Raw genomic sequence first — 56,928 nt, 5'->3', positions numbered from 1 at the left:
GCGCCGGCCGACTCCCAAGCCGGTCGAGTCGCTGCCGACGCAGGCGGTGAAGCGCCCGTGAACACACCGATCCGGCGGGTGTCGGTCGCGCTGATCGCGCTGATCGTGATCCTGCTCCTCAACGCCACCTATGTTCAGGTGATCAAGGCCGACAAACTTCGCACCGATCCCCGCAACGACCGCGTCCTACTCGACGAGTACTCGCGCCAGCGCGGCTCGATCATCGCCGGCGGCGAGGTCATCGCCATGTCACAGGGCACCGACAGCCGGTACAAATACCTGCGCCACTATCCGCTGAATCCGCGGGCGTTCGCGCCCATCACCGGCTACTACTCGATCCAGTACGGGTCGGCGGGGCTCGAGCAGTACGAGAACTCGATCCTCAACGGCAACGACGACCGGCTGTTCGGTCAACGGTTCACCGACATGTTCTCCGGCCGCGATCCACGTGGCGGCAATGTCGTGACGACGATCGATCCGCGGCTGCAGCAGATCGCCTACGACCAGTTGAACTCCGGCGCGACCTGTGACGGTCCGTGCGTCGGTGCGGTCGTGGCGATGGACCCGAGCACCGGCAAGATCCTGGCGATGGCCTCGACCCCGAGCTACGATCCGAACCTGCTCTCCAGTCATGAACAGAGCGTCCGCGAGGCGGCGTGGGGCGCCGACACCGGGCCCGACAAGCGGCTGCAGAATCGCGCGATCGACGAGATCTACCCGCCCGGCTCGACTTTCAAGATCATCACGACCTCCGCCGCGCTGCGCGACGGGCAAACCGCGTCGACGCAGCTGACCGCGGCATCGACCTTTCAGTTGCCCGACAGCACCGCGACCCTGCCGAACTACGGCGACGAGACCTGCCCGGGCGGATCGGGCACGGTGAGTCTGGCCGACGCAGTGAAGTATTCGTGCAACACGGCCTTCGCCGACCTGGCGCTCAACAAGATGCCCGACGGCGCCACCAAGCTCAAGGAGACCGCGCGCCTCTACGGCCTCGACCAGCCGGCGCCGAACATCCCGATGCCGGTGGCCCGCTCGACGGTCGGTGCCATTCCCGACCGCGCATCTCTCGCACTCACCGCGATCGGCCAGAAGGACGTGGCGATGTCGGCGCTACAGAACGCCATGGTCTCGGCCACGGTGGCCAATGCCGGGGTGCGGATGCAGCCCTACCTCGTCGACAAACTACAGTCGGCGGATCTGCGCACCCTGTACACGACTCCCCCGACGACCATCAACTCGCCGGTCACCTCGGAGCAGGCGGCTAGCCTGACATCGATGATGGTCGGGGTGGAGAATTCGTCGAACCCGTCGGGGGGGCCGGTCCAGATCGCGTCGAAGACCGGTACCGCCGAACACGGCGACGAGAACACCGCCACCCCATACTCCTGGTACATCGCGTTCGGTCCGTCGACGGACGCGAAGATCGCCGTGGCGGTCGTGGTGGAGAATGGGAAGTTCGGTGTGAGATCGGTCGGCAATACCGTGGCCGGACCCATTGGCCGGGCAGTGATCAATGCTTATGTAGGAGGTGGACGATGACGTTGCAGAACGGCTCCATCATCGCCGACCGCTATCGGCTGATGCGTCTCATCGCCACCGGCGGTATGGGACAGGTCTGGGAAGCTCTCGACACCCGGCTCAATCGCCGGGTCGCGGTCAAGGTGCTCAAGGCGGAGTATTCCGATGATCCCGAGTTCGCGGCGCGGTTCCGCACCGAGGCGCAGACCACCGCGAAGCTGAACAATCCCGGCATCGCCAACGTCTTCGACTACGGCGAGACCGCCGACCGCGGCGGCGGCACCCTGGCGTACCTGGTGATGGAACTCGTCGACGGCGAGCCCCTGAACTCGGTGATCTCCCGGATGGGCCGGTTGTCGGTGGCCAACACCCTCGACATGCTCGAGCAGACCGGACGGGCGCTGCAGGCCGCGCACAGCCAGGGCCTGGTGCACCGGGACGTCAAGCCCGGCAACATTCTGATCACCCCGACCGGCCAGGTGAAGATCACCGATTTCGGTATCGCCAAGGCCGTCGACGCGGCACCGGTCACCCAGACCGGCATGGTGATGGGGACCGCGCAGTACATCTCCCCCGAGCAGGCCACCGGCGACGACGCCACCGCGGCCTCCGATGTGTATTCGCTCGGTGTGGTCGGCTACGAGGCGCTCGTCGGACGCCGCCCGTTTCTCGGTGACGGTGCGATCACCGTCGCGATGAAACACATCCGCGAGACGCCGCCCCCGCTGCCCGACACGGTCCCGGGCAATGTCCGCGAACTCATCGACATCACGATGTCGAAGGACCCCAAGCAGCGCTATCCGAACGGCGGGGCGTTCGCCGACGCGGTCGCCGCGGTGCGGGCCGGCCGTCGGCCGCCGCACCCCGGTGGTGCCGGAGCCGTCGCCGCCGGCGCGGTCGCCGGAGCCGGTGCGGGCGCCGTCGCGGCACACGCCGCCTCGACCCGCGCGATGACCGACTCCACCCCACCGCCCACATCGGCGCGACCGCCGACCACCGCGGCCGCCGCCGGCTCCGGCGGCGGCTGGACGACCGGCCAGAAGGTACTCGCCGGCGTCGCCACCGCCCTGCTCGTGGGGGCGATCGCGTTGATCGGCTACTACCTCGCCAGCGCCAACGACAACAACCCGCCGACACCGGCACCGAGGTCGACGACCACCCAGACCACCACGGTGACGACCACCGACGAGCCGACGACCGAGGAAACCACCACGACGCGTCCGCATCGGACGACGACGACCACGCCGCCGGTGACCACCACGCCGGAGACCACGACACCCGAGGAGACGACACCGGAGACCTCCGATCCCGGCGCGACCACCCGGTCGTGCAGCATCGGGCCGCTACAGGTGCCGTGTTGATGCCATGATGTCGACCCCGCACCACCTCTCCGACCGCTATGAACTGGGCGAGACGCTCGGTTTCGGTGGCATGTCCGAGGTGCATTACGCGCGCGATCTCCTGCTGAACCGGGATGTCGCGGTCAAGGTGCTGCGCGCCGATCTGGCGCGGGATCCGTCGTTCTATCTGCGGTTCCGCCGGGAGGCCCAGAACGCGGCCAAGCTGAATCATCCGACGATCGTTCAGGTCTTCGACACCGGCGAGACCGAGACCGAGGACGGTCCGCTGCCGTTCATCGTGATGGAGTACGTGGACGGCGAGACGCTGCGAGATGTGTTGCGCCGCAACGGCCCGGTGGCGCCCAAGCAGGCGATGACCTGGATGGCCGACGTCGCCGCGGCCATGGATTTCTCGCACCGCAACGGCATCGTGCACCGCGACATGAAACCTGCGAACGTGATGATCGACTCGTCGGGTGCGGTCAAGGTGATGGACTTCGGTATCGCCCGGGCGATGAACGACACCTCGGCGACGATGACGCAGACGAGTGCGGTGATGGGGACCGCGCAGTATCTGTCTCCCGAGCAGGCCCGCGGCATCAAGGTCGATCCGCGCAGCGACATCTACTCGATGGGCTGTGTGCTGTTCGAGCTGATCACCGGCGAACCGCCGTTCACCGGTGACTCGCCCGTGGCCGTCGCGCATCAGCATGTGCACGAGGATCCGCGCTGGCCGTCGGCGGTGCGCCCGGAGATCTCACCGGAACTCGACTCCATCGTCATGAAGGCGATGAGCAAGAACAAGGAGAACCGTTACCAGTCGGCGGCCGAACTGCGGTCGGATCTGATCAAGGTGCTCGCCGGCGGCAAGCCGTCGGCGCCGCTGCTCATGTCGGAGGAGGATCGCAGCGCACTGCTCGAACCCGGCTCCGGTCCGCGCCGCGCCCTGCGTCCCGACACCGGTGGCCAGCCGGCCGCCGGGAAAGGCGACGACACCCCGGTGCGCCGCCGCTCCCCGTGGCTGGTGGCCGGGTCGGTGGCCGCCGTCCTCGTACTCGTCGTCGGCCTGCTGCTCTGGTGGTCGCCGTGGTCGTCGGGCTCGGCGCACAAGGTCGCGGTGCCCGCGGTGAGCGGGTTGTCGGCGGCCGACGCGCGGACCGCCCTCGAGCGAGCCGGCTTCGGGGTCAAACAGCTCGAGGAGTCCAGCGAAACCGTCGAGGCGGGTAAGGCGACCCGCTCGGCGCCCGGTGAGAACGTACCCACCGCGGACGGGTCCACGGTGACCCTGTTCATCTCCAATGGCCGCGAGCGGGCGCGGGTACCCGACGTGCGCAACAAGACCCAGGCCGACGCGATGGCGCAGTTGCAGAGCGCCGGATTCTCGAATATCAATGTGCAGCAAGTGGATTCGGTGTCCGTGGACGTGGGCAAGGTGGTCGACGCGAATCCGGCGATCGGCGCCGATGCGCCGGTGCGCGATCCGCTGATCCTGCGGATCAGCACCGGACCCAAGAACGTCACGATCCCCAACGTCGTCGGCGAGTTCGAGTCGGCGGCCCGCGCCCAGCTCGAAGAGCTCGGTCTCGACGTCGCCGTCGTCGCAGGCGACTCCGAACTGCCGCAAGGCCAGGTCGTCAGCGCCTCGCCGACGGTCGGCGGGACCATCAAACAGGGCAGCACGGTGCAGCTGACGGTCTCGCGGGGCAACATGTTCGTCCTGCCCGACCTGACCGGCCAGACCGCCGATCAGGCGCGCGCCACTCTGGGGCGCTCGGGCTGGAACGGATCGCTGACCGAGACGACACGTAACGTGCCGCTCGGTAGCCCCGATGACGGCAAGGTGTTGTCGCAGACGCCCGGCGGCGGATCGAAGGTGAACAAGAACGGCGGCGTCAGCATCGTCGTCGGACGCGCCAGCCTGCTACCCGGCTGATCTCCGGGCCTGCCGTCGCGGTCAGGCGTGGGCGGCCCGCGCCGACCCGACGGCCTCGGCCATCTCGTCTTCGAGCACCGCGACCCGAGACTCGTCGACGGTGATGCCACATACGCTCAGCCAGTTCGCGAGCATCCGGTGCCCGCCCTGGGTGAGCACGCTCTCCGGATGGAACTGGACGCCGTGGATCGGCAGCTCCCGATGCGCCATGGCCATCACGATGCCCGACTCGGTGCGTCCGGTCACCACCAGCTCGTCGGGGATGGACTCGGGTGCCACCGTCAGCGAGTGGTACCGGGTGGCCGTGAACGGATCGGGCAGCCCCCGCAGCACCCCGACCTGATCGTGGTGCACGAGGGAGGTCTTGCCGTGCAACAACTCCGGGGCGCGCTCGACGGTGCCGCCGAAGGCCGCGCCGATCGCCTGGTGACCCAGACACACGCCGAGCAGCGGCACACCGTCGGCGGCTGCGACCCGCACGAGCGGCATCGTCGCGCCGGCACGCTGCGGGGTGCCCGGACCGGGCGACAGCAGGACGCCGTCGAAGCCTTCACCGGCCGGTCCGCGTAGTGCGTTGCGCAGGGATTCGTCGGTGAACTCGCCGTTCTCCGACGTGAGCCTCGCGTCGTCATTGCGCCACACCGTCGCCTCGACGCCGAGCTGGCCCAGGTACTGGACCAGGTTGTAGACGAAGCTGTCGTAGTTGTCGATCACAAGGACGCGGGGCGCGCGATGCACGGCGCCGGCCTCATCGGGTGTTGCGCTGGTCATCTGTGCCAGGCTACCCGGCCGGTCGCGGGGCTCTCACCGCAGCGACCTGGTGCGTTACCGTAGAGGGGATGCGTCGGGCCCGTCGGATCAGACATCGGGCGACCACGGCCCCGGCGTCGCACGCGAAAACTGACGCGAATGGTCTCGCCCGTCGATGGCCATCGCAGCACAACAGAGGAAGTCATGCCGAAGTCAAAAGTCCGGAAGAAGACCGACTACACCATCAATCCGGCGAGCCGCACGCCGGTCAAGGTGAAGGCGGGTCCCTCGAGTTCCATCTACGTCGGTGCGATGCTCGGCCTCATGCTGCTGGGCCTGGCCTGGCTGATCGTCTACTACCTCGCCGCAGGCGAGACCACCTACGGTGGCCCCGGGCAGGCTCTGCACTGGATGAACAATCTGGGCGCGTGGAACTTCCTGATCGGCTTCGCGATGATGGTCGTCGGCCTGTTGATGACGATGAAGTGGCGCTGACATTCGCATCGCCGCTGTTCAGGACCTTGTTCACGGTCATCCACATGTGGAAATTACATGTGTGTAATTCATCCCCACTGTGAGTAACTTCTGTGGATAACTCTGCGGAACTGTCCACACAGCAATGGGCCACCCCCAAACCCGCGGTCGGTGCACTCCTCGCCGGCGGGATCGCGCTGCTGCTCTGCGCGGGGTTCGTCGCGCCCGACGCGGCCGGCTCCGTCATCATCGGGATCGCGGGCCTGCTGCTGCTCGGCTTCGGGACCTACGCGTCGCTGATCCGGCCACGGCTGGCGGTGTCGGCGGGGCCCGCGCCCACGCTGACCATCCGCCGGATCGGCGGTGCGGTCACGCTCACCCCCGCCGACGTCGAGCGGGTGCGCATCCTGACGATGCGCCGGATCGGGCGCCGTTCGGGACAGTTGGAGATCGACTATTGTCGCGGCGGCTCGGCAGTCGGTCGGGCTGCGGGCCAGGACTCGACCCCGCCAGAGGACACGACGTTGGCGGTCTTCGGTCGCTGGGACCTCGGCACCGACCTGCTCGACGTGGCCGATGCGCTGGCGGCCGCGGGTTTCCTCGTCGAGAATTCGCGGCGCTGAATCGCCGGCAAGCTCAGCGCACGTAGACCAGGATCGCGCCGCTGTGGGTCACCGCGACGCCCACACTGATGGCGACGGCCAGCACCAACAGCGCGCTCACGGCGGTCCAGCCCACGATGGCCGCATTACGGTCGGTGCGCGCGCGCTGCGGCAGCAGTCGCGGCGCCCAGATGAGTGCGGCCGTGGCTGCTGCGCCGAACAGCAGGCCCCCGACGTGGGCGGCCAGCGAGATGCCGGGGATCGAGAACGACATGACCAGATTGATGGCGATGATCGTGAGCACCGGCGCCGGCGAGACTCGCAGCCGTAGGACCACGACGAGCATGGCGCCCATCAGTCCGTAGATCGCGCCCGACGCGCCGGCCGACCGGCTGGCATCGGCCTGCGCGATCATCACCCCGGCACTCCCGCCGAGCAGTGCGGTCACGTAGACCATGACGAAACGCCCTATGCCCAAGGCGATTTCGAGATCGCGCCCAAGAATGTAGAGCGAGATCATGTTCACCGCGAGGTGCAGCAGGCTGTAGTGCAGGAAGCCCGCGGTCACCAGCCGCCAGTACTCGCCGAGGAAGACGTTGCCGCGCACCAGCTCGCCGTGGAGCAGAGGTGCCGACACCTCAACGTCGAACGACCTCGCGGCGTAGACGGTGTAGGCGAAGACCACCACGTTGATCGCGATCAGCGTGTACGTGGCGATCGGGCGGCGGGCGCGTACCGGGCGCGTCACCACCGACCGGATGCCGCGGTCGCCGAACGCCGGCCGCCGGACATCCTGCCCGCTGCCGCGCTGCCCCCGGCCCCGGTGTTGCCTGCCGTCCGGGGGCCCGCCGCCGCGCAGGCAGTCGGCGCAATGCGCTCCGACCGCGGCCGGCTGCAGGCATTCCGGACACGCCGGCCGCCCGCACCGCGTACAGGAAAGCGCGGTGGGACGGTCGGGATGCCGGTAACAGACCGTCGGTTCGGCGACGGGTTCCGTGCTCAGTTGGCTTCGATCTTCTGGATGACGACCTCGTCGAGCGGTCGGTCGGAGCGGTCGGTCGACGTGGTGGCGATGGCGTCGACGACCTGCTGCGATGCCGGATCGGTCACCTCGCCGAAAATGGTGTGGCGGCGGTTCAGGTGCGGGGTCGGGCCTGCGGTGATGAAGAACTGCGACCCGTTGGTACCCGGTCCGGCGTTGGCCATGGCGAGCAGGTAGGGACGATCGAACTGCAGCTCCGGGTGGAACTCGTCCTTGAAGCGGTAGCCGGGGCCGCCGCGGCCGGTGCCGGTGGGGTCGCCGCCCTGGATCATGAATCCCTCGATCACGCGGTGGAACACCGACCCGTCGTAGAACGGTCCGGAGTCGCCGCCGGACGCGTTGGGCTCGCTGTAGTCCTTGCTGCCAGTGGCGAGGCCGACGAAGTTGGCAACGGTCTCGGGTGCCTGATTCCCGAACAGATCGACCTTGATGTCGCCGCGGTTGGTGTGGATGGTCACGGTCTGAGTTGAAGTGGTCACGTCTCCATCCAACCAAATCGTCGCGGCCAAGCCCATCGGCCACGGCACCGTGCTCTTCGGGGACCGAACTCGAGTAGCACTCCACCGCACCGACCTGGCACGCTGTGGGGCATGCCGAAGAAGTATCTCCTCCTGATCGTCGGTGCCTCGGTGACGGCGTTGTCGGCCGTGGCCGCGGCCGCCGTGGTGCGTCGGACCCGGACCGAGCTACCGCCCGTGTCGCCGACCGTGCCACGCGTCGAAGAGCTCGGCCCCGTCGAGGGCGAGAGCCGCTGACCAGGTTCGCGAGGATCCGGCAAGACGGACGTCGACGAGCGCAACGGGACGCGTGCCGCGCCGCGCCGGCGACCGGAGAAGGTAATTTGAACGGGTGAGTTCCGACGAGAGCAGGCCTGGCGGCGACGCCCAGCGCGACGACGCGGGCGAGAGGGTCGGCAACATCGAAACCGATCGTCCCGATAAGGGTGACGCCGACGGGATCGGCACCGGGACGGCCTCGGCGCCGTGGGAGCGTCCACCCACCGCACCCGTCGGCGGCAGCGATCCCGATCCGCGGCCCGGGCCGAACGTGCCGCGACCGCCCGCCCCGGCCAGCTCGGCATCGAGTCCGCGGGTTCCGATCGCCCCGACCGGCCAGGGGCCACGACCTCCCCGGCCTGGCAGGCCGCCGGCTCCCGGAGGTCCGCCGCCTGCAGGTGGTCCGGGGTCTCCAGGGGGTCCGGGGTCTCCAGGTGGTCCGGCGCCGCGCCCCGGCGCACCGTCGAACACCGGCCAGGGCCCACGTCCCGGTCCGAACGCCGGCCCAGGTCCGCATCCGCGGCCAAATGACCTGTCCACCAGCGGTTCCGGGCCGAGGCCCGGATGGCGGGGCGGTCCGCCGCCCGGTGCCCGCTCCGGTCCGGGGACCCGAATGCCGCCGCCCCCGGGGCGTCGGCCGCCCGGAGCGCCGATCCCGCCGGACGGCCCACCGCCGCGCGCGTACTCCGCCGTCGACGCCGGGCCCCTCGGTCCGCCGCGGGACCGCCCGCCACGCCAGCCCCCGGCCGACGCTCCTCTCGGCAACAAGCCCGTCGGCAACTCCCCCGATATCAACCGCACCGACAACAACCGCACCGACAAGAGCTCGGAGCCGGCCACGATCGCCGTGGATGCTCCCTCGGTGTCCAAGGAGGCGCCCGTGCGCGGGCAAACCGCCGCCGCAGTCCGGTCCACGCAGTCGTCGGATCGGACCAACGTCCTCGCCATCTGGGCGATGGTGTTGTCGGTGCTCGGCATCACCTCACCGGTCGGGCTGTTCCTGGGTTACCGGGCACGCAACCAGATCCGACGCACCCGCGAATACGGTGACCCCTTTGCGACGGTCGCGATCATCGTCGGCTGGGCCTATGTCTTCGCCGTGCTGGTGGCGATCGTGGCCTACCTCCTGGTACTGGTCCTGGGATAGTCCGGTCCGCGGCGACCCCGTGCTGATGACCCCGTCCTGATGGCGCGGTTCCACAACGCAGAGCCGTCCCCGGCGTAGCATTCGACGAATGAAGCGTCCACTTCTGGCGTTGTTCGGCTTGGCCCTGCTCACGGCGGCCGTTCTGGCCGCACCGACCCCACGCGCCGCTGCCGCCGCGCAGTGCGCCGATATCGAGGTGGTGTTCGCCCGCGGCACCGTCGAGACCGCGCCGCCGGTCGGCGTCACCGGACTCTCGTTCGGCGAGGCCCTGCGCAACCAGTTGCCCGGCAAGTCGGTGGACGTCTACGGGGTCAACTACCCCGCCGGCAGCAACTTCAACAACCGTGTCGCCTTTGTCGAGGGAGTTGTACAGGGCGTCAACGACACTCAGCGCCGCATCAAGTATCTCGCGGCCCAATGCCCGGCGAGCCACATCGTGGTCGGCGGTTACTCGCAAGGTGCGGTCGTCGCCACCTATGCCTTGAGCAACAAGATTCAGATCGATCCGCAGTACCAGCAGTACGAGGACCGCGTGCCACGCCCGCTGGCCGACGCCGCCGCATCACATGTCGCCGCGGTCATCCAGTTCGCTCCTCCGTCGACGAACTGGATCCGACAGATCGGTGCGCCGCCGATGACCGTCGGACCGCTCTATGAGCACAAGACCAAGCGCTACTGCATTCCCGGTGACGTCGTCTGCGACGGCGCGCCCGTCGGTCAGCCCAACAGCCTGCACGTGCTCTACGCGGTCAACGGCATGACAATCGATGCGGCCCAATACGTTCGGGCGCATCTGTAGGAGCAGACCGGATCAGTATCGGGCTGTCGCGAGAGGAATAAGCCCTGACCGGACGGCTCCGGGTTCAGAGCACGGGATCTACACGGCGGCTCTCGCTCATCAACCGGGGCATGACTGTCGAAGCCGCGCGATACGTTCGGGCAGACGTGTCGGGGCATCTGCCTTCGTCCCGGGTCCGTTGGTGCCGTTGTCGGCATCCGTCGACGGCGCCGGCCGGCGCTCGACCCGACGGAACGACCAGCCGATCGCGACGAGCATAACCGCCGTCAGCGGCATCCCGGTCGCGATCCGACCCACAGCCAACCAGCCGACACTTCCATGCTGAAAGATTGCGAACTGCACGCCGAAGCGGATCAGGAAGGCACCCGCGACCGCGACGGTCAGCGCGGTGAACAGGCGCCGGGTGTAGGGATCGGCACGCCATCGCCTGGATCGGTGTCCGATCAGTCCGAACAGCACGCCGACCGCAGGATATCGGGCAGCGCACGAAATCAAGAGCGCGACAGCGACAATCGGCGGATACCAGAGGTCGGGTTGGAAGAAGTCCCGGGCCTGACCGCTGTGTAGCGCGAATGCGGCGGAGATGCCGACACACACCAGGGTGCGCTCGGATCTCCTCGAAAGGTGGCGCGGTGAACTCCGAAGAGCGACCCTCGGACGAGGCGCCGACACGCGTCGCCACGACGCAATTGCTGGCGGTGGCCGGCGATCTGTTGGCCCGATACGGCCCGTCGGCACTGACCGCCCGGCGAATCGCCAAGGCAGCGGGCACGTCGACCATGGTGATCTACAGCCGATTCGGCGCGACGGGAGCCCTGCACGCGGCCTTGCGATCCGACGGGTTCGCGCATCTCGGCATGCTCACCGCCTCGGCCACCGCCGGCATCGACGATCCGGTGATGGCACTGGCCTCGGCATCGGTGGCTTATCTAGATTTCGGTGTGGCGCAACCACATCGGTACCGGTTCCTCTTCGTCGAGCCGGCACGCGGGGACGAGCCCGGCCGGGCCGCGTTCACCTCTCTGCGCGCGTTGATCGACGGCTGTGTCGCCGCGGGACGATTCCACCCGGACGACCCCGACGAGCAGAAGATCGTGACCATCTGGGCGGCACAGGTGTGGGCGCTGCAGCACGGCGTCACCAGTCTGGTGCTCACCGGCACGGTGCCGGCCGAAGCGGCACACCACGTCCTCGTCGACGGGCTGACCCGGCTGTGTATCGGTTACGGTGACGACCCGGGCCGCGCGAGGCACTCCACCGCGTTGCGGGCGGCCGGAGATGAATTCTGAACTGTGGAGCCTAGGAGATTCGAACTCCTGACATCTGCCTTGCAAAGGCAGCGCTCTACCAACTGAGCTAAGGCCCCGTGCCGGTATCCGCTGCGGTGAGCGGTCCGGCGGGTGTGCGAATCGGGATGAGTATCCACTCGCAGTGGGCCTAGGAGGACTTGAACCTCCGACCTCTTCGTTATCAGCGAAGCGCTCTAACCGCCTGAGCTATAGGCCCGTGAACCGAGGACTGAGATTACCCGACGGGATGGCGAGTATCCAAAACGGTTCGCATCGATGCCCGGTGAGCTGGGAGGATGACGGGCATCGGGCCTAGTCGAGATCGGCCAGCGTGACCTCGACACCCCCGACCAGATCCGCCACCAGGTTGTAGATGTAGGAGCCGATCGTCGCGAGTGCGGTGATCAACACCGCGTTCACCACACCCAGTATTGCCGCGTAGAGGAAGACGCTGCCCGCTCCGATGATGTCGCCCTCCGACGTCGAGCCGTCGGCGGTGACAAGTGTCCCGAAGGAACTGTTCACCTGATCCCAGACGCCCATGCCGTCGAGCACGAGGTAGAGGACCGCGACCGCGATCATCCAGATCACGAAACCGATGACCGAGAGCACCCCGGCGACCTTGAATGTCGCCCACGGATCGAGTCGCCGGATCTGAACGGCGGCACGCAGGCCGCGTCCGGGAGTGCCGATCTGTGCGGGCGTCGACCGCGGTGCCGATGCACTGGCGACTGCCGGAGTCTCGGCGGCCGCCGAGCGAGCGGTCTCCGAACCGGTGTGATGGATCTCGTCGAGATCAGGCAGTTTGTCGGCTGCGGACGGATCACGTTCGATGTTGCGGGTCGGCGACTCGACGAAACGCCCCCGCGGCGCCTGGGCGGTCGCGGTGGTCGAGCCGCCGGTCGGCGCGTCGAGCTTGCGCACCGGTGCCTGCTGTCCACCCATGCTGGCGGCCGCGGTGCCACTGCCGGTGACCACCCCGCGCGGCGGTGGGCCGCCGGGACGCCTGCCGTTGGTGAACTGTTCGGTGGCGGAGTTCTCGGGGACCGGCGCCTGCGGGCTGACCGGCGACTCGGGCATCGCGGATCCGCCCGGCCCGCGTTGCCATGGCGGGACGAGGCCACCGCCGCGTGGCGGGCCGGCCTGGCTCGACGGACCGGTGGCCTCACCTCCGGATCCGGGCGCGGTCGACGGCGTGGACGGGGTCTTGTTGTCCGGGTCGTTCGGTTGGCTCACTGGTGTTTGTTCCTCACTCGGCACACTCGCCGCGGTTCCTGACTGCCAAGGGCCTCGATGTGGGTTCCGACACCACCGCGTTTCCGCCACAGCGCCCTGGCACCACAGGTCCACCCTAACGGTTATGGCCGTCACACCAGACGAGCCACGACGTCTTCTCCGTGGTTCGGATCAACAGTCGTGGCTCGTCTGGCGGTCATGGTCGTCGACCGTCTGCGACCGTCACTGCTCCTCGGTGTCGGGTTCGTCGGCATTGCGGGCGATGGCCAGCAGCGTCGTCCCCTCCCCCAGATTCATCAGGCGTACACCCTTGGTCTGGCGACCGGCCTTGCGCACCTGACGGGCGGCGGTGCGGATGACCCCGCCGCCGGAGGTGATCGCATAGAGCTCGGTGTCGTTGTCGACGATGAGCGCTCCGATCAGCGAGCCGCGCCGCTTGTCGTGCTGGATGGTCAGCACGCCCTTGCCGCCGCGGCCCTGAACCGGATAGTCCTCCATGCCGGTGCGCTTGGCGTAACCGCCGGAGGTCGCGACCAGCAGATAGGTGCCCTCCCGGACGACGTTGAGCGAGAGCAGCTCGTCATCGGTGTTGAAACGCATCCCCTGCACGCCCGAGGTCTGCCGGCCCATCGGCCGCAGCGCCTCGTCGTCGGCGTGGAATCGGATCGACTGGCCCTTGCGGCTGACGAGCAGCAGATCATCATCGGCGCTGCACAGTTGTGCGCCGACGAGTTCGTCCTCCCCGCGCAGATTGATCGCCGCGATACCGCCGGACCGGTTGGAGTCGAAGTCCTCGAGCTTGGACTTCTTCACCAGACCGTTGCGAGTGGCGAGCACGAGATACGGTGCGTCCGTGTAGGTCTTGATCTGGATGACCTGCGCGATGCGCTCCTCGGGCTGGAAGGCGAGCAGATTCGCCACGTGCTGGCCACGTGCGGTGCGATTGGCCTCGGGCAACTCGTAGGCCTTGGCCCGGTAGACGCGACCCTTGGTGGTGAAGAACAGGATCCAGTCGTGGGTCGAGCACACGAAGAAGTGCGCAACGATGTCGTCTTGCTTGAGGCCGGCACCCTGCACACCCTTGCCGCCGCGTCGCTGACTGCGATACAGATCGGTCTTGGTGCGCTTGGCATAACCGGTTTCGGTGATGGTGACGACGACGTCTTCGCGGGCGATGAGGTCCTCGTCGGCGACGTCGCCGTCGGCCGCGATGATCTGTGTGCGACGCTCGTCGCCGAACTTCTCGACGACTTCGGTCAGTTCGTCGCGCACGATGGCACGCTGGCGCTCCGGTTTGGCCAAAATGTCTTTGTAGTCCGCGATTTCACGTTCGATCTCGGCCAACTCGTCGATGATCTTCTGCCGCTCCAGCGCCGACAGACGCCGCAGCTGCATCGCCAGAATGGCGTCGGCCTGGATCTCGTCGATCTCGAGCAGATCCATCAACCCGGTGCGGGCCGCGTCGGTATTGGCCGACGCGCGGATCAACGCGATGACTTCGTCAAGCGCGTCAAGGGCTTTCACGAGTCCGCGCAGGATGTGGGCGCGTTCTTCCGCCTTGCGCAACAGGTATCGGGTGCGCCGCACGATGACATCGATCTGGTGCGCGATGTAGTAGCGGATCATCTGGTCGAGCCGCAGCGTGCGCGGCACCCCGTCAACGATCGAGAGCATGTTGGCACCGAAGCTGGTCTGCAGCTGACTGTGCTTGTAAAGGTTGTTGAGCACAACCTTGGCGACGGCGTCGCGGCGTAGCGTGACCACGATCCGCAGGCCGACACGATCCGAGGAATGATCCTCGATCTTGCTGATGCCCTTGAGTTTTCCCTCGTTGACCTGCTCGGCGATCGATTGGATCATGTTGTCCGGATTGACCTGATACGGCAACTCGGTGATGACGATCTGGGTGGCGCCGCCCTTGGCCTCCTCGATGGCGGTGACGCCGCGCATCCGGATCGAACCTCGGCCGGTGGCGTAGGCATCCTTGATGCCCTGTCCGCCGACGATCAGCCCGGCAGTCGGAAAGTCCGGTCCCTTGATGCGTTCCATACAGGCCGCGAGCGTGGTCTCGTCATCGGCCTCGTGGTTGTCGAGCGCCCAGAAGATCGCCGCGGCCACCTCGGTGAGGTTGTGCGGCGGCATGTTGGTGGCCATACCCACCGCGATGCCACCGGATCCGTTGATGAGCAGGTTCGGGATACGCGCCGGCAGCACCGTCGGCTCGTTGGTCTTGCCGTCATAGTTCGGCGTGAGATCGACTGTGTCCTTTTCGATGTCACGCAACATCTCCATGGCCAGCGGCGTGAGGCGGGCCTCGGTGTAACGCATGGCGGCCGGACCGTCGTTGCCGCGGGAACCGAAGTTGCCCTGGCCGTCGATGAGCGGGTAGCGCATCGACCACGGTTGCGCCAGCCGCACAAGTGCGTCGTAGATCGACGCGTCGCCGTGCGGGTGGTAGTTACCCATCGTCTCCGCAACGGGTTTCGCCGATTTCACATAGCTGCGGTCCGGGCGGAAACCGGCGTCGAAGGATGCGTAGAGCAGGCGCCGGTGGACCGGCTTGAGTCCGTCGCGCACCTCTGGGAGCGCGCGGCCCACGATCACGCTCATCGCGTAATCGATGTAGCTGTTCTGCATCTCCTGGCCGAGATCGACCGGTTCGATGCGGTCACCTTCTCCGCCGGCGGGCGGAAGCGTGGTGTCAGTCATGAATGTCCCTTCAGCGACAACAAGTCAGGTGCGGTAGCGGGTCAGACGTCCAAGAAGCGAACATCTTTCGCGTTGCGCGCGATGAAGCTGCGGCGTGCGACGACGTCCTCACCCATCAGCACCGAGAACAGTTCGTCGGCGGCGGCGGCGTCATCGAGAGTGACCTGGCGCAACGTGCGGGTGGCGGGATCCATCGTGGTCTCCCACAGCTCGCTCGGGTTCATCTCGCCGAGACCCTTGTAACGCTGGATGCCGTCGTCGGTGTTGATCTTCTTGCCTGCCGCCAGACCGGCCTCGATCATCGCGTCCCGCTCGCGGTCGGTGTAGGCGTATTCGGCTGCCGCGCCCTTCTGCCACTTCAACTTGTAGAGCGGTGGCTGCGCCAGGTAGACGTGCCCGTGCTCGATGAGCGGACGCATGAACCGGAACAGCAGGGTCAGCAGCAGCGTCGAGATGTGCTGGCCGTCGACGTCGGCGTCGGCCATCAGCACGATCTTGTGATAGCGCAGCTTGGCGATGTCGAACTCGTCGTGGATGCCCGTACCGAAAGCGGTGATGATCGACTGCACCTCGGTGTTCTTCAGGACGCGGTCGATGCGGGCCTTCTCGACGTTGATGATCTTGCCGCGCAGCGGCAGGATCGCCTGATACATCGAGTCGCGGCCGGTCTTGGCCGATCCACCGGCGGAGTCGCCCTCCACCAGGTAGACCTCACACTTGGACGGGTCGTTGCTACGGCAGTCGGCGAGCTTGCCGGGCAGACCACCGAGATCGGTGGCGCTCTTGCGGCGCACCAGATCTCGCGCCTTGCGGGCGGCAAGCCGGGCATGTGCGGAGTCGACGGCCTTGTTCACGATGACCTTGGCCTCGGCCGGATTCGCCTCGAACCAGTGCTCGAGGTGCTCGCCGGAGGACTTCTGCACGAAGCTCTTCACCTCGGTGTTGCCCAGTTTGGTCTTGGTCTGGCCCTCGAATTGCGGGTCGCCCACCTTCACCGAGATGACGGCGGCCAAGCCCTCGCGGATGTCGTCACCGGTGAGGTTGGAGTCCTTCTCCTTGAGTAACTTCTTGTCGCGCGCATAGGAATTCACCACGCGCGTCAGAGCCGCACGAAAGCCCTCCTCGTGGGTGCCGCCCTCGTGGGTGTTGATCGTGTTCGCGAAGGTATGTACCGACTCGGAGTAGCCGTCGTTCCACTGCATGGCGACCTCGACCTCGTGGCCGGTGCCCTTGCCGGTGAACCCGATGACCGACTTGTGGATCGGATGCTTGGTGCGGTTCAGGTGCTTGATGTAGTCGACCAGACCGTCCGGATAGTGATAGGTGCGCGTCTTGGGTTTTGCTGCGGCCACGGCCTTTTGCTGCTCGGACTGCACCACCTCGGCGGTATCGGGATCACCCTCGGCGTCGTCGTCGGGCTTGCCCGGCGCCTCGAGTGCCTTGGGCCGGCAGTCGGTCAGGGTGATGGTCAGACCCTTGTTCAGGAATGCCATCTCCTGCAGGCGCCGCGAGACCGTCTCCGCGTTGAACTCGGTGGTCTCGGTGAAGATCGTCGAATCCGGCCAGAAGCGCACCGTGGTGCCGGTCTTGCGGGTCGGGGCACCCTGGATGAGACCGTCCGGCTTGGAATCGGTGAAGGTCTCGGTCCAATGCGATCCGTTGACGTCGACCTCGACCTCGACCTTGCTCGACAAGGCGTTGACGACGGAGATGCCCACACCGTGCAGACCGCCGGAGACCGCATACGAGTCGGAGTCGAACTTGCCGCCGGCGTGCAGCTGGGTCATCACGACCTCGATGGTCGGCACCCCGGTGGCATGCATGGCGACGGGTATCCCTCGGCCGTCGTCGACGACCTGGACGCCGCCGTCCTCGAGCAGGGTTACGTCTACCTTGGTGGCGAATCCGGCCATCGCCTCGTCGACCGAGTTGTCCACCACCTCCCAGATGAGGTGATGGAGGCCACGTTCACCGGTGGATCCGATGTACATACCCGGACGTTTGCGCACCGCCTCGAGTCCTTCGAGGATGCTGATCGACTCGGCGCCGTATTCGGACGGCTTCTTCCGAGGCTTCTTCGATCCCGAACCATCGGTCTTGTCACTGTTGTCGGCCACGAGGTGCGTCCGCTCCTGTTCTGCTCTCGACGATCCCGACGGTGGTGAGGAAATCAGCACAAAGCGCCCGCACGGTCCTCTGTGGTGGATGAACTCCACATGTCACCGGTGCCGTCGCGGGCGGCTGATCCCCCTTGCCGGGACTACTGGCTCCAGTGTACTGCCTCAGTCGCATAGAACACGACATCCGGAGCCGCTGATTTGCACACAGGCCGATTATTTCCGACATCTGCCGGTCCGGTTGTGGTCCGGGGAGGAAATCTGGCTCTGAGTCGAGCTGACGGGAAGTTGTCGTGGCCCCACCGCGCCGGACCGCAGAGCGGCTAGCGTGCTCAGCCGTAGGTGTCGCGCGGCCCCCGACCACGGACGTGACGCTCACCCTTGCGCCACGAGGGTCCTTTCGGCCCGGTGATCCGCAACGACGTCACCACCCCGTCACCGACGGCAGCCGCGATCTTCGCGATGATCTGCGACTGGACGTACCGCAGTTGGGTGGCCCATGCGGTCGACTCGGCCTGCACGTACAACACGTTGTCGCGCAACTCATTCGGCGTCGCGTGCGAGGAGATGTCGGAGCCGACGATCTGCTCCCACATCCCGAACAGCGTGCCCTCGGCGATACGCGGTTGCCACCCGCGCTCGCGGGCCACGCCACCCACGAGCCGGCCGAAAGGCTGTGGATCGCGGGCGTCCGGGCCGGACCCCGACCAGCGCCGACGGCCGCCGGAGCGAATCGGGGAGCGGCGACGCGGCGGTGAAGCGCGGCCCTGACCCACCGACTTGCCTGCGGCGCGCGCCGTCGCCCGCGCCTCCTCGAGAGCCTGGCGGGCTCGCTCATAGCCGGTCTGCCCGCCGGGCTGGGCCGGGCGGGCCGGATCTGGCGTCGGGTCCGGTTCTCCGGTCATGGTGTGATTCTGTCCGATGAGTCCGACAAGTCAGACGTGTCGGCGCTCTCGCCCGGATCGTCCGGGGTATCGGTGCGCAGCACCGAGCGCCGAACTCCGTCCTCGTCGAGCATGACGACCCCGATCCGGCAACCGCCGATGCCCTCCGGAATATCATCGGCGACGGCCGCGGTGATGAGCAGCTGCTCGGCGCCCGCCGTGAACTCGGCGAGCTTGCGCCGACGTGCGGCGTCGAGTTCGGCGAACACGTCGTCGAGCATGATGACCGGCTCGACGCCCTCCGCGCGCGCCAACTCGACGGTCCCCAGGCGCAGGGCTAGTGCCAGCGACCATGATTCGCCATGGCTGGCAAAGCCTTTCGCGATGTCATCGCCGAGCACCAGGTCGACGTCGTCGCGGTGTGGGCCCACCAGGGACAGTCCGCGTTCGATCTCCTTGGTGCGGATCTCGCCGAGCCGGGACAGCAGTGTGGTGGCGATGGCCTCGACATTCGCGGTCTCACCGGCCGGCGGGAGGATCTCGTCGCCGACACTGGCCCGATAGCGCAGGGTTGCCGGACGCGAATGCGGTGCAATCGCCGAATACGAGGCGGCGAAATGCGGCTGGAGTTCTGCCAATACGTCAATTCGCGCGGCGGTGACCTGGCCCCCGAGATCGGCGAGCTGGGAATCCCACACGTCGAGCGTGCTGATCACCGAGTCGGCGTCGGAGCCACCGCGGCGCAACGCCGCACCCGCCGTCTTCAGCAGCGCCGAGCGTTGACGCAGTACCTTGTCATAGTCTGACCGGGCGGCGGCCAACCGCGGACCACGTTGTGCGACAAGCTCATCGACGAACCGCCGACGATCGCCGGGATCCCCTCGGACGAGCAGCAGATCCTCCGGAGCGAACAACACGGTCCGCAGGACGCCGAGCAGATCACGAGGCCGGCGCTGCGGCGCGGTGTTGAGCCATGCCTTGTTGGCGCCCTCGGCATTGATCTGCAACGCAGCGGTCAATTCCCGGCCCGCATTCTCGACCGTCACGGTCACCATTGCCGAGGACCTCGACGACCGGACCAGCGGAGCATCCGAGGAGACGCGGTGCGACCGCATGGTGGACAGGTAGAACAGTGCCTCGAGCAGATTGGTCTTCCCGAAACCGTTTCTGCCGGTGATGATCACCGGCCCCGGCGCGAGTTCGAGATCCACCTGGGTCCACGAGCGGAAATCGCGCAGATGAAGTTCGCGGACGAACACGGTTACCCGGCGGTCGGCGGCGAGCCGGTCTCGCCGACCGCGCGGCCTGCGGTGTCGTGGACGGCGTGCCCGCCGAACTGATTACGCAGTGCCGAAACGGCTTTCAATGCCGGTGAGTCATCCTGACGCGACGCGAAGCGGGCGAACAGCGCGGCCGAGATCACATTGGCCGGAACCGAATGGCGGATGGCCTCCTCGACCGTCCACCGGCCTTCACCGGAGTCGGTTGTGTAATCGGAGATCTCGGCCAGACCCGGATCCTCTTGCAGTGCCCGGACCAGCAGATCGAGCAGCCAGGACCGGATGACGGTGCCGTGGGTCCAGGCGCGCAGCGTGCCCTCGACGTCGGTGATCAGCGGCTCGGCCGACAGGAGTTCATATCCTTCGCCGTAGGCATGCATCAGCCCGTACTCGATGCCGTTGTGCACCATCTTCGCGTAGTGACCGGCACCGACCGGACCGGCATGCACGAATCCGTCGGCACGCTCACCTTCGGGGCGCAGCGCATCAAAGACCGGCAGAAGGCGCTCGATGTCGGCGTTTGCCCCACCGGCCATCAGGCCGTAACCGTTGTCCAGGCCCCAGACGCCACCCGACACACCACAATCGATATACCCGATCCCATTGGCCTGCAACACTTTTGCGTGTTCAAGATCGTCGGTGTAGCGAGAATTGCCACCGTCGATGACGATGTCGCCGGGGGCGAGTAGCTTGCCGAGCGAGGCAATCGTGGTCCGTGTGGGATCCCCGGACGGAACCATCACCCAGATCGCGCGCGGCGCCTCGAGAGCGTCGACCAGATCGGCGAGTGAGCCGACGTCGGAGACGTCGGGACGCGGATCGTAACCGATCACCTCATGGCCCGCTCCGACGATACGGGTGGCCATGTTGGCACCCATCTTTCCCAGACCAACGAGTCCCAGCTGCATTCGAGATCCTTCCGAGGTTGTGGTCGGTACCCGGGCTTCGGTCCTGCGGAGGCCGGTTCAGCCAGGCAGGCGCACCGGCATCAGCAGATAGCTGAAGGCGCTGTCGGGGGCGACGAACGCACCCGACTCGTCGGCGACCGGCTCATCACCGGTCGATATCCGCAACACGGCGGGACGGCTCGGCGTGGTGAACCCGAAGTCGACCGATTTGGCGTTGATCGCCGAGAGGCCATCTTGCAGATAGCCGGGATTGAATGCGATCGTCAGCGGCTCGCCACGGAACTCGACCGGAAGTTCTTCCTCTGCCTTACCTGCCTCATCGCCACCGGCGGTGAGCAGCACGGATCCCTCGGTGAACTCCATCCGGACCTGGGCACCGCGCTCGGCGACGAGGGCGACCCGCTTGATCGCCTCGATCAACGGCGCACTCTCGACCGTCGCGACCGCGGTGTGCGCCGCGGGCAGCAGCTGGCGGAACTTGGGGAACTCGGCGTCGAGCAGACGCGTGGTGTTCTGTTTGGCCTCACCGAGAATGCCCATGATGCCCTCGGCGCCGACGCCGTCACCCGCACCGAACGCCAGACGCACCGATCCGGTGCCCTCGGCGCCGGCGGTCTTCGCGCTTTCCGACAGCGTCTTGGCCGGCACGAGAACCGCACCACTGACGTCGGGCTGATTGGGCTGCCACTCGAGTTCACGCACCGCGAGCCGGAAGCGGTCGGTGGCTGCCAGTACGACGGTGTTGCCCTCGATCTCGACCCGGACACCGGTGAGCATCGGCAGTGTGTCGTCGCGGCCGGCGGCCACCGCGACCTGCGACACCGCCTCGGCGAACAAGCCCGCCGGGATCGACCCGGTGACGGTGGGTACATCGGGTAGCTGTGGGTAGTCCTCGACGGGCATCGTCGGCAGGGAGAACTTTGCGCTACCGCAGGTGATCGTGACCCGGGAGCCATCCAGCGTCACATCGACCGGCTTGTTGGGCAGGGCCCGGGTGATATCGGCGAGGAGCCGGCCCGAGACCAGCACCTTGCCGGGCTCGGCGATCTCGGCCGCGATCGATTCCTGGGCCGACACCTCGTAGTCGAAACCCGAGATCGTCAGCCCGGCGTTGGCGTCACCGGAGCCCGCCTCATCGGGAGCGTCGAGGACGACACAGCCGAGTACCGGGACCGGCGGACGGGACGGCAGGCTTCGGGCAACCCAGGCGACGGAATCGGCGAACTGGTCGCGCGCGACACGAAACTTCATGACTTAGGGTGCGCCCTTCTCTCATCTGCCTTGGTCGTTCTGGGCTCGTACCGATTCGCGGGCCGACACAGTCGAAGACGCGACCGACCAGAATCGGGAGTTCCCACTCTAGAACGACGAAGCGTGTAGGTGGGTGGTTGGGGTCAAGTCGCCACGCCGCGACGAGGCGATGTCGGCGAGTGCGGCCGGTGTGGGTGTGTACACACATCCTTCTTCAAAACAGATCTCTTGAAAGAGAAATCAACAATAGTCATAGGTCCTGTGGATCCTGTGGAGATCCTGGTGTTCGCCGAGCGTACGTGCCGGATCCGGATGTGGAGTGTCGGTGGATGAGTCGTGGGGTGTTGGGGGTGCCGATGTGGATGAAGGTTGTTGTTCGTCTCCCGTCCACCATCCATGCACAGATCCGGGCCGTCGATCCCAAGGTGTATCCACAGGCTCGGCAGTGGGGATTCGGCGCCGAATCCCGCCGATCCGAAGGCACGACGACGACCGTCGCCCGCGCGAAACGCTCGGGCGCACCTCGAGGGTTTGCGGTTGTGCGGACCCGCAGGGCGCGGAAACTGTGGACGCGGAAACCGCGGGGCAGTATGAGGCGCGGGCGGTACCAGGCGCCGCGTAGGGCGGCACCGGCAGAGCGGGGACGGTGCAGAGCGGGGACGGCAGCCCGGAGGGTCAGCGGTCGGCGCGTTGTTTGATTCGAGCGGTGAGTTCCTGGACGTGGTCGTAGACCTTGCGTCGCTCGGCCATCTCCTTGCGGATCTTGCGCTCGGCATACATCACCGTGGTGTGGTCGCGGTCGAAGGTTTCACCGATCTTCGGCAGCGACAGGTCGGTGAGCTCGCGGCACAGATACATCGAGATCTGCCGCGCCTGGGCGATCGCCCTGGTCTTGCCCGGCCCACGGAGTTCGTCGACGGAGATGTCGAAGTACTCGGCAGTGATCGCCAGAATGCCCGCGGCACTGATCTCGAGGGTTCCCGAGTTGGGGAGCAAGGCCTGCAGGACGACGTCGGCGAGCGATTTGTCGAGCTCGGTGTTGTTCAGCGAGGCAAAGGCGGTGACGCGGATCAGCGCACCCTCGAGCTCGCGGATGTTGCGTTCGATCTTGGAGGCGATCAGCTCGAGCACGTCGTCGGGCACGGCGATGTTGTCCATCTGCGCTTTCTTGCGCAAGATGGCGATACGCGTTTCCAGATCCGGCGGCTGGACGTCGGTGATGAGCCCCCATTCGAACCGGGTTCGGAGCCGATCCTCAAGCGTCGCAAGCTGTTTGGGCGGTCGATCGGACGAGATGACGATCTGTTTGCTGGTGTTGTGGAGGGTGTTGAAGGTGTGGAAGAACTCTTCCTGGATGCCTTCTTTGCCGATCAGGAACTGGATGTCGTCGACGAGAAGGATATCGACGTCGCGGTAGCGCCGTTTGAAAGCGACGCGGCGATCATCACGCAGCGAGTTGATGAAGTCGTTGGTGAATTCTTCGGTGGAGACGTACTTGACCCGCATCCCGGGGAAGAGGCGTTGCGCGTAGTGACCGGCCGCGTGAAGGAGGTGGGTCTTGCCCAGACCGGACTCGCCCCAGATGAACAGGGGGTTGTACGCGCGCGCCGGGGCCTCGGCCACGGCGACCGCGGAGGCGTGGGCAAAACGGTTGGAGGCGCCGATGACGAAGGTGTCGAAGGTGTACTTCGGGTTGAGACTCACCGGTGAGCTCGACGACCCCGCCGAGCCGGTCGGGCGCTCGGCGAAGTACGACGACCACTGGGCCCCGGGTGACGGGCCGGTACCGCGATCCGATGTCTCCGCCGTCCCCCCGTTGTGTGCGGGCGACGGAAAGGTGTCGGGCAACGACCCGGTGGCGCCGGTCTTGCCGAAGGGATCGGCGGGTGCGGCGCCGTCGATGCCGGGATCGTGTGGGAGGACGCGGGTGGCCTCGTCGAACACCGTCGGCGCCGGGGTCCCGAGATCTGCGGCGGCCTCGACGACCGGGGCCGGGGTGGCGGTGCGCACACCCAGGTCGACCGGTTGGCCGAGGTGGCGACTCAAGGTGGCACGGATCGTGTCGCGCAGATTGCGTTCGATCTGTTCCTGCACGAGCGGGGTCGGCACGGCCAGCAGTGCGAAGCCCTCAGCCAGGTTGAGTGGCTGAACAAGGGACAACCACGCCTTTTGCTGCCGGCTGAGCGGTTCGTGGTTGGCGGCGTCGTTGTTGAGTTCGGCGACGACCTGGGCCCAGACCTCGCCGAAGGAGTCGCGATCTGATGTCACAGTGAACCTCCTGCTCGACGTCTGGTGTGAACGCCGGTGAGGTCACCGGGCACGTTCCGCGCTGGTCACCGGGCACGTACCGTGCATGCGACGCCAGTCCTCGATGTGGCGTACGTTCCGGCTTCCGCCACGATGAAACTACCAGTATCGGTGCGGACGGATACCACCTTGACCCTGTGTAACGGACTTGTCCACACAGTTATCCACAGCTGTGAATAAAAGGGGAACGGCGGACAGGCCAGGCGGGTTCGTCGACACCGCTCGCCGCGAGTGCAGCTTGCCTTCGAGAACGGTAACAGACCCTGTCGTGCCCCGACAACGAAATCCGCGTCGTAATCCGTCGAACGGGTGAACCGGCGGCAGTCGATCAGGTACAGACGGCGTTGGCCTGCGGCAAAACCCCGCGTTTGATTTGGTCGGGTCGACTCCCGTACTCTCGACTGGTCATCCAGGTTGCGGATTTGCGGTGGATCACGTCGTTACCAGTGCTGTCGAGGTTCGCCGGCAATGGGAGCGGCGCCACCAACCGGCATGAGTCCGGCACCGAATCAGGATAAGCAGAGACCACCACAGGATGTGGGAACGCGCACAAGGCGGCGCGCCCATGTCACCGAGCACAAGGAGTCACCGTGGCCAAGGGAAAGCGGACTTTCCAGCCCAACAATCGTCGTCGCGCACGCGTGCACGGCTTCCGGTTGCGTATGCGCACCCGTGCGGGTCGTGCCATCGTCAACAGCCGTCGTACCAAGGGCCGCACGAAGCTCACGGCCTGATCTCGATCTACGCTGCCGGTCGCGACCTGGTGTCCGACCGGCTTCGTGTTGCTCGATGATGACGGCCCAACATCGGATCACTCGCGGGTCCGACTTCTCCCGCACGCTGAAACGCGGCGTGCGGTCTTCGACGCGTGATCTGGTGGTCAGCGTCGCGGTGGTACCGGGCGCGTGGCCGGATCCGTCGGGACGCCGTAACCGGCTCGCGATGGCCGGTGGCCCCTGGCTCGGTTTGATCGTCAGTAAGTCTGTGGGACCGGCGGTGATCCGTCACCGTGTGGCCCGTCGACTTCGGGCGGCGTTCCGCGAGGTGTCTGCTGCGGTGCCGGCCCCCGAATCGTTCGTCGTCGTCCGGGCCCTGCCCGGGGCGGCTGAACGCACCAGCGACGAACTGGCCGTCCAGTTGCGAGAAGTTTTGGCGCGCAAGCGGGTTCGTGAATTGACGACAACGATCACCGACTTCGGTGGCCCGGTATGACCGCGGAAGTGCGAGAGTCCGGTCCGCGGTCGTCGGATGATGCCGGTAGAGGTGTGCGACGGTGGCTGTATCTGTTCCCGCGCAACGCGATGATCTTTCTCATCGAGCTGTACCGAACGTGGGTGTCGCCGTTGCGGCTGCCGACGTGCCGGTTCGAACCGACCTGCTCGGCGTATGCGGTGGAGGCGCTCACCACCCGCGGCTTCGTCCACGGCGGAGCATTATCGATCCTGCGGCTGCTCAAATGTGGGCCGTGGCACAAACCTGGTTATGACCCGGTGCCCGAACGTGGGTTCCGGCATCGTGCGCCGGTGACGGACCCAGTCGGACCGAACGCAGCTGGTCCGAATACTGCGGCGGAAACGTCGTATCGCATCGCCGATTGCGGCGTTCGCGCATCTATGGAAGTGAGGGATAGCTGACCCGTGCTGAACTTCATCTATTGGCCGGTATCCGCGATCATGTGGTTCTGGCACTGGCTGTTCGACTTCATCACGCCCAACTCCCCCGGCGGTGACGGCGTCGCGTGGGCACTGTCGGTCGTGTTCCTTGTGTTCACCCTGCGCGCCATCCTCTACAAGCCCTTCGTGAAGCAGATCCGCACCACGAAGAAGATGCAGGAGATCAATCCGCAGCTGCAGGCGATCCGGAAGAAGTACGCCAAGGATCGCGTCAAGATGACCGAGGAGATGCAGAAACTGCAGAAGGAGCACGGGTTCAATCCCCTGCTCGGCTGCTTGCCGATGCTCCTGCAGGTCCCCGTGTTCATCGGTTTGTTCCACGTGTTGCGGTCGTTCAACCGCACCGCGACGGGCATGGGCCAACTCGGAATGACGCCGGAGCAGACCAGAGCGTCCGGCAACTACATCTTCAACGTCGACCAGGTGCAGAACTTCCTCGACGCTCGACTCTTCGGGGTTCCGCTCTCCTCGTTCATCACCGAGCCCAAGACCGAATGGACCGCATTCGTCCAGCCCGGACATCCGATCGACTTCACCCGGGTCGACATCGCGATCGTCGTCATCCCGATGATGATCATCGCCTCGATCGCCACGCACATGAACTCACGGGCGTCCGTCGCACGTCAGCCGGAGGCTGCGCTGGAGAATCCGCAGACCCGCATGATGAATCTGTTGGCGCTCTACGTCTTCCCGCTCGGCATCCTCGTGACCGGTGCGTTCTTCCCCGTCGCCATCCTTCTGTACTGGATGAGTAACAACGTCTGGACCTATGGTCAGCAACATCTCGTGTTCGGCCGGATCGCGCGCGAAGAGGAAGAAGCGCGCGTCGCCAAGCAAGAGAAGTTGAAAGCCAATGCGCCCAAGCCGGGGGTGAAGCCCGATCGGTCGAAGAAGCCGGACGACGCCCAGGATGGGGGCTCGAGCAGCGGGTCCGGTTCGGGTAGTGGTGTCGAATTGACGAAGGGTTCGGACGCCACCGCCACCGCCGGCACACCGAAGAGCGAGTCATTGAAGGACCGGCTCACCAAGGGCTTTCTGTCCCGGGGTGGATCGGAGCCCGCAGTGACGGCGACGGATGGAGCAGCCGCGGATACCGACGGCACCGCGAGCGCCGCACGCTCCGACCCGGCCGGAACCGGCAAGAGTGATTCTGATGGCGGTGGTGCCACGGTGAACGGTGCCGTCCCCGATACCAAGCCCAGACCGGGCCAGAAACCGGCAGCGCGGGGCGCCGGCGGGTCCGCCCCGAAGTCCAAGAACCAGACATCGAAGAAGGGTGGAAAGCGAAGCGGCCGCAAGGGCGGCCGGCGCTGATCCATTCGGCTCCGTGGGCCGGCATCACGCCGGGGACCGCGATAGACATTGCAGTTACGAACAAGAAGGTGGGACCGAGAGATGACAGCTGAGACCACGACGCACGGAGAGCCAGGCGCGACCGAGTCGGATGCTCAGGACGTCGACCCCCAGAACGCTGAGCAGAACGTAGCCGTCGAAGCCGACTCCCCCATTGTCGAGAGCGATGCGACCGAGAGCGATGCCGGCGCTGCTGATGCCGACGCTGCTGACGCGGACGACGAAGAGGCGGACGACGGTGACCGGCTGTTCGAAGAAGGCGAAATCGCCGGGGACTATCTGGAACAGCTGCTCGATGTCCTGGACTTCGACGGCGACATCGATCTCGATGTCGACGGCGACCGCGCGATCGTCAGCATCGATGGTGGCGACGATCTCGCGAAGCTGGTCGGGCGCAACGGAGAGATCCTGGACGCGCTGCAGGAATTGACGCGGCTGGCCGTGCAGCAGGTGACCGGAGATCGCAGCCGGCTGATGCTTGACATTGCGCGGTGGCGGGCGGATCGACGTGAGCGCCTCGCACGAATCGGCACCGACGTGGCCGAGCGCGTCCGCGACAATGGTGGTCGCGAGGCGATGGATCCGATGACCCCGTTCGAGCGCAAGATCGTCCACGACGCGGTTGCCGCGGTCGACGGTGTGATGAGTGAGAGCGAGGGCGTCGAGCCCAAGCGTCGGGTCGTGGTTATCAAGATCGAGTGACACCAGCTAGACGATCAGTGAAGATGAAGTCCCGGCCTCGGCCGGGACTTTGTCGTTTGTGGGTCCATGAATCACATACATGTCATTCGGTGTTTCACGTGAAACGGTCGTGCGGATCGCCGAGGACGATAGGAGTGGGTTTCACGTGAAACAAGAGTCCGCGGGCGAAGACAGTCGTCCTGGCGAGCCGGGTCAGGATGAATCGGATGCGGTCGACGCCGACCACTCCCCTCCCCCATCGGCACAGGATGTCTTCGGCGACCGGTTGGGAATGGCCGAGTTCTATCGCGAGCGACTCGCCGGCGACGGAATCGCCCGCGGGCTGATCGGCCCGCGTGAGGTCCCGCGGCTGTGGGATCGGCATCTCGTCAACTGCGCGGTGCTCGGCGAAGCGATCGGCCAGGGCCAGTCCGTCATCGATATCGGGAGTGGCGCCGGACTGCCGGGCATCCCATTGGCCTTGGCGCGCCCCGATCTCCGGATCACGTTGGTCGAGCCACTGCTGCGCCGAACGACCTTTTTGGCGGAGGTTGTGGAGTCGCTCGGACTGGACGTGGCCATCGTGCGGGGTCGCGCGGAAGATGGTTCGGTGCGATCCGCGCTTGATCTGGCGGACGTGGTGACGTCCCGTGCAGTTGCTCCGATGGATCGCCTCGTTGCGTGGTCGGCTCCGTTGATACGTCCGGGCGGGCGTCTGATCGCGATCAAGGGGTCGTCCGCGAGCGAGGAGATCATGACGCATCGCGCAGCCGTTGAGCGGCTCGGCATCGAGGACCTGACGGTTCGGCAGTGCGGTGTGGGCATCATCGACCCGCCGACTACGGTTGTCGTAGGCATCCGAAATGATCGGGTCAGCAGATCGCAACCATCGAAAACGAAGCGGGCGGATCGGCAGCGTCGGTCAGGTGCTCGTCGGGCAGGGAGGTAATTGGTGCGGATCGGTCGCAGGGCGCAGAATAGAAGGGCGTCAACGAACACCTCGGATATCCCCGGTGACGCGTCATTTGTCGGGCAAAGGAGTCCCAGCGTGGTCGAGCAAGACCCGAACGTTTCCCGTGAAACCGTCCCCTCGAACACGAACCGCGCATCGGCGAACTCGCTCGCCGATACACCGATCGCCGCCGCGGCGGCACGCGCGAGCCAGGTACTGACACCGGGAGCGTCCGGGCAACTGCCCCGCCCGGGAGCGACCCGCGTGCTCACGGTCGCAAATCAAAAAGGTGGGGTCGGTAAGACGACCACCGCGGTGAACCTGGCGGCAGGTCTGGCCGTCCATGGTTTGCGGGTCCTCGTCGTAGACCTCGATCCTCAAGGAAATGCGAGCACGGCCCTTGGCATCGATCATCGGGCGCCCGACATCGCGTCTGTCTACGAACTGCTCCTCGGTGAGGTCGGCGTCCGCGAAGCCATCAAGCAGAGTCCGAGCTACCCGAATCTTTTCTGCATTCCTGCGACGCTAGATCTGGCCGGAGCCGAGATCGAGTTGGTGTCGCTGGTCGCACGCGAGAATCGCCTTCGCAATGCACTGAGCGACGAGGCGATCAAGGAATACGGCTTCGACTACATCTTCATCGATTGCCCGCCATCGCTGGGTCTACTGACCGTCAACGCGATGGTCGCGGCGCGTGAGGTGCTCATCCCGATCCAGTGTGAGTACTACGCGCTCGAAGGCGTCGGACAGCTGCTTCGAAACATCGAGCTCGTTCAAGCGCATCTCAACAAGGATCTCCACGTGTCGACGATTGTGCTGACGATGTATGACGGCCGCACCAAGCTTGCCGACCAGGTGGCTGAGGAAGTACGTCGGCACTTCGGCGACAAGGTGCTGTCGACGATCATTCCGCGCAGCGTGAAGGTCTCCGAGGCGCCCGGCTACGGCATGACGATCATCGAATACGACCCGGGTTCACGTGGATCAATGAGCTATCTCGATGCCGCACGCGAAGTCGCGATGCGTGCCTCGACGATCGCGCCGCGTACGTCCTGAACGCTGTACTACCGAAGATGACGTACCTCCAGCACCAGCCTCTCGGAGAGGAATGAAGTGAGTCAGAAAGAGACCGTACAGCGGCGTGGTGGCCTCGGCCGTGGATTGGCGGCGTTGATCCCGACCGGCCCGACCGATGATGATCCGACCGCACCCAAGCTGGGCTCCGCGGCTGCCGATGTCGTGCTGGGCACCGGCACCACCGGCGCAACCGCACCGAGCAATGCCCCAGCCTCGAACCCCGCAGCGGGCGCCGGTTCCGGAAGCTCGGCTCCTACTCCCCCGACGCCGGCCGGCACACCCGATGAGGTCGGGGCGGTGTACCGAGAACTTCCGCCGCAGATCATCCAGCCGAACCCGCATCAGCCGCGCACCGTCTTCGACGAGGACGCCCTCAACGAATTGATCCACTCGATTCGCGAGTTCGGGCTCATGCAGCCCATCGTGGTCCGCAAACTGTCGAAGCCGACCGCAGGCGGCGTCGAGTATCAGATCGTCATGGGCGAGCGCCGGTGGCGTGCGAGTCAGGAGGCCGGACTCGACGCCATCCCGGCGATCGTGCGCGAGACGCCGGACAGCGAAATGTTGCGCGACGCGCTGTTGGAGAACATCCACCGCGCTCAGTTGAATCCCCTCGAAGAAGCGGCGGCCTACCAGCAGCTGCTCGAGGAGTTCGACGTGACACATGAAGAACTGGCGGCGCGGCTGGGCCGTTCCCGGCCGGTCATCACCAACATGATCCGGCTGCTGAAGCTCCCGATCCCGGTGCAACGGCGAGTCGCTGCCGGTGTGCTTTCGGCCGGCCATGCCCGGGCACTCCTCTCCCTCGAGACCGGCAGTGACGCGCAGGAGGTGTTGGCCGCTCGAATCGTTGCCGAAGGCCTGTCCGTGCGTGCGACCGAGGAAGCGGTGACGCTGGCGAATCGCGATGGCGATTCGTCAGCGCCGAGTCCGACTGCGAAACGCAAGCCGATGCAGATGCCGGGGTTGCAGGATCTCGCGGAACGTCTCTCGGACCAGTTGGATACACGCGTGACCGTGAGTCTGGGCAAGCGTAAGGGCAAGATCGTGGTCGAGTTCGGGTCGGTGGATGACCTACAGCGGATCATCGGCGTGATCGATCCGAGGAAGTGATTTTGACGACGAGTTTTCACGACCAAGGACTCCCGGGAGTAACGTCACAGTGACGCATCTGTTCGTTCGAACGCCGACCGGACCCGAAAGTGTTTGGGGCACATCAGGTCTCGACGTAGATCCAGATTTGGGACGGATGATCTGACATGGAACCCGTGGTGTCGCGGCTGAGTTTGGAGTCATTCGACTCGTTGCCGCCGCATGCCCGTCGATGTGTCTTCTGGGAGGTCGATCCGGGTACCCGGGACCCACTGACCCGCTTCTCGACCGACCATGGTGCGTTCGAGAGCGAGTTCGACAAGGAAGCGTGGATATCCGCGGCGCTACTGGAGTGGGGCGCGTGCGGTCAGCTTGCCACCGACCCGGCGACCGGTGTGATCGTCGGCGCTGCGTTCTATGCCCCGCCGGGGCGTGTTCCGCGTTCGCAACTGTTCCCCACCTCACCGGTGAGTGCCGACGCCGTCCTTCTCTCCGCGATTCACGTGGAGCCGGGCTATGAGGAAGTCGCCACTCCCCTGCTGGATGCGGTCGTCGTCGACTTGATGCGACGCGGTGTGCGCGCGGTGGAGGCATTCGGACTTGTTCGCGGCGGCGGCGGCAGTCAGGCCGTCGGCGCCGAAGGTGATGAGCGTGCCGAGACGCGACCTGGTCCCGACAGCGATGCGGCGCCGGGGATGCGCGACATCAGCGAATGGTCCGATGAAGAGATCGTCAGCGTCGCACGTGAAATTCTGGACAGTCCGCAAACAGATCTCTGTCTGCGATGCCTGCTCGACGCCGGTTTCCTCAAGGACTCCGGGTTTGACGTGGTCGCTTCACATGCTCGGTTCCCGCGTCTACGACTGGAACTCGACGAAGGACTCGGCTGGAAGTCAGAGGTCGAGGGGGCGTTGGAGAAGCTCATCGTGATGGCGGCCATCGACGTCACCGGCAAGGAACGGACCTTCGCGCCAGTGGGTCGACGCAATTGAGTCGACGTAGCTGAGCTGTCAGTAGATGCGATTTGCACCGAAATACGGTGCACTACAGGGTCTTTCGCAGTTACGTCAGGAAATCTCTTCGGCGGCAAGAAGATCGGCAAAGGTGTAAGTGCCGGTGGGCCGGTCGTCATCACCGAGGAGATAAAGTCGCTTGACGGCGACGAGAATTGCCTCGGCGATCACGTTGCGGTAGTCGGGGTCGTCGAGGACGCCGGCGTCGTCGGGGTTGGTGATATATCCGACGTCGAGCATGGCGACGGGCATTCTGGTGAGGCGCAACACTTCCCACGTGCGTTCGTGGGTCCGGCAGTCGGTCAACGGAGTGCGCGCGGCGATCTCGCGCTGGATGAATCCGGCGAGATTGCGGCCGATCGTCGAAAATGAGCCGTGGCTGTTGCCGAAGTAGAAGGCGGCCACTCCGTTCGCGGTCGCGCTCGGATAGTGGCCGACACGCAACGAGATCATCACGTCGGCGTCGATCATGTTGGCGACGCGGGCGCGTTCTTCGTCGGTGGGGCGGCCCCGGCCGTCGTGCGACAGAAACGTTTCCATGCCGGCGGCAGCCATCCGGCCCTCCAGGCGTGCGGCGAGATCCCAGAGCAGCCGACTTTCGTCATCGGCAAGTGCGCCGGACGAGAGATCGTGGAGGCCACCGGATCCCGGGTCGATGACGATTCGTTTGCCCGACAGTCGGGGCCCGGACCGACGGACGTGCTCTTCTTCTCGAATGGCCAGCGGCGAACCACCGGTCACCCGGGTGCCGAGACGTTCGAGTGATCGCAGGGTCGCGGGTCCGCAGATACCGTCGGCGAAGAGTCCGTATTCGCTCTGGTACAGGCAGACCGCATTGTGGGTCGTCTCGCCGAAGGTGCCGTCGACGAGGGCGGTGTAGTAGCCGAGATTCTGTAGGCGGCTCTGCAGGGTTGCCACGTCGTCACCGACCATCGGTGCCGAGAAGCGGAACGCCAACACGCGGGCACCGAGCTGATAGGAGGCTTCGCGGAGGGCGCGGTACGTCGCCGGACCGACGATGCCGTCGACGATCAGTCCGCGCCGCTGCTGGAAGGCCCGAACCGCCTGGTCGGTGTCGGAATCGAAGAGATCACTGGTCCCCTCGTCAGCGGCGTGCCGACCGATCGAGGTGGGGAGGAGACCTTGTCCGGCGAGGATGGAACGGACCTCGACAACCGCCGATCCCTGATCACCCAGTCGGAATAGTGGCATCTGAAGACTCCTTGGTCGCGCTGGACGGCCGTTGTCCGCGCGGATTGCGATTCGACGCCGGTGCTTGACGCTGATCGCATTCGGCAGAACCACGAGCATTCTTTCAGTTCGGCCCACATGGGCCAAACCGAATGAGGTCACAATACCGCGACGGGCGCTGTCACCTGCGCAGATGCTGGTGACAGCGCCCGTCCTATGTCACACGATGTCAGGCGTTGCTGCCGACGACCGAATCCAATTCGCGCAGTAGGGCGGCCTTACCCTTGGCGCCGACGATCGTCTTCGTGGGCTTGCCGTTCTCGAACAGGATCATGGTCGGGATCGACATGATCTGGAAGTCACGCGCTGTCGCAGGATTGGCGTCGACGTCGAGCTTGGCGACGGTCAGCTTCTCGCTGTGCGCATCGGCGATCTCCTCGAGTACCGGCGCAACCATGCGGCACGGGCCGCACCAGGTGGCCCAGAAGTCGACGAGCACCGGTTTGTCCGAGTCGAGGACGGCATCCTTGAATGTGGCGTCGGTGACGGGGACGGTATTTGCTCCCATGAGTGATTCCTCCTGTGTGGATTGGCGTCTGTGGTGGATGGTGACGAGTCCGGCCGGTCAGCTGCGGGCGTCGACGACGACCACATCACCCTCGATGGGTGTCGGCTCGATATCGCCCTGATCGGCGAGCCAGCGCTCGGCGTCGATGGCGGCCGAACATCCGCTGCCCGCCGCGGTGACCGCCTGGCGGTAGGTGTGGTCGACGAGGTCGCCGGCGGCGAAGACGCCAGGTATCGAGGTGTAGGTGGTGCGGCCTGCGACCTGCACGTATCCGTCGGAATCGAGGTCGACCTGGTCGCGAACGAGTGCGCTGCGCGGGTCGTGGCCGATCGCGACGAACATGCCGGTCACGTCGATGGTCCGGGTGTCACCGGTGCGGGTGTCGATGAGTTCGAGACCGATGACCGATCCATCGCCGACGACCGACTTGACCGCAGAGTTGGTGACAAAGCGGATCTTGTCGTTGTTCCGGGCGCGCTCGAGCATGATCCGCGACGCCCGGAATTCGTCACGCCGATGGATCAGGGTGACGGTACGTGCGAACTTGGTGAGGAAGGTTGCCTCCTCCATAGCCGAGTCGCCGCCGCCGATCACCGCGATGTCCTGGTCCTTGAAGAAGAAGCCATCACACGTGGCACATGACGAAACCCCACGGCCGAGGAGTTGCTGTTCGCCCTCGATGCCGAGGTAGCGGGCGGCCGCGCCCATCGCCAGGATCACTGCGCGGGCGCGGTAGGTCTCGCCGCCGGCGACGACTTCCTTGACCTCGCCGTGCAGGCGCAGTTCGTCGACATCCTCCATGCGCAGGTCGGCACCGAAGCGGATGGCCTGTTCGCGCATCTCGTCCATCAGTTCCGGACCCTGGATACCGTTCTGGAAGCCGGGGAAGTTCTCGACTTCGGTGGTGGTCATCAGTGCGCCGCCGAACTGGGTCCCCTCGAAGACGATCGGGGCAAGCTCGGCACGCGCCGCATAGATTGCCGCGGTGTAACCGGCAGGCCCGGATCCGACGATGATCAACTCGTGGACCTGCTGGGTATCTGACTGGGTCAATTCGTCCTCCGTGTCGTGACGCGGGGCCCCTTCGGGCTCGCGTACCTGCGTTTCAACACAAGGGTAAGCGGAGATGTTCCCCTCGACGACGGCACCGTCACGGGCGGCGTGGTGGTGTCGGTGAACGGTATACCCAGGTCACGGGCCAGATGGGTCATGGGCAGATGTTCAGCCGCCGATCACGGTCCGGGAGATGGTGGCCGGATTGCCCGTGTCGCAGGTGGGGTCGACGACGAGTGCGAGGAAGCGTCCGGCGACCCCGGTACCCAGCAGGATCACCGCGCGCGGGGTGCCGTCGATGACGACCGGGCCGGACCCGAGTACGGGAGTCGACGAGGGCACCGCGTTGGCGGCGGTGCAGCGCAGCAAGGCGGCCCGCGACGCGAACGGTGCTGAATCGGTGTGTCCGAGGACCGACAGCGCGGCTGCGGCGCCCGAAGCCGCCGGGGTACTCGTGCGGTCCGGCTGCGCGTGGTGGGGACCACTGCCCGCATCGGTGGGCCGGGCCAGCAATATCACCCCGACGACGACGGCCACGAGGATGGCGGCCGCCAGCGACAACAGACCCACGGCCTGCGGTGATGAGGGAATCGATCGTCGGCGACGTAGCGGCCGCACGTCGGTGGCCGCGGCGGCAGGATTGCCGGGGGGTGGCCGGCCCGACACCTCATCCCGGATCGCGGCCAGCGTCTGCTGGGTTCGTGCGTCTACCCAGCCCGGGACCGGGTGGGTCGAGACCGGCAGCGAGCGCAATTCGCCACGCAGGCGTACGAGCACGGCGAGCGTCTCCTGCGCCGCCGGGTCGTCGGCGATCCGGGAGCGGATATACGCAGCGAGGTATGGGTCGAGGACCCCGGCATCGAGATCGGCGAGGAGCTCGGCCGAAAACGGCGGTTCGAGGAAGGGGGAATCGGCGTCGGTCATCCTCGCTCCCCTGTTTCCGTCGAGTCATCTTCCGTGAGGCCTGGGCGTGTCGCATCCCTCGTGCTGGAATCCATCGAGCTATTGGACGCAGCACGGTCTTCGCCGGTTCCATCGAATCGTCGACAATACTTCACGGCCGCATCACTCCGGCTCATCGAGCAGGGACTCGTTGCGGAGGTGACCGAGGAGCGCAGCCAACCGCAGTCGCCCACGGGAGCTGCGGCTCTTGATGGTTCCCTCGGGGACGCCGAGCAGCTCCGCGGCTTCCGAGACCGAGTACCCCTCGATGTCGAGGGCGATGACCGCCGCCCGCTGCCCGGCCGGCAGTACGTCGAGTGCGCGACGGATCGACTCCGTCAGATCGACGCGCTGGAACTCGTCGGTCCGGTCGGCGAGAACTGCGGTATCAAAATCGGGAAGCGGCACTGTGTGCCGAGCCGCATTGCGGCGCAAGCGGTCCAGTGATGCATTCACCACTATTCGATGCAGCCAGCTGGAGACGCGGGCCTCCTCCCGGAAGGTGTGGGCGGTGCGATGGGCCGACAGTAATGCTTCTTGGAGGGCGTCGGCGGCGTCGTCGGGGTCTTTGGTGGTGCGTACGGCGACGTTCCAGAGATGGCTGTGGTGGCGGGAGATCAGGGTGGAGAAGGCTGCCGGGTCGCCGCGTGTGTGATCGGCGAGCAGTTGCTCGTCGGTGCGTGTGTCGCCGTCTGGCGTGTGGGTCCCCCCGGACATGCGGTTGAGCGTAACGGGCGCAGCGCAATGGTGGGGGCTGTAGCGGGTGACTGTGGACAACGACGGTGCCGGCCCCGCATGTCAGTGTGCGGGTGGCCAACCCGTGGGTCTCGCCCTGCCGGAAGTGTGCGGTGGTGGTGCCGCGGGGCGCGGCAGGAATTCCGTGCGGTCCGACGAGCCGGGAGTGCCCGCGGGAACGGGGTTACCCGTCCCCGCCGCACCGGTGGGAGCAGCAGACGTCGATGGACTCGGCGACGGCGGCGGCGACGGCGACGGCGTGGTCGGCCGGGCGGGTGGTGGCATGCCTGACGCTGCCGACTGCGCCGCGCGCGGGTGCCGCCGGCACCGTGGGTGCAGCGATCAGCTGGGCACTGGGCACTGGAGACCCCGGTAAGAACCTACAAGCACCGGCCGCACCGTGGGCTCCAAGAACACCGGGTGCACCGGCACCGGAGTTGCCCAACCCCACCGGCAACCAGTTCGAAGTCCACGTTCCCGCACCCACCGCGTCCGCGGCTGGGCTACCGGGTACCAATGTCGACTACGTCGTCAACGCTCGAGGTGACGTCAACGTGTCCGGCCAGATCGCCGGCCAGCAGGTGTCAGTCGGCTGGACCGGCGAACAAGCCCAAGCGCCGATCAAGGTGCTCGGACCCGCGGCACCCGCTGCCGCGCAAGCCATCAACAACGGAACCCGGGCCATCGGCGAACAGATCCAGAGGGCCGTGCCCGGGGTGAACGTGCAGTGGCCGCAACTGCACACCCCAGCCGGCGCGCACGGACACTAAACCCGGCTCGGTGGGACACGGCGCCACGATGGATCGGCTACCCGAATGGGGTGACGACCGAGAAATCGTGGCGTCGTGTCAGTGTCAGATGCTAAGACAAACGCCAACCGACAACCTTTCCCAGACCCGACCTGAACGAATGCAGAAGGTGCACCATGAGTAACGCCAACCTTGCCGCCATCATGATCGGCGGATTCCTCGCGTTCGGTGCACTCGGCGCCGTCCTAACCCTGCTCATCGGGATTACCCGTGACCCACCCAGACCGGCCCGCTGGGTGCCCAACCCGTACCCTGCCCGATCGGCCTGCTGGGACCCCGGACGTTCCTGGTCCGACCTCATCGGTCGGGCCATCCTTATCGGCCTCGCCACCGCATGCTTCATCATCCCTGGACTACTCCTGCTGAGCCTCGGGGGAACCGCCGCCGTAGGCCGACCACGGCGTCGCTGAGGGAGGAGTCCGCTCCACTTACGCCGAAAGGTCCGGGTGGTGGCGTCATCGTTTGGCATGGATCGTATGCCCGAGATCGTTACGGCGTGGGCCCTCGATTTCGCCGGGATGAGGGATTCTGGTTGGGCTGAGGTGGCCGGCAATACGGCCGCTGTCCAGTCGTCGCCGTTCGGTGGGCGTGTGGGCGTGAGGTGGTGGGGCCGAGGGATAGTGGACCTACCGCGGCGGCCTGGGTGGCGTTCGTTGCCGGGGGCGTGTGGGTGGTGATGATGCGGGTGAAGACGGGAATACGTAAGTCGGGGACGGGTTCGAATGTGCCGCGATCGGGCATGGTCAACGCTGAGCTATTGTTCCACTGCTGGGGTGTTATCTTGCCGAAGTCGAGGTCGTGCCCGTGGTCTCGAAGCAGTTGGCGCATAAATAGTTTGGAGCTTCTGCCGTTGCCTTCACGCCATGGGTGTGCGGTATTGAGGTAGGCGTAGGTGGTGGCTGCTTCGACCGCGATTCCGCCGTGGTCGAGGCGGTCCCAGTCGGTGTCGGCGATGTGGTTGGCGGCGGCGTCGAGGTAGGCGGGAATTTGGCGTGGTTCGGCGAACGGGATGCCGTCTTTGGACATGGGGTAGGTGCGGGTGACGCCGGCCCAATCGTAGATATTGTTGAACAGTGCGGCGTGGAGGGCCCGGAGGTGGTCTGTGTCGTAGGTGTGGGCGATGGGCACGCGTCCGTCGAAGATCTCGCTTTCAATAGCGGCGGTCAGGATGTACTCACGCTGCGTGAGCGCGTCACGGTCGGTGAGGCCGAGTTTGTTGGCCAGCACGTCGGTGCCGGGGATGAAGGTGGCGTCCCAATCGGAGGGTGAGGTCATGGCGCGAGATGGTGCCTGTCTACGTCGCGAATGGTGTGGTGAGACGGCGACGCCACCACTGCGGTGAGTACCGGTGTGGTGGCGTCGCGGGCTGCGAGGGTCTCGCTCTTCTTCAGATGTGTGCGGTGGTGGCCTCGCGGAGTGACATGCTGACCAGCTGTTCGCGGGTGAGCTCGCCGCGTGCTTCGCGCAGGAGATCGTCTCGGGTGATGTCGCCGCGGGCGTGGGCGGTGAGGATGGCGATATCGTCCCGGGTGGGTTCCCAGCCTTCGAGGACATTGTTGTCGATCGCGGCGCTCACGTTACCGGCTTGGTCGTTGGTGAGGCCGGCGAACAGGTCGGGGTAGGTGCGGGTCCAGGTGGTGGGCATGGGGCGCTCCTTTCGGTTGCGATGGGGTTCATTCTACGGGGGACGCAGGGTTAGAACAGGCTGATTTGGTTGCGGGCGCATCGTTCGGCGGCGCGATGATCGGCCGCGGCTGCGTACTTTTTGGCGGAGGCTGTGGTGATGCCGAGGTCGTCGGCGATCTCGGCCCAGCTGCGGCCGCGGTCGCGGAGGTCAGCGGCGTGATCTTCGTCGGCGTGCTGTTGGTCGTCGGTGCCGGGGAGGGTCATGGTGTTGGGCCTAGAGGCTAGCGAGTGTGTCGCGAACGCTGAGCCAGCGACGTTCGGCAGTGATGGCGTGGTCGGTGAGCGCGGCCCAGTGGCCGGCGAGGGTGGCGGTGGGTTCAGTGGTGGTGGCGTGAGTCATGCGGGCCAGCAGTGCTGTGTAGCCACGGCGGTACCAAGCATCTGCGACGGCAGCTGCGAGGTGGGGGGTGTCGGAGCCGCCGGGGATGGGTTTGACGCCGCGAGGGGCGGCGAGTTCCGGCAGGATTGCGGCGACTTCGCGTTGGTGTCCGGTGTCGCGTAGGCGGGCTAGCAGCAGCGTGGGGGTGATGGGCATGCCTTCGTCGACCATGGCAACGAGCGTGTGGAACAGGATGGCGTGTCCGGTGGACAGGAACAGAGTGTGGGACAGAGGGATCGCCGTGTCGGGCTGACCATTGGCCTCGCTGCGGGTGGCGGCGTCGCCAACGAGTCCGGTGATGACGTCGCGAGTCAAGTCGTCTGGGGCCCAGACCAGCGCGGCGAGAAGCTCGAATTCGAGGATGAGGGTGTCGTTGATCTCGGTGAGGTCATCACCGAAGACGGCAATGCCCTCGAGGTCGCCGTGATTGGGAGCCACTTCGTACCCGGAGAGCCACGGTGTGTGCCGCCAGCAGCATCACTGCTCCGAGTACCACGAAGAAGAGAAAGAACGGCACACTGATGGCATTGAATCCGCCTCCGCTTCCGAAGAGGACGGGAAGGACCAGGGTCACGAAACCCAAAATGATGGACAGTGTGCCCCACATGATCGCTCGCGATGACGCGGTATTTCCGGCTGCCACGTCCGAAATTGCGTGGAGAGGAACGGAATTGCAATAACCCCCATGGGGGAAGATCGCGAACAGTGTGTGTGGCTCGGAAATGTGTACTCGCTCGTCGGTGAGTGTGACGGTCACCTTGAGATGTTTGAGGATCAATCTTGGTGAGAACTTCGTCTGGTAGATGACACGTTCGCCGGGCAATGGAGCAAAAGTCGGCTCGGACATCGAAGCGCTCCATGGGTGTGAGTTCAGGTGCCTCGGCGAGAGGCTCGCATTTGAACGCTATCCGCGATTCAATACCCTAACCAGCGAATTCACCCGAACGGGCGACATATTTCGGGCGAATAGGACACGGCGAGACGATGAGAAGGAGTTCTGATGGTAGCGGACCGTCTGCGCGACGGCGCGCTACTCCGGCGGGTCGGTCACAAACCGGACCAGCAGGCGTTTCAGGTGGGCGCGGTCCTCGCTGTCGAAACCCACGAGTAGGTCGTCGGCGACGGCTCCGGCGATCGTTTCGGCCCGGTGGAACGCATCTTTGCCCGCCGCGGTCAGTGTGATGACGGCTGCGCGACGATCATCGGGAGAGGCGGCTCGTTCCACGTAACCATGGGACTGTAGATCGTCGACCATGCGGACCACCGCAGACTTGTCGGCCCCGGTATGCGCTGCGAGCCGTACTTGACTCATGGGGCCGAATCGGCTGAGCGCGAACAACACTCCGAAATGCCGGCCCTGGATATCCAGTGTGGTGAGGGCAGAGTTGAACGCTTCCGCGGCGCGCCGATGGGCTCGCAGGAGCAGTGGGCCGATCGCATAGTCCGGCAGGCCATCCGAGGTGGTCATGGTGGGAGATTACCTTCGGCACCCGGATAGGCAGCAAATGAGATAGTCTCGAATGAGACGATCTATCGGCTGTCGCCTACCTGCCCTGGAGGAACCAATGTCCGACACCACTCATCTCACACCGACGCCTTCGAAAACCACACCTGTCAACGGCCGTGCCCAGGCCGGACGGGCACTCCTCGTGATCGTTGGCGTGGCCACGATCGTCATTCCCGTCCTGCTCGACGGGGTGATCATGCGAGGGGCCCACATGGACAACCCCGCCTGGCTCCCGCACGCCAAATTGCATCTGGCCATCGGGTTCTTCGCCGGAATGGCGTTGGGCATCGGCGCATTGATCTGCCTGCTCGTGCGTCCGGTGACCGACCGGTTCACCATGCTGGTCGGCGCATACCTCGCCGGTGCCTTCTGGATCTCGGTCCTCGCCGCCGGATGCTGGCCCGGCACCTCGTACTACTTCGTCGATGACCCCGTCTTCAGTCATCCGCTGCACAAACCACAGACGCTCGGTATGCCCAACAACGTCGCCACCGCGGTGCTCATGCTCGTGCTCGTCGCCGCGGGATCGGTTCTTGTCCTGCGCCCGCAGAAGACATCGGGGAACTCCTCGGGCAACTGATCTCGGTCGTCGCAGTATTACCTGATCCGACGCCTACGGCCAGAACGACAAGAAAGAGGAAAAGATCGCCATGGACAAGGCGCTCAAACGCATGCCCGCCGCCCTCGTCGAGCTGCTCGCCACGGACGAAGGTGCGGACATCGAGTTCGAGCTCGAGCGTCTCGGGCTGACTGCGCGCGCGCCCGAGTAGGGTGGGAAGTGTGGGACATCGCTACCAACACATAGCATTTGGTCCATCGGCCGTGGACCGTCAGATGTCGGTGGGCAGCTTCCCCGCCTACGGTGCCGGGTTGGAGTCGCCCGACGAAGGCCCACAAGAACTGACCGGCCGCGAGATCGGGATGATCACCAGGTCTTTCCAATGTCATCTGGCGACGGTGACCCCGTCGGGCTGGCCCTATGTGCAATATCGCAGTGGGCCGCACGGATTCCTGCATCACCTGGGCGGCAGTCGGATCGGCTTTCCGGACTTCCGGGGCAACCGGCAGTTCGTCTCGGCGGGAAATATCGATGACGACGCGAGAGTGTCGCTGTTCCTGGCGGACTATCCGCGCAAGCAGCGGCTGAAGCTGTTCGGCCGCGCGAGCGTGATCGAGGCGCATGATGACGAGGCGTTGATGTCACGGCTGCGGTGGGTCGCCGACGGTGAGATCGCCTCACCGAGTGAGCGCGCCGTCGTCATCGAGGTGGAAGCCTTCGATTGGAATTGTTCGCGCAGCCTGGTGCCGCAATACACCGCTGAGCAGGTTCGCGAACGTGTCCAGCCCTATATCGATCAGATCGGTGACTTGCAGCGCGAGATCGAGAAACTCAAAGGGCAGCTCTTACAGTGAAGGGCCGGGCCGAAGAGAGCAACGAAACCCGGCGCGCGAATTTCGCGTGATCGCCGGGTTCCGTCTTACGACGCCGAGTCAGTTGGCGTCGTCGTATGCCTCGAGAATTTCCTTGGGAAGCCGACCACGCTGCGGTACCTCATACCCGGCTTCCTGTGCCCACTCGCGAATCACCTTGGTGGATGGCCGCGCGGAGTTGGTGGAGGAGTCAGAAGAGGAACTGGTCGCAGACACCTTGGGGGCGGTCGACTGCCGGCGTCCGCCGACGCGAGCCGAAACCTCGAGGAGTTTCGCGACGGGAACCCGACCGTTCTCGATCTTGTCGAGATTTGCCGCGGAGACGTCGAGCTGATAATCCACGCCGGACCATGACCAGGAAATGGTATGGGCGTCGTCGATATCGAGTTCACGGCCGTCTAGGTCGTCGATGAACGACACAACTTGTCTTTTTGCCACGGCACGAGAGTAACGCACGGACGGGTGCGTGTGTCGAATACATGGCTTACCACCCGTGATCTGTCGCCAGAACTCGCCCGGCACAGTGCGGGGTAGCTCACCTGCCGAAGCGGCATCGAAGGTCGCCGAACGGCCGTACCGCACATAGTGAACACCGAAGGGATGTACGAAAGACGTTGCACCGCAAACGAGTAGAAAACATCATCGGAAGTTCACCGCCAATGCGAGGCGCTGGTGTGGCCGAAATGGACCGGACCCGGGCGTCGCGGTCGGCCGATATCGAGAAACTCTGGGCTCTGCGCGTGTCGCACGGAACAGACCCGTCGCCCGGGCTCGATCGACGTGAGTTCAGGTGGCCGCAGGCTCAGTCAGCGATGTCGAATACGGCATTGACTTTGGTGGGAGTCACCCGCACCAGCAATTCGCCGGGCACGGCGTTGCGCCGGCCGTATTCATCGGCGTGATCTCGACCCATATACCGGGCGGCGATCCGGGTCGCGGCGTCCAGCAGATCGTCGGGATCCTCGCTGACCTGCGCGTTGCCCTGGACCTGCACAAACGAGAATGGCGGATTCTCGTCGTCGACGAGCAACGTGATGCGGGGATCGCGGGTAAGGGCACGTCCCTTTGCGGTGTCGGCACCGGTGTTGAAGACGAGCTTTCCGTCGTCGACGATGAACCAGATCGGCGCCACGAGTGCTCTACCTGATGCCGAGACATAACCCACTTTGCCGGTGCGGGTGCCTGCGGACAGGAATGCGATGACGCGGTCGTCGAGTGTGTCGTGAGTCATCACCCCATGATGCCGGAGACCGAGCATCCCGACCCGAGAAAGTGTCAGCGCATCAGCCGATCGTAGGTGGCGCCGAACATCTCGACACAGACGTCGAGCACGGTGTCGAGATCGGTCGGTGCGCTTGTCCCGATATCAACCGGCTCGGGCGAGACATTCGTGAAGTACCAGTCGACGAGTAATTGTGTGACCGCTCCGACCAGGCCCACGGCCGCGACGTGCTGCGCGGGCGAGACGGGCCGCTCCCCCATGGCCAGCGCGAGGATGAGACCAGCCCAGCCGTGGATTGCGCGCAGCCGGGTGGACTCCACGACCGGGTCGACCCCGACGACCTCGACGAGCATTACGCGGGCCCGACGAGGATCGCCGGTCAAGGTGTGCAGAAAGGCCCCGAGAGTGGCACGGGCGGCTGCCGGGACCGCATCGGGTGCCACGCCCGACGGGCTCTGCGAATATGGCGTGGCCGCGGCCACGGTGGCCTGTCGGGTGACGTCGACGCAACGTTCGTACACTGCGACGAGCAACGCCGAACGATCGGCGAAGGACTCATAGAAGTAGCGCTGGGTGAGTCCGGCCTGCTCGCACAGGCGCTTGACCGTGACCGCCGGATAGCCGAGTTCGCCGAACAGCTCCAGACCCGCGCGGATGAACTCGTCGCGGCGACGTGCCCGGCGCTGTCCGGCATCGGCACCGCCGTACCGGCGGCCCGAGGCCGGTGTCGCGTGGTCCTGGTCGGACACCTCACTCCTCTGATCGGAAACGATGGACATACCGCCATCTGACACGCTATCGTGTCACAAAGAACATCTGACACGAAGCCATGTCAGATGGCGTGAGCGCCGAATCGGGAGAAGAAATCATGCTGGACCTGCTACCTGACCCGATGCATGAGCCGACCCTGATCGCGATCCCGTTCTTTCTCGCGTTGCTGATCGCCGAGTGGCTGGCCGCGTGGAAACTCGAGGACCACGACGAGGACGGGCCGGACTCCGGCCGGTCCCGGCCGCCGCGTGGTGCCTACGAGAAGCGGGACGCCCGTGCCAGCATCACGATGGGATTGGTGTCGATCGCGACCAGCACAGCCTGGAAGGTGCTGGGTCTGCTCGTCTACACGGCCATCTTCGTCTATCTCGCTCCGTGGCAGTTGCCGATTACGGCGTGGTACACGTGGGTGATCGGCTTCGTGGCCGTCGACGTTCTCTACTACTGGAATCACCGCATCTCCCATCGCGTCCGACTCGTCTGGGCGACGCATCAGGCACATCATTCCAGCGAGTACTTCAACTTCGCGACCGCGCTGCGGCAGAAGTGGAATATCAGTGCGGCACTGGTGATGTGGCTGCCACTCCCCTTCCTGGGTGTGCCGCCGGCGGTGGTCTTCGCCGCTTATGGGGTCAATCTGGTGTACCAGTTCTGGATTCACACCGAACGCATCGACCGGCTGTGGGCCCCGATCGAATTCGTCCTGAACACCCCGTCGCACCATCGGGTCCACCACGGCAGTGATCCCGAGTATCTCGACCGCAATTACGCGGGCGTGTTCATCCTGTGGGACCGGATGTTCGGCTCGTTCCGGGCCGAGACGCATCGGCCTCGCTACGGACTGACGTCGCCGGTCGACACGTACAACATCTGGAAGCTGCAGACCCGCGAGTATGTGGCGATCGCACGAGACGTCCGCTCTGCCAAGGGGTTGCGCGCCCGAATCGGCTACATCGTCGGGCCGCCCGGCTGGGCTCCTTCGCCGGCGCCGGGCGCGAAGCGAGCGGGCCGAATGGATCCGCCACGAGAGGTCAGCGAATCTGCGGCGGCTGTCAACTCTCGTTGAGACGCGCGAGCAGCTCCGCCAGCAACGACTCGGCGCGGGCGGGCGGAATGATGCCCAGTAACGCCATCACCGGTGCCAGCTGATCCGGGAGAGCCGTCCCGCCCTCTCCCCCACCGCCGAGCCCGAGTGATTCCAAGACCTGGTGGGCGGCCGCTGAATCCAGTGGTTGATCCACGAGCAGCTCCGGCATCGCATCACCCACGTCCGACAGATCGATCGGTGGCGTGCCCCGCACTGCGTCGGCCGCCCGGACGAGGGCTTCGCACAGTGGCCCGACCACGTCGGCCGTCACCGGCGTGACCGTGAGGTGTGTGGTGTGCGGCATGGCCGGCCCGAGACCCGGCTGCGGCTGTAACACCCAGCCGAGGGTGCGGACCTGATCGGACCACAGATGCGGATCGACCCGGCGGTCGGCGGCGACGGTGGTGTCGGCGCACACGGCGAACAGTGAGGCCGCCGGCTCGCCGACGACGCGCAGGCCGGCGATGCCGTCGACGCACTCGATCAACGAGCGCGTCGCGTGGCGGGTGCGGGCCGACAGTGCCCGAAAGCCATTGTCGCCCAGATAGCGGATCACGGTCCAGGCGGCCGCCAGCGAGGTTGCCGAGCGGCTGCCGAGCATCGTCGGGTTCACCACTGGGTAGCCGGGCCAGCGGGTCGTGACGAAGCCGGCGGCGCGTTTGGCGTCGCGATCGGCGAAGAGCAGTACCGAGGCACCTTTCGGTGCGTAACCGTATTTGTGCGCGTCCATCGACAGACTGGTCACACCGGCGACGCGAAAATCCCAGTCCGGCAGTGGCTTGGCGCGGTGCGGCTCGTCGGAGGCCCAGAACGGCAACACCCAGCCGCCGATGCACGCATCCACATGGCAGGCGATGCCGCGCGCGGCGGCGGCGGGCGCGACCTCGGCGACCGGATCCAGCAGGCCGTAGGGATAATTCGGTGCCGACACGACGACGAGCGCGGTTCGGCCGGTCATCCGGTCGACGAGGTCGGCGGCCGACACCGTGAGGTCGGCTCCGACGGGCACGAGATCGAGCTCGAGATCGAAATAGTGTGCAGCCTTGTGGAAGGCCGCATGCGCGGTGATCGGCGCCAGCACGACGGGCACCTCGGTGCTTGCGGGATTCCGGTCGCGCCAGCGGTCGCGCGCCGATTTGACTGCCAGCAGACAACTTTCGGTGCCACCGCTGGTCACCAGACCGACGACGTCGGCCGTAGCCTCTCGCCCGGTCCCGTGGGCGAGGCCGGCGGCGAAGGCGATGACGTCTCGTTCCATCGCGGCGACCGACGGGAAGGTGGTGGGGTCGAGGCCGTTGATACTCGCAACCGATGCGGCGGCGCGCCGGGCGAGATCGTCGAGTTCGGCCAGCCCGGAATCGTAGACGTAGGACAGGACTCGCCCGCCGTGGGTCGGGGCATCGTGTTCCCGCAGGGCGGTCAGATCGTCGAGAATCGCCTCGAGGTGCCGGTCAACCGAGTCGGTCACGGTATGTCACTCCCGTCGCGCTCGATATCGTTGCGCCGCAGGGGGTATCGCATGATGAACAGTAGGCTGAGCAGCGCGAGGGCGGCGGGAATGATGCTGAATCCGATGACCATCGCGGTGATGGCCGACGCCGGCTGGGTGACGTGGTCGGTGGTGTCGGAGGAGAGGTAGCCGCCGAGGGCGAGGACGGCGGTGAAGACGACGGCGCCGAGTGCCATGCCGGTGGTCTCCCCCGCGGTCCAGACGCCGCCGATGATCCCGGCGGTCCCCTGCCGGTGTGATGTCTCGTCGTGGGTGATGACGTCGGGAAGCATCGCCATGGGCAGTGACTGCATACCGGCGTACGCGGCGCCGGCCACACCGATCACCGGGTACACCCACCAGCCGGGCGCCCAGGCGAGGCCGATCAGCGAGAGCGCCGCGGCCGTGAAAAGAACTGTGGCGGCGGCGAATCCGATCTCCTTGCCGATCCGACGGGCGAGGATGCCCCAGAGAGGTGCGCAGATGAGTGCGGGCGCGATCAGCGCGGCGAAGAGCCCGGAGATGGCGGCCTCCGAATCGAGAACCCAGGTGGCGATGTATTGGGCACCGGCGAGCATCAGCCCGGTTGCCAGTCCCTGGAGCAGGAAGGCGCCGAGCAGGGTGCGCAGGGGCAGGCTGCGGCGGAGGACGGCGGCACCCAGTACATAGCCGGCGCCGGGAGCGAAGCGAGCGGGCCGTTCTGGCCCCAGAGCCGCAGGGGGTTTCGGTGGCCGGGCGGCGGTTGCGGCGCGGGCGGAGATGAGCATGGCGGCGCCGATGACGATGGCGGAGACGAGGGCCATGAGCAGATATCCGAGCGCCGGCGGTCCGCCGAGCTCGCGTAATGCGGGGCCGCCGGCCCCGAATGCGAGGATGGCCACGGCGAGTACCACGACGCGCACGGTGAGGAGGCGGGTGCGTTCGTCGTAGCTGTCGGTGAGTTCGGCCGGCAAGGCGATGTAGGGGACCTGGAACAGGCTGAATGCGGTGGCCGACAACAGGAATGCGATGGTGACCCAGACTGCGGCCACCGGGGTCGAGGCAGCGGTCGGGACGGCGAAGGTGAGTACGAAGAAGATCGGCAGAGTCAGCGCGCCCAGCGTCATGAAGCGGCGACGATTGCCGTGGCGGAGGGCGAGATGATCGGAGAGCGCGCCGATGCCCGGGTCGATCAGTACATCCCAGATCTTGGCGATGGCCACGATGGCGCCGGCGGCGGCAGCGGCGACGCCGAGCGTGTCGGTGAGGTAGTAGACGAGGACCAGTCCGGGCAAGGTGGCGAATCCGCCGGTGCCCAGGGAGCCGACGCCATAACGCACAACCGTGCTACGCGCGAGACGGCCCGAAACGTGTTGCACCGGTCGGGAACTCGATAGCGGCATGGTGGGGTTCGAGTTCCTCGTCGGGTCCGGGCGAAAAATGCTCAGCGGGTCATGGCGATCTTGGAGACCTGTACCTGATAGTTGCCTGCACTACCGGGCAGGGAGGTGATCCACACGAGAAGATACCGGGACGGCTGCGGGTTCGGGATGGTTAGTGTCGTGGTGGGTTGATTCACGGTGCCGCTGGTCAGTTCGGTGGTCTGGGCCAGGGTGGCGTCCGGACTCGATGCCGAACGCAAGGAGACCCCGAATCCCGGTGTGGTGGTGGTGATCGTGACCGTTTTGGCCGCCTGCGCCGAGCCGAGGTCGACCATGAGCCCCAGTCCCTGTTTGAGATTGCCGAAGGCAGCGGTGCGGTAATTGTCGCTACGCCACCCGGGCCCGGCGCCGTTGATCACGCTGCGGGCCTGATCGGGGCTGTCCCCGGATTGCCCCGAGTAGTCGACGAGGGCCGCCGACTGCAGCGCGATGGGTCCGCCGGCGGCGGGTGCCGGCGCGGGCGCCGATGCGGGTGCCGGCCGAGCGGGAGCCGAGGTGCTGGTGGACAGGAATTGGTTGATGTCGGTGTTCTCGTCTCCGCCGCCGAAGATGCCGGTCAGCCATACGACGAGCGCCACCACCACGAGCAGCACGAGCAATGCGGCGCCGACGAGGAGCGCGATGGTGCGGTTGCTGCGGTCCGGTTCGTCCGAGCCGATCCGGCCCGATGGTGCGGTGATGGAGACCGGCGGTTCGTCCGAATCGCCGAGGGCGGGGATCATGTCGGTCTTGAGGTCGACGACCGTGGCCTGGTCGAGAACGTGCTGAACCGTTGCCGCAGTGCGGATTCCGCGGGTTCCCGACAATGCGCGGGCGGCAACGGCAGAGATCTCGAAGGGAATTTCCGGGTCGACCTCGCGTGGTTCGATGGGGCCGTCCCCGTCGGCGGCCGGCGCGGCGATGGCCAATCCACCGACCGGGGTGCGGGTGGTCGCGGTGGTGACCAGTGCCGAACCGTTCGCGCCGTCGAGGGGCCAACGCTGCAACAGCAGCGCGTAGAGCACCGCGCCGAGCCCGCGAACGTCGGACGCGGCGTCGTCGCCCGCGAGGGTGCCGGGGAAGGCGAGTACCGCGTTGCCCTCGGAACTGATGCGAATCCGGTCGGGGTGGTCGATCGACAACGCCCCGCCGGACCGGTGCGCGGCCTCGGCGGCCGCGGCCAGTGCCCGGACGGCCCGGGCCGCCCCGATCGGCGACGGATGGGTGGCGGCGACGTCGGCCAGCGAGGAGCCCTGCACCCATTCGGCGACCACGATGCCGCCCGACGAACCGCGTACGACGTCGAGGACGCGGGCCACGCCGGAAGAACTGATCTGGCCCAGGCGCAAGGTGCGGGTGAGTACGGCTTGCGGACCCGAATCGCCGGCCTTGGTCGGCACGTCCTTGTCGGGCAGTGGTGCGAGTTGCTCGGAGTCGACGAAGGTCAAGCCGACCTCGCGGTCGAGATTGACGTCCTGCGCCTTCCAGAACTGCAGTCCGCGGGTGCCGCCGTGGTGTTCGAGGAGACGGTACCGGCCGCCGGCGACGGCGGCACCGGGCACCAGCCGCGGTCCGCGACGTCGCGGCGGGCGGATCGGGTCTGCGCGATCGGGGTCTGGGCGTTCGGGGTCTGGGCGTTCCGAGTCTGGGAGGTTGGGATCGGCTTGGGTGTCCGCCGCCCTTTCGGTGGACGGCGAGTTCGTCGGATCAGGTTGCGGCGCTGAGGATTCGGTCATGTCGACCGCCTGCGTCGGGGCGTCGGCGGCTCCGGGACGTCCGCCGTCGGCGGAGTGGGGTGTGGACGTCGCGGGCGTGGTCGTCGGCTCCGGGCTGGCGTCGACTCCGGTCTCGTTCACGCGGCGAACTCCTCTCCTCCGATAACGGATGTCAGGTGGCCGGCTGGGCGGCGACCAGGGTGCGACGCCGGTGCCGCCCGCGGCCCCACCGGTGTGTACCGCATAGGACTGCCACGTCGCGGATCCGCGGTCGAAGCGCCGGACGACCTGTACCTGACCAGAATACGGCAGGGATTCGTCGCTGATGACCCGCGGAAACTGAACCGTGATCGTCGGCGACGGTTGTTTGTCCGGTTCGCCGCGCGGTGCCAGCGCCGGGACGAACCGGCCCGCCACGCGGCGCAGTGTCGTCATGAGGGACACGACGTCGGGAAGGCCCGCAGCGGCGAGACCCGCATAGGTCACGCCGAGTACCACGACCGCGGTGAGCACCAGGTAGGCGATCGAGCCGAACTTGCCGTGCTGGGTGGCCAGGTGCAGTCCGGAGACCTCCGCGACCAACCACACCGCGAAGGTGACGGCGATCGAGACCGCGAGCGTCACCACCGTCGTGAACGTCACGTTGGTCAACCGCGGAGCCTGATGACCGGGGGTGTCTGCGCGCAGTCTGCTGCGCAGCAGGTAGTGGCCGACGATCGCACCGACGAGATAGCCGAAGCCATTGGACATCGCCAGCCAGCGCACCACGAGATCGGGGTCGGAGAAGAGCACCGGACCCAGGTAAGACGTCACGATCTTGACCGCGGTGATGCCGAGGACCATCAGGGTCGGGGTCCACGCGTCCTCTCGGGCGTAGAAGACGCGCAGCTGCACGAGTGTCATCGCGTAGGGGATGAGCGTGAACGCACCCCACGCGAGCGTCGATCCCAGCTGGGAGGCGACGTGGGCGTCGAATCGCCCGAAGTTGAACACCGCCACCCCGATCGCGGTGCCGAAGAAGGTCATGTAGGCGACCACCGGGACGAGCGCCACCATGGACAGACGGGTGGCCAGCGACAGGTCGTCGACGACGGCCTTGGTGTCGCCGGCGGCCGCGTTGCGCGACAGCCGGGGCATGATCGCGGTGAGGATGGTGACGCCGAGAACGCCGTACGGCAGCTGCAGCAGCTGCCAATGGGTGACGTAGACGCTGATTCCCGCGTCGGACGCGGCCGAGGCGATCCGATAGGTGATGACGAGGCCGACCTGCAGGATCGCGACGTAGGACACGATCGCCAGCGCCATGTTGCCGAACCTGCGCAGCCGGGCATCCAGACCCCACTCGAGGCGCAGCCGGATTCCGGCGCGCCGCAGGTAGGGCAGCAGGATGGCCGCCTGCAGGACCACCCCGAGCGCACACCCGATGCCCAGGACCAGCAGTTGCGGATCGCTCATCGAGAACGGGTTGAGCGTGAGCTGCCCCGGCATCGCCCAGTAGGCGAGCAGGGCGCCGATCTGGACGACGTTGTTGAGCACCGGGGCCCAGGCCCCGGGTTTGAAATAGCCGCGCAGATTCAGGATCGCGGTGAACAGAGCCGTCAGACCGTAGAAGAGGATCTCGATGAGCAGGAAGTAGGCGAGTCCGGTCGCCACCGGCCGCAGCGACGCGTTGTCGATGTTGAGCTGCGTCAGAAGCGGCGCCGCCGCGATCGCGGCTATCGTGCCGATACCCAGGACCACCACGGTCAGCGTGAAGATCTTGTTGATGAACGACGTGCCGCCGTCGGGATCCTCCGCTTCGGCGCGTGCGAGCAGCGGGATGACGATGGCGGTCAACACCGCACCCAGAAGGATCTCGGCGATCATGTTGGGCAGCACGTCGGCGGCCTGGAACGCAGATGCCACCGACGCGCCGAGCAGCGCGAGGATCAGCACCGTACGGACGAAGCCGGTGATGCGGCTGATCAGGGTCGCCAGCGCGATGGACCCGCTGGTGCGCATGATGCTCGAGTCGGAGTCGCGCGCGAGTCCGTCGGCGGCCGTGTCGGCGTCGCCGAACTCTTCGGCGTTCCGATCCATGGTCGAGGTTCCGGGCAGCCTCGTATCCGCGGCGACGCGCTCGTGGGCGCCTCGTGGTTCCGGGCGCGGCGGTTGCGGCCGCGGACCGCCGGCAGCGGGGCCGGGCGTCTGCGGCCGGGGTCGGGGACGGGCACCGGCGCTGCGCGGCGCACCCGCGAGGGGCGGTGCCTCGCCAAGTGGACCGGCAAGTGGGGCCGGGCCGGGGCGGGGCCCGCGCTGCGGGTTCGGCGCAGCCGGCCGCCCGGGCTGGGTATTCGGGATCGCGTTGTGGTTCTGGGCGTTCCTGTTTCGGGAAGCCGGACTCGCGGGGTTCGCCGGGTTCGGTCGGTGCGCCGGATTCGGAGGGTTCGGCGGAATGCGGCGGGGCGCGGCACGACGTGGTGGGTCGCCCGGTCCTCGATCGCTCATTCGGCTGCCTTGTCCCTCACGTCGTCGGTGGTGTCGTGCTCTTCTGGGCCCCCGGTTCGGTGATCTCCGGTTCGGTGATCTCCGGTTCGGGGACGCCCGGTTGCGCGTCTTCGGCATCCGGTGGCCGCGTCTCGGGCGATTCGTCCGATCCCGTGCCGGGCAGGCCTGGCGGCGGCCAGAAATAGCCCTCGTCACCGGACTGCGGTTCGGAACGAACTTCCTCGATGTGCAGGGTACGTCGTCGCTGTTGATAGGTTGCCGCGGCGAGGAGACGCTCCTGCTCACCGGCTTCGGGGCGATCGGCATCGGCGGGATCGGGCTCGCCGCGGAACCGATGCCACAGGCGGCGCGCGGTGAGCAGGATCAACGCCGCACCGGCGATGATCGTGACGATGAACAGCGCCTTGCCGTAGGCGTTGGAATGCACCGCGAGCCGGATGTCGGAGCCCAGCGGCAGGCCGGTGACCGTCGCGATCGAGATGGTGACGGTGATCGCTTCGGAGGTCTGCGCGTGCGTCGGCAACTGCAGTTGCCGGGTGCCGCGGGCGGGGATCTCGATCGTGCCGACATCGCCGATGTCGAGGTCGCGGGGTGCCGACGTCTTGATGTTCACCCGGATGGGCAAGGAGAGGTCGTTCTTGACCACCAACAGCAGCGGACTGCGTTCGGACGCCAGGGTGTACCGGCCGCCGGGGTCGAGGATGGTCACCGCCGATCTCATGCGATTCAGGGTCGAGCCGACGGCCTCGATCGTCTGGCTGCGCGTGGTGGCCAGCCGGGCTCGAGCATCCGGCCCGTATTGCGCGGGAGCGGTGATCGAACGGAGCAGGTCCTCACGCAGCGGCGCGAGATAGTGCTCGGGCGAGGTCTCGACGTCGGCGGAACTCACCAGCGCACCCTGCAGCTGGTAGCTGGCGTCGGCCTCGTCCCGCATCCGTTTCGCGGTCTGCTCGGGTAGGGGCACCGACACCGACGCGACGGTACCCACCCCGGGCAGCGGTGACAGACGCGCGGTGCCGCGCGCCGCGGCAGTGGTGTCGGCGACGTCACTCAGCGGGGTCGCGGCGGCCACTCGCGAACCGAGCAGCACCTCGGCGGTGGAGATGAGTGCGTTGGCGTCGTCGGGGGTGGGTGACCAATACAGCGACGGCAGCACGACCTGCGATCGACCGGTTGTCGGGAGATCGGCGGGCACCTCCGAACCTGCGCCGGGTGCCGCCCGCTCGTCGTCGGGCGTATTGATCGCCGCAAACGCCAACGCCCCGATGCCCGCCTGCCTGCGGCTCAAGGACGACTCCGCGCCGAGGTCGACGCGCTGATCGGCCGGCGTGATCGGCGGCGTCGCGGGATGGGTACCGAGCGCACCGAGCGCAGCGGTCACCGGCTCGTCGTAGGACTGCGCGGCAAGGTTGCCGACGCGGTAGGCGCCCCCGGGCTCGGTCTGGGTGGTCGTCAGATTGCCCGCAGAAGTGAGGATGGTGGTGTGGTGCGTGCGGTGCAGCAGTTGAGCACCGGCCTGGCTGATCGCTCCTAGCGGCGGAATCGTCAGTCCCCGAACACTTTTCACTCCGAGGATGGAGTCCACGACGTCGGCGGGGGAGTCGAGGGCGGCGGCCGTGAGACCGGAGTTGTCGATCGAGGCAAGTGCACCGAGGTCGGCCGAGGCGAACGGCAACGCGACCACGCACATGCGCGAGGCGATGTCATGTAGTTCGTTGAGCCAATCGCTCGCCGCGTCCCGTCCGGTACCCGGCACGGTCGACGACGTCGGGTCGCCCGGGTCGGTAGACACGACGTACCCGAGCGACATCGCACGAACGGTGACGAGCAGATTCGGGTCGACCGCCGCGCACATCCCGCGCGCCAGATCCGCACCCTGCGGTGAACGGCCCGGGTCCGGCGTGGCCGTCGACGGTGCCGAGTTCGGATCGGCCGGCGGGGTCGCGTCGGCGACCGCACGCAGCGGCGTGAGCACCGAGTTCAGGCGGCCGCCCGGCGCCAGCGACCGGGCCATGTCCTCGCTGATCAGACGCACCGGCTCGGTGCTGCCGCCGAGGATGCCGGGGGACAACTGAGGGGGCGCGGCTATCGGCCACAGAAACGTGAATCGGGACGGATCGGAAACGTCGGCAGAGACCGAACCGTCGGCCCCGAGTCCGGGGGGCGCCGATGGTGTGTCACTGCTGCTGCCCGGATCCTCATACGCGCCCGCGCGGGTCGCGTCCGGCGGCAACGACAGCACCGGCAGCAACGTGCGCGACCCGGCCACCTGGGCGACGCCACCATAGTCGGGCAGCCCGTTCACATTGAGTTGCAAGGGATAGACACCGCGCTGCGAGATCTGCAGACCATGATCACCCGACAACGGCACCGACAAGGAGAACGTGGCCCGGGCGCCGGGCGCGAGGCTGTCGGCGGACAGGCCGGTGAAGTCGGTGGCCGCCGCAATCGCCGGATGCTCGGTGGCCAGCGCCGACCGCAACTCGCCCGCACTGCGCAGCGCATCGCCGCGCTCGAGACGGATGCCGAGGTCATGCAGGGTTCGGCTGCTGGTGTTCAGCACATGCCCGGAGATCTTCACCGTCGGGCCGGAACTGCTGGTGACCATCGACGGGGTCATCGCGTCGATGACGATCTGCGCGAACCGATCGGGGCGGCTGCCCGCATCCCCGTCGGGAGCCGCGGCCGCCGGCGCCGCCGACAGCAATCCGAGCACGGCCACCGCGACAAGTGTGAGCAACCGCGTCCACGGGGCGCGGATCACCGCCGGCGAGCGGGACGCGGATCGAGCCGGACGCGACGAGAACTCAGCCATCACCGGCCGCGGGGCGGCGGGGACGCCTCCGGCGCCGACGCGACGGTGCCGGAGTCGGCGTCTCGTTTCGGCGCTCGTTTCGGGCGGCTGCGGCTCTCTCATATGCGTTGGGTTCTGTGCGACTGCTCTCGGCCTCGGACCGGGCCAGCCGCTGGGGGTCGGCGGCCAGATCGGCGATGACTCCACGGGCCATGCGGGCCAGTCGTCGTTCGTCAGAGTACGTCAGCCGACGGGGTAGCTCGTGCAACGGCACCCAGGCCACCGCGCTGACCTCGTAGTCCGCGTCGGAGAGTTCACCGCCGACGCTGCGAAGCAGATAGTGATGGACCGTCTTGTGGATCCGTCGGCCCTCACTGACAAACCAGTAGTCGATCTTGCCCAGCGGTGCCACCACCAGACCATCGATGCCGGTCTCCTCGGCGACCTCGCGCACCGCCGTCTGCTCCGCGGTCTCGCCGGTCTCGATATGTCCCTTCGGCAGCGACCACATCATTCGTCCACGCCGGTCGATGCGCCCGATCAGCGCGGCCGACAGCTCGTCGATGGGCAGGTCCAGGTCGGAGATCACCAGTCCACCCGCCGAGGTCTCGCGCACCGTGCGCAGCCGCTCGGGACGTTCCGGGCGACTGCCGTGCCGCCGACGACCGGCCGCCGGCGCGACCGTCGACGACGCCGAATCGTGGCTGAGCCCGGTCTTGGTGATCTTGGCCGTCATCACGGCCATGTCGGAAGGTTTCGGGCCACTCACCCGTGCGGCACCCTTGCCGGTGGGTGTCGCGGCAACCGGAGCGCCCGGCAGGCCCGGCAACGCGTGCCGCTGACCACCACCTCGGGTTCCGTTCACCGGACCCGGATGGTTGCCGCCGGACGAGGCGGTGCCGTTCTTGCCGCCGTTCTTGCGGCTTCCGCCGCCCTTCCCGGGATTCTGCGGACCGCCCTTCTTGGTCCTGTTCTTACCGCTCGCGCGATCCGCCAGATCGGCCGGAGACGGCCGCTTGGGATGCGGTGCGGGGCAGTCGGCGCCGGTCAGCGGCGGATCTGCGCGGGGACGAGTCTCGCCGTCAGGTCGCGATTCGGGATTGCCGCGGCGCCGTCGACGTCCCCGACGCGACCGCCGACGACCCTGCCCACCACCGCCGCGCACATCACCGCCGGCCGACTCCTCACCGTGGTGCCCACCCCGGCGGACGTCGTCGGAGACGTCTGAAGGGTCGGTTGACGGGTCGGTGGACACGCCTTCGATGCTAGCGGCTGGTCACCTGCTGTTTGCCCACACGGTGCTGGCAGCGGTACGGACAGGTGACAGCGCGGCGTCAGATACGGCCCGCTCGCTTCGCTCCCGGCGCCGGGTACATGCGGCCCGCTCGCTTCGCTCCCGGCGCCGGGTACATGCGGCCCGCTCGCTTCGCTCCCGGCGCCGGGTACATGCGGCCCG

The 56,928-nt window shown here is 66.6% G+C and carries 53 protein-coding genes, 2 tRNA genes and 3 pseudogenes (1 of these 58 only partly in view); 24 read left to right on the top strand and 34 right to left on the bottom strand.

Annotated elements, in window-relative coordinates; genetic code table 11:
• The 4 genes in view from ACLQ3C_RS12515 to pknB are tightly spaced (at most 4 nt apart) and all read left to right on the top strand, a layout consistent with a single transcriptional unit that may run on beyond the window.
• Window positions 1-61: the 3' portion of an FtsW/RodA/SpoVE family cell cycle protein gene (locus tag ACLQ3C_RS12515; RefSeq protein ID WP_425705384.1), read on the top strand. It extends 1,370 nt beyond the left edge of the window; the window shows 61 of its 1,431 coding nt (coding positions 1,371-1,431); its start codon lies off the left edge, out of view; it ends in the stop codon at window positions 59-61.
• Entirely contained in the window at window positions 58-1,542 is a 1,485-nt protein-coding gene (locus tag ACLQ3C_RS12510) for a peptidoglycan D,D-transpeptidase FtsI family protein (RefSeq protein ID WP_425705383.1), read from the top strand. The genes ACLQ3C_RS12515 and ACLQ3C_RS12510 overlap by 4 nt, the downstream gene beginning before the upstream one ends.
• Window positions 1,539-2,882, top strand: coding sequence for a protein kinase domain-containing protein (locus ACLQ3C_RS12505; protein ID WP_425705382.1), 1,344 nt, complete (start codon window positions 1,539-1,541; stop codon window positions 2,880-2,882). The genes ACLQ3C_RS12510 and ACLQ3C_RS12505 overlap by 4 nt, the downstream gene beginning before the upstream one ends.
• 4 nt (window positions 2,883-2,886) lie before the next feature.
• A complete protein-coding gene (gene pknB, locus ACLQ3C_RS12500) occupies window positions 2,887-4,794 on the top strand; it encodes a Stk1 family PASTA domain-containing Ser/Thr kinase (RefSeq protein ID WP_425705381.1) in 1,908 nt (635 codons plus the stop codon).
• 21 nt (window positions 4,795-4,815) lie between these two features.
• Here pknB and ACLQ3C_RS12495 read toward each other — a convergent pair whose 3' ends face one another.
• Window positions 4,816-5,565 carry an aminodeoxychorismate/anthranilate synthase component II gene (locus ACLQ3C_RS12495; protein WP_425705380.1) on the bottom strand — a complete coding sequence of 250 codons (750 nt, stop codon included), beginning with the start codon at window positions 5,563-5,565 and terminating at the stop codon, window positions 4,816-4,818.
• A gap of 183 nt (window positions 5,566-5,748) precedes the next feature.
• Here ACLQ3C_RS12495 and crgA point away from each other — a divergent pair, with 183 nt between their 5' ends.
• On the top strand, window positions 5,749-6,039 hold the full coding sequence (crgA, locus tag ACLQ3C_RS12490; protein ID WP_425705379.1) for a cell division protein CrgA: 291 nt from the start codon (window positions 5,749-5,751) through the stop codon (window positions 6,037-6,039).
• Between the two features lie 92 nt (window positions 6,040-6,131).
• Window positions 6,132-6,641, top strand: coding sequence for a PH domain-containing protein (locus tag ACLQ3C_RS12485; RefSeq protein ID WP_425705378.1), 510 nt, complete (start codon window positions 6,132-6,134; stop codon window positions 6,639-6,641).
• A gap of 13 nt (window positions 6,642-6,654) precedes the next feature.
• Here ACLQ3C_RS12485 and ACLQ3C_RS12480 read toward each other — a convergent pair whose 3' ends face one another.
• Together ACLQ3C_RS12480 and ACLQ3C_RS12475 are read right to left on the bottom strand one after the other, a co-directional pair.
• The gene (locus ACLQ3C_RS12480) at window positions 6,655-7,623 is read right to left on the bottom strand and encodes a rhomboid family intramembrane serine protease (RefSeq protein ID WP_425705437.1); all 969 of its coding nucleotides are present in this window, start codon (window positions 7,621-7,623) and stop codon (window positions 6,655-6,657) included.
• Window positions 7,620-8,177 (bottom strand): peptidylprolyl isomerase, encoded by a 558-nt coding sequence (locus ACLQ3C_RS12475; protein ID WP_425705377.1) that lies wholly within the window; start codon window positions 8,175-8,177, stop codon window positions 7,620-7,622. The genes ACLQ3C_RS12480 and ACLQ3C_RS12475 overlap by 4 nt, the downstream gene beginning before the upstream one ends.
• A gap of 75 nt (window positions 8,178-8,252) precedes the next feature.
• Here ACLQ3C_RS12475 and ACLQ3C_RS12470 point away from each other — a divergent pair, with 75 nt between their 5' ends.
• Complete coding sequence (locus ACLQ3C_RS12470) at window positions 8,253-8,417, top strand: hypothetical protein (RefSeq protein ID WP_425705376.1); 165 nt, start codon at window positions 8,253-8,255, stop codon at window positions 8,415-8,417.
• Window positions 8,418-9,051: 634 nt separating this feature from the next.
• The gene (locus ACLQ3C_RS12465) at window positions 9,052-9,585 is read left to right on the top strand and encodes a DUF4190 domain-containing protein (protein ID WP_425705375.1); all 534 of its coding nucleotides are present in this window, start codon (window positions 9,052-9,054) and stop codon (window positions 9,583-9,585) included.
• Here ACLQ3C_RS12465 and ACLQ3C_RS12460 read toward each other — a convergent pair.
• A pseudogene (locus ACLQ3C_RS12460) lies at window positions 9,509-9,922 on the bottom strand (MarR family transcriptional regulator); the annotation flags it as partial. The gene ACLQ3C_RS12465 and the pseudogene ACLQ3C_RS12460 overlap by 77 nt on opposite strands.
• Between ACLQ3C_RS12460 and ACLQ3C_RS12455 the strand changes: the two are divergent.
• A pseudogene (locus tag ACLQ3C_RS12455) lies at window positions 9,824-10,384 on the top strand (cutinase family protein); the annotation flags it as partial. The pseudogenes ACLQ3C_RS12460 and ACLQ3C_RS12455 overlap by 99 nt on opposite strands.
• A 99-nt stretch (window positions 10,385-10,483) precedes the next feature.
• Here the strand turns inward: ACLQ3C_RS12455 and ACLQ3C_RS12450 are convergent.
• Window positions 10,484-11,056, bottom strand: coding sequence for a DUF3159 domain-containing protein (locus ACLQ3C_RS12450; RefSeq protein WP_425705374.1), 573 nt, complete (start codon window positions 11,054-11,056; stop codon window positions 10,484-10,486).
• Between ACLQ3C_RS12450 and ACLQ3C_RS12445 the strand changes: the two genes are divergently transcribed.
• Window positions 11,017-11,673 (top strand): TetR/AcrR family transcriptional regulator, encoded by a 657-nt coding sequence (locus ACLQ3C_RS12445; RefSeq protein ID WP_425705373.1) that lies wholly within the window; start codon window positions 11,017-11,019, stop codon window positions 11,671-11,673. The two genes, ACLQ3C_RS12450 and ACLQ3C_RS12445, sit on opposite strands and share 40 nt — an antisense overlap.
• A gap of 4 nt (window positions 11,674-11,677) precedes the next feature.
• Here ACLQ3C_RS12445 and ACLQ3C_RS12440 read toward each other — a convergent pair.
• From ACLQ3C_RS12440 to dnaA, 10 genes and pseudogenes are all read right to left on the bottom strand, one after another.
• Window positions 11,678-11,750: transfer RNA gene (locus ACLQ3C_RS12440), tRNA-Ala, on the bottom strand.
• A gap of 66 nt (window positions 11,751-11,816) precedes the next feature.
• Window positions 11,817-11,890: transfer RNA gene (locus tag ACLQ3C_RS12435), tRNA-Ile, on the bottom strand.
• Between the two features lie 95 nt (window positions 11,891-11,985).
• On the bottom strand, window positions 11,986-12,909 hold the full coding sequence (locus ACLQ3C_RS12430) for a DUF3566 domain-containing protein (protein WP_425705372.1): 924 nt from the start codon (window positions 12,907-12,909) through the stop codon (window positions 11,986-11,988).
• A gap of 222 nt (window positions 12,910-13,131) precedes the next feature.
• Window positions 13,132-15,618 (bottom strand): DNA gyrase subunit A, encoded by a 2,487-nt coding sequence (gene gyrA, locus ACLQ3C_RS12425; RefSeq protein WP_425705371.1) that lies wholly within the window; start codon window positions 15,616-15,618, stop codon window positions 13,132-13,134.
• A gap of 41 nt (window positions 15,619-15,659) precedes the next feature.
• Entirely contained in the window at window positions 15,660-17,735 is a 2,076-nt protein-coding gene (gene gyrB / locus ACLQ3C_RS12420; RefSeq protein ID WP_425705370.1) for a DNA topoisomerase (ATP-hydrolyzing) subunit B, read from the bottom strand.
• Between the two features lie 332 nt (window positions 17,736-18,067).
• Window positions 18,068-18,640 carry a DUF721 family protein gene (locus ACLQ3C_RS12415; protein ID WP_425705369.1) on the bottom strand — a complete coding sequence of 191 codons (573 nt, stop codon included), beginning with the start codon at window positions 18,638-18,640 and terminating at the stop codon, window positions 18,068-18,070.
• Window positions 18,637-19,878 (bottom strand): DNA replication/repair protein RecF, encoded by a 1,242-nt coding sequence (recF, locus tag ACLQ3C_RS12410; protein WP_425705368.1) that lies wholly within the window; start codon window positions 19,876-19,878, stop codon window positions 18,637-18,639. Before recF ends, ACLQ3C_RS12415 begins: the two co-directional genes overlap by 4 nt.
• Window positions 19,879-19,880: 2 nt before the next feature.
• Window positions 19,881-20,846: pseudogene (gnd, locus tag ACLQ3C_RS12405) on the bottom strand (phosphogluconate dehydrogenase (NAD(+)-dependent, decarboxylating)); the annotation flags it as partial.
• 18 nt (window positions 20,847-20,864) lie between these two features.
• Window positions 20,865-22,058 carry a DNA polymerase III subunit beta gene (gene dnaN / locus ACLQ3C_RS12400; protein WP_425705367.1) on the bottom strand — a complete coding sequence of 398 codons (1,194 nt, stop codon included), beginning with the start codon at window positions 22,056-22,058 and terminating at the stop codon, window positions 20,865-20,867.
• Between the two features lie 675 nt (window positions 22,059-22,733).
• Window positions 22,734-24,326 carry a chromosomal replication initiator protein DnaA gene (dnaA, locus tag ACLQ3C_RS12395; protein ID WP_425705366.1) on the bottom strand — a complete coding sequence of 531 codons (1,593 nt, stop codon included), beginning with the start codon at window positions 24,324-24,326 and terminating at the stop codon, window positions 22,734-22,736.
• 629 nt (window positions 24,327-24,955) lie between these two features.
• Between dnaA and rpmH the strand changes: the two genes are divergently transcribed.
• The 9 genes from rpmH to ACLQ3C_RS12350 all read left to right on the top strand — a co-directional run bounded on the left by rpmH (window position 24,956) and on the right by ACLQ3C_RS12350 (window position 32,185).
• Window positions 24,956-25,099: a 50S ribosomal protein L34 gene (gene rpmH / locus ACLQ3C_RS12390; protein WP_425705365.1), complete on the top strand. Its 144-nt coding sequence runs from the start codon at window positions 24,956-24,958 to the stop codon at window positions 25,097-25,099.
• A 55-nt stretch (window positions 25,100-25,154) separates the two neighbouring features.
• Window positions 25,155-25,577, top strand: a complete 423-nt coding sequence (gene rnpA, locus ACLQ3C_RS12385) for a ribonuclease P protein component (protein WP_425705364.1) — start codon at window positions 25,155-25,157, stop codon at window positions 25,575-25,577.
• Between the two features lie 89 nt (window positions 25,578-25,666).
• A complete protein-coding gene (gene yidD, locus ACLQ3C_RS12380; protein WP_425705436.1) occupies window positions 25,667-25,999 on the top strand; it encodes a membrane protein insertion efficiency factor YidD in 333 nt (110 codons plus the stop codon).
• Window positions 26,000-26,002: 3 nt separating this feature from the next.
• Window positions 26,003-27,352 (top strand): membrane protein insertase YidC, encoded by a 1,350-nt coding sequence (yidC, locus tag ACLQ3C_RS12375; protein WP_425705363.1) that lies wholly within the window; start codon window positions 26,003-26,005, stop codon window positions 27,350-27,352.
• An 81-nt stretch (window positions 27,353-27,433) separates the two neighbouring features.
• Window positions 27,434-28,093, top strand: a complete 660-nt coding sequence (locus ACLQ3C_RS12370; RefSeq protein ID WP_425705362.1) for a protein jag — start codon at window positions 27,434-27,436, stop codon at window positions 28,091-28,093.
• Window positions 28,094-28,364: 271 nt separating this feature from the next.
• Window positions 28,365-29,021 carry a 16S rRNA (guanine(527)-N(7))-methyltransferase RsmG gene (rsmG, locus tag ACLQ3C_RS12365; protein ID WP_425705435.1) on the top strand — a complete coding sequence of 219 codons (657 nt, stop codon included), beginning with the start codon at window positions 28,365-28,367 and terminating at the stop codon, window positions 29,019-29,021.
• A 99-nt stretch (window positions 29,022-29,120) separates the two neighbouring features.
• Window positions 29,121-30,080 (top strand): ParA family protein, encoded by a 960-nt coding sequence (locus ACLQ3C_RS12360; RefSeq protein ID WP_425705434.1) that lies wholly within the window; start codon window positions 29,121-29,123, stop codon window positions 30,078-30,080.
• Between the two features lie 57 nt (window positions 30,081-30,137).
• The gene (locus ACLQ3C_RS12355; RefSeq protein WP_425705361.1) at window positions 30,138-31,214 is read left to right on the top strand and encodes a ParB/RepB/Spo0J family partition protein; all 1,077 of its coding nucleotides are present in this window, start codon (window positions 30,138-30,140) and stop codon (window positions 31,212-31,214) included.
• A gap of 146 nt (window positions 31,215-31,360) precedes the next feature.
• Window positions 31,361-32,185: a hypothetical protein gene (locus ACLQ3C_RS12350; protein WP_425705360.1), complete on the top strand. Its 825-nt coding sequence runs from the start codon at window positions 31,361-31,363 to the stop codon at window positions 32,183-32,185.
• Window positions 32,186-32,260: 75 nt separating this feature from the next.
• Here ACLQ3C_RS12350 and ACLQ3C_RS12345 read toward each other — a convergent pair whose 3' ends face one another.
• From ACLQ3C_RS12345 to sigM, 5 genes are all read right to left on the bottom strand, one after another.
• Entirely contained in the window at window positions 32,261-33,418 is a 1,158-nt protein-coding gene (locus ACLQ3C_RS12345; protein ID WP_425705359.1) for a peptidoglycan-binding protein, read from the bottom strand.
• 208 nt (window positions 33,419-33,626) lie between these two features.
• On the bottom strand, window positions 33,627-34,004 hold the full coding sequence (gene trxA, locus ACLQ3C_RS12340; RefSeq protein ID WP_425705433.1) for a thioredoxin: 378 nt from the start codon (window positions 34,002-34,004) through the stop codon (window positions 33,627-33,629).
• An 18-nt stretch (window positions 34,005-34,022) separates the two neighbouring features.
• On the bottom strand, window positions 34,023-35,018 hold the full coding sequence (gene trxB, locus ACLQ3C_RS12335; protein WP_425705358.1) for a thioredoxin-disulfide reductase: 996 nt from the start codon (window positions 35,016-35,018) through the stop codon (window positions 34,023-34,025).
• Window positions 35,019-35,186: 168 nt separating this feature from the next.
• A complete protein-coding gene (locus ACLQ3C_RS12330) occupies window positions 35,187-35,942 on the bottom strand; it encodes a hypothetical protein (protein WP_425705357.1) in 756 nt (251 codons plus the stop codon).
• 141 nt (window positions 35,943-36,083) lie between these two features.
• Window positions 36,084-36,677, bottom strand: coding sequence for an RNA polymerase sigma factor SigM (gene sigM, locus ACLQ3C_RS12325; RefSeq protein WP_425705356.1), 594 nt, complete (start codon window positions 36,675-36,677; stop codon window positions 36,084-36,086).
• A 242-nt stretch (window positions 36,678-36,919) separates the two neighbouring features.
• On the opposite strand from sigM, the gene ACLQ3C_RS12320 reads away from it, so the two are divergent.
• The gene (locus ACLQ3C_RS12320) at window positions 36,920-37,465 is read left to right on the top strand and encodes a hypothetical protein (protein ID WP_425705355.1); all 546 of its coding nucleotides are present in this window, start codon (window positions 36,920-36,922) and stop codon (window positions 37,463-37,465) included.
• A gap of 155 nt (window positions 37,466-37,620) precedes the next feature.
• Entirely contained in the window at window positions 37,621-37,914 is a 294-nt protein-coding gene (locus tag ACLQ3C_RS12315; RefSeq protein ID WP_425705354.1) for a hypothetical protein, read from the top strand.
• Between the two features lie 79 nt (window positions 37,915-37,993).
• Here the strand turns inward: ACLQ3C_RS12315 and ACLQ3C_RS12310 are convergent, their stop codons facing one another.
• The 6 genes from ACLQ3C_RS12310 to ACLQ3C_RS12285 form a co-directional block, all read right to left on the bottom strand.
• A complete protein-coding gene (locus ACLQ3C_RS12310; RefSeq protein ID WP_425705353.1) occupies window positions 37,994-38,779 on the bottom strand; it encodes a Fic/DOC family protein in 786 nt (261 codons plus the stop codon).
• A 112-nt stretch (window positions 38,780-38,891) separates the two neighbouring features.
• The gene (locus tag ACLQ3C_RS12305; RefSeq protein ID WP_425705352.1) at window positions 38,892-39,149 is read right to left on the bottom strand and encodes a hypothetical protein; all 258 of its coding nucleotides are present in this window, start codon (window positions 39,147-39,149) and stop codon (window positions 38,892-38,894) included.
• A gap of 50 nt (window positions 39,150-39,199) precedes the next feature.
• Complete coding sequence (locus tag ACLQ3C_RS12300; RefSeq protein ID WP_425705351.1) at window positions 39,200-39,394, bottom strand: hypothetical protein; 195 nt, start codon at window positions 39,392-39,394, stop codon at window positions 39,200-39,202.
• Between the two features lie 10 nt (window positions 39,395-39,404).
• Window positions 39,405-40,007 (bottom strand): hypothetical protein, encoded by a 603-nt coding sequence (locus tag ACLQ3C_RS12295; protein WP_425705350.1) that lies wholly within the window; start codon window positions 40,005-40,007, stop codon window positions 39,405-39,407.
• Window positions 39,961-40,416 (bottom strand): hypothetical protein, encoded by a 456-nt coding sequence (locus ACLQ3C_RS12290; RefSeq protein WP_425705349.1) that lies wholly within the window; start codon window positions 40,414-40,416, stop codon window positions 39,961-39,963. Before ACLQ3C_RS12290 ends, ACLQ3C_RS12295 begins: the two co-directional genes overlap by 47 nt.
• 183 nt (window positions 40,417-40,599) lie before the next feature.
• Entirely contained in the window at window positions 40,600-41,037 is a 438-nt protein-coding gene (locus ACLQ3C_RS12285) for a MarR family winged helix-turn-helix transcriptional regulator (RefSeq protein WP_425705348.1), read from the bottom strand.
• A 97-nt stretch (window positions 41,038-41,134) separates the two neighbouring features.
• Here ACLQ3C_RS12285 and ACLQ3C_RS12280 point away from each other — a divergent pair, with 97 nt between their 5' ends.
• Entirely contained in the window at window positions 41,135-41,656 is a 522-nt protein-coding gene (locus ACLQ3C_RS12280) for a hypothetical protein (RefSeq protein WP_425705347.1), read from the top strand.
• Window positions 41,657-41,910: 254 nt separating this feature from the next.
• Window positions 41,911-42,489 carry a pyridoxamine 5'-phosphate oxidase family protein gene (locus ACLQ3C_RS12275; RefSeq protein WP_425705346.1) on the top strand — a complete coding sequence of 193 codons (579 nt, stop codon included), beginning with the start codon at window positions 41,911-41,913 and terminating at the stop codon, window positions 42,487-42,489.
• A gap of 78 nt (window positions 42,490-42,567) precedes the next feature.
• Here ACLQ3C_RS12275 and ACLQ3C_RS12270 read toward each other — a convergent pair whose 3' ends face one another.
• From ACLQ3C_RS12270 to ACLQ3C_RS12260, 3 genes are all read right to left on the bottom strand, one after another.
• A complete protein-coding gene (locus ACLQ3C_RS12270; RefSeq protein WP_425705345.1) occupies window positions 42,568-42,945 on the bottom strand; it encodes a histone-like nucleoid-structuring protein Lsr2 in 378 nt (125 codons plus the stop codon).
• A 364-nt stretch (window positions 42,946-43,309) separates the two neighbouring features.
• Entirely contained in the window at window positions 43,310-43,738 is a 429-nt protein-coding gene (locus ACLQ3C_RS12265; protein WP_425705344.1) for a PPOX class F420-dependent oxidoreductase, read from the bottom strand.
• Between the two features lie 44 nt (window positions 43,739-43,782).
• A complete protein-coding gene (locus tag ACLQ3C_RS12260) occupies window positions 43,783-44,373 on the bottom strand; it encodes a TetR/AcrR family transcriptional regulator (protein ID WP_425705432.1) in 591 nt (196 codons plus the stop codon).
• 224 nt (window positions 44,374-44,597) lie between these two features.
• On the opposite strand from ACLQ3C_RS12260, the gene ACLQ3C_RS12255 reads away from it, so the two are divergent.
• On the top strand, window positions 44,598-45,566 hold the full coding sequence (locus ACLQ3C_RS12255) for a sterol desaturase family protein (protein ID WP_425705431.1): 969 nt from the start codon (window positions 44,598-44,600) through the stop codon (window positions 45,564-45,566).
• On the opposite strand, the gene ACLQ3C_RS12250 is transcribed toward ACLQ3C_RS12255, so the two are convergent.
• The 5 genes from ACLQ3C_RS12250 to ACLQ3C_RS12230 all read right to left on the bottom strand — a co-directional run bounded on the left by ACLQ3C_RS12250 (window position 45,553) and on the right by ACLQ3C_RS12230 (window position 56,727).
• Window positions 45,553-47,055, bottom strand: a complete 1,503-nt coding sequence (locus ACLQ3C_RS12250) for a pyridoxal phosphate-dependent decarboxylase family protein (RefSeq protein ID WP_425705343.1) — start codon at window positions 47,053-47,055, stop codon at window positions 45,553-45,555. The genes ACLQ3C_RS12255 and ACLQ3C_RS12250 overlap by 14 nt on opposite strands.
• The gene (locus ACLQ3C_RS12245) at window positions 47,052-48,434 is read right to left on the bottom strand and encodes an MFS transporter (protein ID WP_425705342.1); all 1,383 of its coding nucleotides are present in this window, start codon (window positions 48,432-48,434) and stop codon (window positions 47,052-47,054) included. The genes ACLQ3C_RS12250 and ACLQ3C_RS12245 overlap by 4 nt, the downstream gene beginning before the upstream one ends.
• Window positions 48,435-48,499: 65 nt before the next feature.
• Window positions 48,500-52,270 (bottom strand): murein biosynthesis integral membrane protein MurJ, encoded by a 3,771-nt coding sequence (locus tag ACLQ3C_RS12240; RefSeq protein WP_425705341.1) that lies wholly within the window; start codon window positions 52,268-52,270, stop codon window positions 48,500-48,502.
• Between the two features lie 424 nt (window positions 52,271-52,694).
• On the bottom strand, window positions 52,695-55,493 hold the full coding sequence (locus ACLQ3C_RS12235; protein ID WP_425705340.1) for a DUF6049 family protein: 2,799 nt from the start codon (window positions 55,491-55,493) through the stop codon (window positions 52,695-52,697).
• A complete protein-coding gene (locus ACLQ3C_RS12230; protein WP_425705339.1) occupies window positions 55,486-56,727 on the bottom strand; it encodes an NUDIX domain-containing protein in 1,242 nt (413 codons plus the stop codon). Before ACLQ3C_RS12230 ends, ACLQ3C_RS12235 begins: the two co-directional genes overlap by 8 nt.
• Between the last annotated feature and the right edge of the window lie 201 nt (window positions 56,728-56,928).

The sequence above is a fragment of the Gordonia sp. DT30 genome (assembly GCF_049844915.1).
Classification (GTDB): Bacteria; Actinomycetota; Actinomycetes; order Mycobacteriales; family Mycobacteriaceae; genus Gordonia.
This window is presented reverse-complemented; position numbering and strand designations above follow the sequence as displayed.

Excerpts from the sequence above, each read along its gene's own strand:
- crgA (WP_425705379.1), top strand. The coding sequence starts at position 5,749 with ATGCCGAAGTCAAAAGTCCGGAAGAAGACCGACTACACCATCAATCCG.
- ACLQ3C_RS12240 (WP_425705341.1), bottom strand. The coding sequence starts at position 52,270 with ATGGATCGGAACGCCGAAGAGTTCGGCGACGCCGACACGGCCGCCGAC.
- ACLQ3C_RS12330 (WP_425705357.1), bottom strand. The coding sequence starts at position 35,942 with ATGACCGACGCCGATTCCCCCTTCCTCGAACCGCCGTTTTCGGCCGAG.
- ACLQ3C_RS12505 (WP_425705382.1), top strand. The coding sequence starts at position 1,539 with ATGACGTTGCAGAACGGCTCCATCATCGCCGACCGCTATCGGCTGATG.
- sigM (WP_425705356.1), bottom strand. The coding sequence starts at position 36,677 with ATGTCCGGGGGGACCCACACGCCAGACGGCGACACACGCACCGACGAG.
- ACLQ3C_RS12310 (WP_425705353.1), bottom strand. The coding sequence starts at position 38,779 with ATGACCTCACCCTCCGATTGGGACGCCACCTTCATCCCCGGCACCGAC.
- ACLQ3C_RS12370 (WP_425705362.1), top strand. The coding sequence starts at position 27,434 with ATGACAGCTGAGACCACGACGCACGGAGAGCCAGGCGCGACCGAGTCG.
- ACLQ3C_RS12315 (WP_425705354.1), top strand. The coding sequence starts at position 37,621 with ATGAGTAACGCCAACCTTGCCGCCATCATGATCGGCGGATTCCTCGCG.
- ACLQ3C_RS12345 (WP_425705359.1), bottom strand. The coding sequence starts at position 33,418 with ATGCCACTATTCCGACTGGGTGATCAGGGATCGGCGGTTGTCGAGGTC.
- ACLQ3C_RS12415 (WP_425705369.1), bottom strand. The coding sequence starts at position 18,640 with ATGACCGGAGAACCGGACCCGACGCCAGATCCGGCCCGCCCGGCCCAG.
- ACLQ3C_RS12255 (WP_425705431.1), top strand. The coding sequence starts at position 44,598 with ATGCTGGACCTGCTACCTGACCCGATGCATGAGCCGACCCTGATCGCG.
- ACLQ3C_RS12465 (WP_425705375.1), top strand. The coding sequence starts at position 9,052 with ATGCCGCCGCCCCCGGGGCGTCGGCCGCCCGGAGCGCCGATCCCGCCG.
- ACLQ3C_RS12475 (WP_425705377.1), bottom strand. The coding sequence starts at position 8,177 with ATGGGCTTGGCCGCGACGATTTGGTTGGATGGAGACGTGACCACTTCA.
- ACLQ3C_RS12275 (WP_425705346.1), top strand. The coding sequence starts at position 41,911 with ATGTCGGTGGGCAGCTTCCCCGCCTACGGTGCCGGGTTGGAGTCGCCC.
- dnaN (WP_425705367.1), bottom strand. The coding sequence starts at position 22,058 with ATGAAGTTTCGTGTCGCGCGCGACCAGTTCGCCGATTCCGTCGCCTGG.
- gyrA (WP_425705371.1), bottom strand. The coding sequence starts at position 15,618 with ATGACTGACACCACGCTTCCGCCCGCCGGCGGAGAAGGTGACCGCATC.
- ACLQ3C_RS12285 (WP_425705348.1), bottom strand. The coding sequence starts at position 41,037 with ATGACCACCTCGGATGGCCTGCCGGACTATGCGATCGGCCCACTGCTC.
- rnpA (WP_425705364.1), top strand. The coding sequence starts at position 25,155 with ATGATGACGGCCCAACATCGGATCACTCGCGGGTCCGACTTCTCCCGC.
- ACLQ3C_RS12320 (WP_425705355.1), top strand. The coding sequence starts at position 36,920 with ATGGACTCGGCGACGGCGGCGGCGACGGCGACGGCGTGGTCGGCCGGG.
- ACLQ3C_RS12470 (WP_425705376.1), top strand. The coding sequence starts at position 8,253 with ATGCCGAAGAAGTATCTCCTCCTGATCGTCGGTGCCTCGGTGACGGCG.
- ACLQ3C_RS12350 (WP_425705360.1), top strand. The coding sequence starts at position 31,361 with ATGGAACCCGTGGTGTCGCGGCTGAGTTTGGAGTCATTCGACTCGTTG.
- ACLQ3C_RS12265 (WP_425705344.1), bottom strand. The coding sequence starts at position 43,738 with ATGACTCACGACACACTCGACGACCGCGTCATCGCATTCCTGTCCGCA.
- pknB (WP_425705381.1), top strand. The coding sequence starts at position 2,887 with ATGATGTCGACCCCGCACCACCTCTCCGACCGCTATGAACTGGGCGAG.
- ACLQ3C_RS12290 (WP_425705349.1), bottom strand. The coding sequence starts at position 40,416 with ATGTCCGAGCCGACTTTTGCTCCATTGCCCGGCGAACGTGTCATCTAC.
- ACLQ3C_RS12495 (WP_425705380.1), bottom strand. The coding sequence starts at position 5,565 with ATGACCAGCGCAACACCCGATGAGGCCGGCGCCGTGCATCGCGCGCCC.
- ACLQ3C_RS12235 (WP_425705340.1), bottom strand. The coding sequence starts at position 55,493 with ATGGCTGAGTTCTCGTCGCGTCCGGCTCGATCCGCGTCCCGCTCGCCG.
- ACLQ3C_RS12300 (WP_425705351.1), bottom strand. The coding sequence starts at position 39,394 with ATGACCCTCCCCGGCACCGACGACCAACAGCACGCCGACGAAGATCAC.
- rsmG (WP_425705435.1), top strand. The coding sequence starts at position 28,365 with ATGGCCGAGTTCTATCGCGAGCGACTCGCCGGCGACGGAATCGCCCGC.
- ACLQ3C_RS12305 (WP_425705352.1), bottom strand. The coding sequence starts at position 39,149 with ATGCCCACCACCTGGACCCGCACCTACCCCGACCTGTTCGCCGGCCTC.
- yidD (WP_425705436.1), top strand. The coding sequence starts at position 25,667 with ATGATCTTTCTCATCGAGCTGTACCGAACGTGGGTGTCGCCGTTGCGG.
- ACLQ3C_RS12280 (WP_425705347.1), top strand. The coding sequence starts at position 41,135 with ATGTCCGACACCACTCATCTCACACCGACGCCTTCGAAAACCACACCT.